The sequence below is a fragment of the Bacillus badius NBRC 15713 genome (assembly GCF_001591605.1).
Lineage (GTDB): Bacteria > Bacillota > Bacilli > Bacillales > Domibacillaceae > Pseudobacillus > Pseudobacillus badius.
Genome location: NZ_BCVF01000017.1, coordinates 1 through 56293, shown reverse-complemented (window position 1 = coordinate 56293; position 56293 = coordinate 1). Strand labels below are relative to the sequence as shown.

The following is a 56293-nucleotide window of genomic DNA, read 5'->3' as shown; positions in this document are numbered from 1 at the left end:
AGGTAAAAATTGTTTCCTGTAAATTGGCATGATGATTATCATCATATTGGCTTAATTTTTCAATAGCCAGATTTTGATAGCCCGACCGTTTTCTAATGACAGCAAGATCTTCAATAAATTGAAACACACCCAGCTTTTCATATCCAAAAATAGAAGCTGCAGCTGACGGAAACTGCTGTTTCACTTTTAATACATACAGCGCTTCTTGGTAGCTGCGGGCAAGCGCCAGCGGATTATCCGTCATGCTTCCCGAAGCTGCGACAATTCCCGAAATGTTTTGGCGCTCCTTGATTTTCCCGATTAAATTATTTATAAAATCAGAAAGTGCCTGGTCTTTCTCCTTCTCAGGCAGCCTTACTAATAAAATCAATTGGCCATTATCAAATGTTCTGGCGATAATCGGCAGCTGCTGCATCGTTTCCACCAAATAGTTGGTTTGGCGTTCCACCGATCGGTTGACCGGCTGCAGGAAATCAACAATAACAACCGTCATCATTCCTTTTAACACTAAGTTGTAGCGCTCATTTACTTGCTCTAAATCACGGAGACGGGTGAAATGTCCTGTGAGCAGTTTCCAAAAAAGCTCTTCATAATTTTTTTCCGTTTCTGTTTTCTGTTTTTGGCGCTGAATCAGCTGATTTTTCACTGCTTTTGCTGCTTCCTGCAAGATGATAATTTTTTGCTCATCGAACGGCTTGCTCGGATGCGCCCAAATAAAGCCGACTACTTCCTTGTTCTTCCGAACGGAAATAGCCACCCTCTCTCTGATTCCCACTTGGTCAATCCGCGGCACAACCACCGGTTCTTCTGTTTCAAACAGCTTCGGTATCGCACCGACTTTCCATAAGCTGTTAATCACGTTTTCCGGCACGCGCCGTCGCATAATCGTCGCAATTCTGACAGGGTCTACTTCATCTTCATGCCGGCTATAAGCAATGATACGGTGATTATCATCCTCTATAGTAATCGGACATTCTAATTCTTCACTAATTAAATCAGCGAGCATCTCGAGTGATTCATATTCATTAGAGAAGAAGTTTCCAGTTACTTTTTCCATATAACCACTTTCTTTCTTTAATTTCATTCTGTACCAACATTATATTATTAGAGCGCATGGCTTGAAAGCTATTTTTCACTTATTGCTATTGAAATACAAGGCAGCCCGTTACCTTGCACAAAAGTTCCCCTCAATAGGAAAACGGAGCTGCCGGGAATAGGCGGGCTCCGTTTAAAAAGACTGAAGTGATAAGAATTAGCAGACAATCTACTAAATTGGCAGGCAAATGGGAAATGAATACTAGAAGGCTAGTGATCGGGAGAAATTAGTATTTTCGGGAATCGCAGTTCGGACAAATATAAACGTCTTCTGCATCAAAGATAGAACCGCACTTGGTTTGCTCAAGAACTACAAAGGCTTTCTTCAAGTCAGCACGGACTCCTTCCCAGCCGCACTCGCACTTAATTTGCTTGAATGATCCGAACTTATAAACACCGTAGTTCATAAATTTCACCCCTTTTTAAAATTTTCAGAAAAACTTCTGTGTAATCATCTTACCCAAATTAAGCCGAAAAATCAATTAAATGATTGTGAATTTTTTGTTAATTTTAGCAAAGTCAAGTCTTGTTTTTTATTTTATAGGTCATTTTACCTTTAATTTTCCCCTAATCAAAAAAGAGCTCCAGTAGCGGAGCTCTTTCTTGAAAAACAGCCATTTTATTTTTCTTCAACGAGTGTTTTCACATCTTGAACAATTTCTTCAAATGGCACGTCTTCCGCTCCGCTGTAATTTTTCACAGCTTTGCCCTCTTTGTTAATTAAATAAAAGCTTGTGCCATGTGTAACCTGATTGGAATTTGGGTCAGGAATCGCCAAAGTTTGCAGATTTTTTTCAGCAAATTCACGGATATAATCCTGTTCATAGCCGGTCAACAAATCCCATTTCTTTTCATCCACTTCAAAATTAGAAATATATTCCTTCAGCTTTTCTGGTGTATCCACTTCCGGATCCACACTAAACGAAACGATGCGGTAGTCTTCTACTCCTTCTTTTTTGAGCATCTTCTGCAAATCAGCCATATTTTTTGTCATTGGCTGACATACCGTCGTACAGCTTGTGAAAATTAAATCGGCCAGCCACACTTTTCCTTTTAAATCATCTAGACTGACTTTTTCGTTATTCTGATTTACATGTTCAAAGTCTTGTATTTTAACGTCCATATTACTTTCAAAATCACTTTTGCCGCAGCCCGCTATGAGCAACACAGTAGACAGCGCAGCGGCTGCTAAAAAAGAACGCAAGTATCTCAATTCATTTTCCCTCCTGCAATATTCTATCTAAAATAATGTTATTGCATAAAAACAACAAATACAACGGCAGGCAGGTAGTTATCTTGAATAATTTATGAACAAACCGGTCCATTAACGTACACTATAAAGCGGCAATGGCTAATTGGAACTGGGTGTAGCTGCCGCTTTGGGTGGACATTACTTCAAGACGCGCATCAATTCTTTCTTTCAGCTCCGGCACATGCGAAATGACGCCGACAAGCCGGCCGGAATCTTGTATTTCCATGAGCGCCTCAATTGCCTGATCCAGCGATTCGGGATCGAGCGTGCCAAATCCTTCATCAATAAACATTGTTTCCAAAGAGACGCCGCCGGCATACTGTTGGACCACCTCCGCCAAACCAAGAGCCAGCGCCAAGGCAGCTTTAAAGCTTTCGCCGCCTGATAACGTCTTCACATGGCGTTCCTGCCCCGTATATTGATCGAAAATCAGCAATTCCAATCCGCTTTGAGCGTTCCCTTTTGCCCGGTCTGTTTTCCGGTGCAAGGTATAGCGCCCGCTTGTCATCTTAACAAGCCGCTCATTAGCCACTACAAGAATATCATCGAGAAAAGCGGCAAGGACATATCTTTCGAACGTTAGCTTATGCACATTTTTCCCGTGGGTAATGTCATAAAGATGGCCAACTACACTATAGTCTTTTTCAAGGCCGCGCAGATGCTCCTCAATAGCCTCTGCCCTTTCCTCAATTCGCCGGTAGCTGCTGATCAAATGATTCAACGCCAGGCGCTCTTTATCCCGTTCCGCTATCCGGTTATCAATCTCTGCTTTTTTGGCTGTCAATGCGGCGAGGTCCGGTTGTTCAATTCCCTTGAGGCTGACTGTAAATTCCTCAAGCAAATCAGATACCGAGCGAAGCCGTTCATTAAAAGAGTGAATTTCCTGCTGCTGCCTTTTAATCTCTGCGTCTGTCCGCTTGCTGGCTGCGTAATGCTTAAAATCCCCAAAGCCGTTTTCCTCCATTAACTGCTTAAACCGGGTGCGCTCAGCCGCCAGCCGCTCCTTATGCTGGTCAATTGTACTTTGAATTTCCCGCCAGCCGGCTTCTGCCGCTGCAAGGGCCGTTTCGGCTGCCTGCCTTTGCTGCAAAGCGGCTGCTAAGCGTTCCTCCAGAATTCGGCTGCTTCTTTCAGCATGCTGTACGGCCTGGTCATAAGCTGCTTTTTGCTGAAGCGGCTCAGGAATCAGCTTGAACAGCTCTTCCACCCGGGATTGTTTTCTCGCATATAATTCACGGGCCTCCAGCTCGTTCTGCTGGCATTTGGTTACTTCGGCACGGAGCTCTTTCCAGTGCTCGTTCAGCCGGCTGCGCTCTTCTGTCCATGCTCTTTTCTGCTGCAGCTTTTCATTCGCTTGCTGAATGGCTTGTCCGGCAGCGGCTTGTGCTGAAGCCAGCTGCACTTCTTGGGCGGCCAAGTCCGAATCCTCTAGCTTTAACTCCAGCTCAGCTGTTTCCTGCTTCCATTCCAGCAGCAATTCTTCTTCTTTCTGAACATGTACCTGAATGCGGGCAAGCTCGCGGGCGGCTTCCTGCTGTTCTTTTTCTGCTTGAGCCGCTTTTTGTTTGGCCGCTTCCATTTCTTCTTTCTCGGGAGCATCCGCATGGGCGCTTGCCGGGGAAGGATGGCTGGCAGAACCGCAAACAGCGCATGGCTGTCCCGCAACAAGGGACTGGGCCAGCAGGCCGGCCTGCTGCTTGTGCCAAGCCTCCTCAAGTTGCTGAACTTGCGCTTTTGCCGCTTGCAGCTGCTGTTCTTTCTCTGCAGACCGCCTCTTCTGTTCTTGCTCCTCCTTCTTCAGCCGGCTGACTCGTTCGGTTCCCTTGATCATTTTCTCAAGAAGCTTCATTTGGGCTTCCACTGTTTGCTTTTTCTTTTCCTCGTCATAAAGTACACGCTGCCAATAATCCAGGGAGCCCAGTGCCGCTTCGAGCTTCTCTATTTGAGCTTCCGTTTGTTCTGATTGAGCCGCAAGTGCTTCCCGCTTTTTTTCATACGCTTGCACTTGAGCGTGCAGGCGGTTTAAAGTCGCTTTTTCCTGATCGAGCGAGGAGACGGCCTCGTTAAGACTAAGCAGCTTGTTTAAAGCTTCTGCTGCTTGCTTTCTCTCCTCTTCCCTGCTGTTTTCTTCCTGCCATTGCCGTTCTGCTTCCTCAATAGCTTGCTGCTGCTTCAAAAGTGCTGTACGTGACTCTTCAGCCCGTTTTTCCTCTTTATCAAGATGCTCTTTTAGCTGCATGCACAGTTCTTCCTGGCGGCCCAAGTTTTTTGCTTTTTCAGCCCATTCAATTTCAGCTGTCTTTCTTGCCATTTCCGGCTTTTTATCTTCTAATTCCTTCTTCTCTGTTTCTAACTCTTTTTGGCGGGCCATTTGTTGAATAATATGCTGCGCCTGGTGGATGCTTCGTGTTAATTCATCCCGTTCATTTTGCTGCTGTTCAATTTCCTTTGTCATGCCGGCTAATTTTTCAGCTAACAAACGAGTATCTACTTTCAGCTGTGAAAGGATGGCTGCCTCATTCCGCGGCTTTTGTTCCAGAAGTTCCGTCATTTCGGCGGTTGCCGGTTCAATGCCGCCAAGAAGCTGAGCTCGTTCCCTTTGCCCGCTTTCCACTTTTTTTGCTAATTCAGCTGCTTGGTTCTTTAACTTCTCTTCTATTAATTTATAAAACTCCGTATGGAACAAGCGCTGCAAGACTTTTTCCTTCTCTTTGCTGTCGGAAACGAGCAGTTTTCTGAACTCCCCTTGTGGAATCATTAAAATTTGCCGGAACTGATTAGCATCAAGCTGAATGATCTCTTTTACTTTCTCGTCCACTTCCCTGACATTGGCCGCAATCAGCTTCTGCTCTCCCGTATCGCTTATTTCATACAATTCAGCTTTGGCATTGATCGTGCGGAAACCCTCGCCGCGTTCTTTTTTCTTTTCTTGCTGCGGAGAGCGGTAAATATAGTAACTCCGGTCCTTTAGGGAAAACTCAAGCGATACCTCAGTTAACAGTTCATCCTTGGCAAACTGGCTGCGGAGGTCGCTTCCCGTCCTTTCTTCCCCGCTTGCCCGGCCATAAATGGCAAAGCTAATCCCGTCAAAAATGGTCGTTTTGCCGGATCCAGTCTTACCGGAAATGACGAACATCGTCCGATTCTCAAGCTTTCTAAAATCAATCTCTTCCCTTCCCGCATAAGGACCGAATGCTTGCATGATTAATTTGACTGGCTTCATTTTTGATTCGCCTCCAGCTGTGCTTCTTGAATGACGCGCTCCATGAGCTTTCTCTTCTCCGGCGTAAAATCATCGGTCGTCATCTCGCTATAAAAATCAGCAAATAAGTCGATATCATCTTTTTTTTCTTCACGCTTCATTCCGTAGCTTTCCTTTTGGCGCTGATCGATCATGTCAATCTTCCTTTCGAGATGAAGAACATTCGGATAAGCCTGCCTCAGTTTACCCATCGGATCAATGATGGCTCCCCGGTCAAGAAGCGTGATCTTTAAATAATCTTCTGTCGCTTCTGCTTGAATGCGGGCCGGGTCCAGCAGCTCTTCCAGCGTCCCCTCTAATACCCGCATGTCCCGCTTTGGACGAAGCGTTCTTTCTTCGATAGAAACAGCTCCCTTTTCATCAACTGTTACAATCGACACGCTTTTCCGCTGATTTGCCTCGGAAAAAGAGTATTTTAACAGCGAACCGGAATAACGGACTTTCTCATGCTTAATAGCATCCGGACTATGCAAATGGCCAAGCGCTGCATAATTAAAGGGCGCAAACAGCCCGGCATCTACACAGCCGGACCCTCCGACGGATAAAGTCCTTTCAGAATCTGTCGTCTTTCCGCCCAGAACAAAGGCATGCCCGACAAATATATTCGGCTCTCTGCAGTCCATCTCTTCTTCTAATTTTCCTATCAGGCGCTTCATTGCACCCTGGTGAGTATGGATCGAGTTGTCCCCAAAGAGCTGCCGAATGGTGCCTGGTTCTGCATAAGGAATGCAATAAAAGTTCACTCCATTAATCCGGACAGGCGAAAATTGATCATCAACTTTTCCTTTTAAATAAAACTGGCTATGCCTGAACCAGGAAGAGCCAAAGGACAGCCGCTCAGCACTGTCATGATTGCCGGAAATCGCTACGATCGGCGTTTTCAGCTCTACATTAATAGCAAACAGCATCTCATTCAGCAGCTCGACAGCGCCGGTGGGCGGCACAGAACGATCATATAAATCACCGGCGATCACTACTGCATCCGGCGTCTCTTCTTCTACTAGTCTGACAAATTGCTGTAAAACCTCCCGCTGCTCCTCTGTCATATAAACTCCATGCACCAGCTTGCCTAAATGCCAGTCGGCCGTATGTATAAATTTCAATTCTGTCACCTCTAATAAAGTCTCTCTTTTCATAGTAGCGGAAATTATAGAGAAAGCAAATCGCTTTTCTGCTTGTCGGCAAGCGGATAGTTAAATTCTCTTTCTTCCATCCTCCTTTTGAGCAGAACACTCTGCATTAACGGTTGTATCCCTTTTCGCGTTTGTCTATAATTAGTAGCGACAGAAGAGAAATGTGGAGGTTAGCACCATGCTGGAAGGTTGGTTTTCCTACTTTATAATTATATGGGTTGTAATCCTGGTCGGCAGCTTTGCGATCGGGGGATTTTTTATGTTTCGCAAGTTTTTAAAAAGACTGCCAAAAGAAGACGGAAAGTCAGATATGGACTGGGAAGAATACTATGTGGATCAAACGAGAAGCATGTGGGAGCAGCCAGAAAAGGAGTTACTGGAAGAGCTAGTCAGTCCGGTGCCTGAACTTTTTCGGGATGTGGCGCGCCAAAAAATCGCCGGAAAAATCGGCGAACTGGCGTTAGAGGAAAAGTCGGACATAATCACACAAGATTTAGTGATACGCGGATACATCATAGCCACTCCGAAAAGGGACCATAAATTTCTGCGCAAAAAACTAAATGATATGCAGATTGATATGACTCCCTATGAACACTTGTTTTAAAAGTGTCATTGAATGCAAAACTTCTTGGGGCAGTCACCGGCGATTCATCTATTTGTAACATTACCATTTAAAAAGGGCTTGCAGCGATGTGCAGGCCCTTTTTTAAGAAATTCAGTTTTTCAATCAAGCCGTTCTTGGTTTAATGTGGCACGCAAGCTGCGGTACTGCCGGTACATGGCAATCCGCCATGGAACAATCATAGCAAAAGCAAGAATAAAAAACATTCCGCTCAACTGCCCCACATCAATGGTCGAGCTTAACATCACTTTGCCGATGATCCGGACAATCAGCAGGCTGATTAAAATAATCGGAAATGCTTTCGACCGCTTTAAATAAATATCCTCATCACGAACCTCGAAATTTGATGTTTTAATTAATAGAATTGAAAATAGCATGCCTACGGCCACAGCCTCTAATAATTCCATAGAAGTAACCCGAAACTCCGGTATGACAAACATCAGCGCCCCTGTACTCATAAACAGGGGAGGCAGCATAATTTTATTAGCCGAAGTCGGCTTCTTCGCGGCCTTCATGCGGATGAATATTACCGTAATTCCCATTACTACTGCTAATACGGATGAAGCAACAAGCATCATCTTCATCATTCCTTATCTTTTACATTTGCTAAGTTATTATAATCAATTTTCTTTCGAAAAACAAAAGCTGTTTTCACAGAAAACAGCTTAAGCAAGCAAACGGCGTAATGCTTCATTCACACGAACCTCATCAAATGGCTTGGTAACAAAGTCTTTTGCCCCCGCCTCAATTGCCTCCATCACCATTCTCTGCTGTCCCATCGCTGAACAAATGATAATTTTTGCTTCAGGAAACTCTGACAGGATGGTTTCGGATGCTTTGATTCCGTTCATAATCGGCATCGTAATATCCATGATGACGATATCTGGCTTCAGTGCTCGGTATTTTTGTATGGCTTCTTCTCCATTTTCAGCTTCTCCCAGCACTTGATGATTCAGATTCGTCAGCATATCTACTAACGCCATCCTCATAAACTTCGTATCATCTACAACTAATACCCCTGCCACCGGCCACGTGCCTCCCTTTTCTCTGGGAAATAATGTAACGTTTCTCTTTATCCTAAATATACCTGTTTCGGCCAAGGAAGGCAATCCGCAAATGGATAAAGCTAGAAGCCTTGGAAGCCGCCAAATAACGGACTGAGGAAAATAATAATTTTTGTCATCCAATCAAAGAAGAGGACAACTCCCATGACAATCATAATGTAACCGCCCACCTTCATAATCACTCCGCTATGAGTTCGAATCCACTTCATGCGGCCGATAAAGAAGGAAAGGATGAAGAACGGAATGGAAAAACCAAGCGTATAAGCAATCATATACAAAAGACCTGATCCTGGATTGCTTGCAGCAAGCGCAAAAACCGATAATAAAATCGGACCCGTACAAGGCGTCCAGCCGGCAGCAAATGCTAAACCGATTAACAAGGAGCCTACATATCCGCTCGGGCGGTTTTTAAATTCAAGCCGCCGTTCAGTCATCATAAATTTCGGCTGCAGAATGCCTGTCACAACCAAACCGAAAAACACGATAAAAATAGCGCCGATTTGCCTAATTAAATCTTGATATTGAGACAAAACGTTGCCGATGAAGCTTGAAGCAAAGCCTAACGAAACAAATATTAAAGAAAAACCCAACAAGAAAAACAATGTGTGCAACAAGCTTCTCCGCTGCAGCATTTTATTCTCATTTTTTAAGTCACTGACGCTCATGCCGGTAATATAGGAAAGAAATGCGGGATACAGCGGCAAACAGCACGGTGAAATAAAGCTGAGAAACCCTGCGCCAAAAGCTAAAAAAAAGTTAAGATCGTTCAATCATACCTCCTGCCTTTCATGGATATTGTAGCAGAGTTTGGAGCAGGAATCGAAAAAAAGAGATATGAATAATTTGTGTCTGCCTCTACTTGGGAAAAAAGAAATTTTTTGATTAAAAATAACTTTGTTTTTGAAAAAAAGTAAAAGATTGGGTATACTAGAGAAACTAATACACTTCTAGCCATTATCACATAGAAAGGACTTTCTGCCGTGCATAAAGACGACTTGCTGGATGCTATCGAGAAAAAGCGGTTAGAGCTATTTCAAATTGTCACTATTAAAGGATTAAACTCTCCACTCGCCGTCAAATGCAGCCAAGAGCTTGATCTTTTGCTAAATGACTACGATCGCAAATACGTTCACTCTGCAACTCCCCTCTATAGAAAACAATTGCCCAACTAAAAATGAGCAGGTTTGCCAAAAACAACTGCTCATTTTTATATTCGCCTTTTAAACGCTTCAAATGCAAGCAGCTCCTTCTATCATATCTTAGGAACGTCATGGATAGACCGCTGCCTCCTGGCTGCCCTCCCCCATAAATCTCCAAAGACACGGTGTACCGTTCATAATTCGAAGAAGAAAAAACTCTCTTCTTCGCTTCATTAAAATCTTTCATTGCGGCTATTCATTATTTCGTGCCATGCAGTTGTTCGGCCGTTCATCATGCCCAACGGAGGCCTTCGTTGGGCTGCTTCAACAAAAAAACCACCTTTCCTATTAAATGGAATCATTCAACAGAAAAAATGGTTTTGCTGGCTATAAGAAAAATAAAGCATATATCGGATATATCTGCAAAGAAAGATCAACCTTCTCGACCTTTTCTTGAAAGAAGCTTGTCCGAAAAAAATATATGGAATCAAACGATAAATCCTTATATGACAAGGATTTATTTATTATCGAACTGCTTGTTCATTTGTGACATCATTTGATTTATTTTTTTCTGCGACGGCTTCATTCCCATTTGCATCATCATCATTCGCAGCATTTGTTCATTAATTGGCGGATTCTTTTTTAAATAGTCCATCATGTATTTGCGGGCTATAAAAAATCCGAGCGCAACTCCGGCAGCTAAAGCCAGAATCCCGACGAGTACATACCACATACACTACTTCCTCCTTCATGTCGTCTACTAAAAGTTTACTAAACCAAAAGACATTATACAACATGAAAGAGAAATTTTCTTTACTTAAATAAATTTTCTTTCTTAATCGGTTCAAGCCAACCGTAATTTTTACTTTCAAAATCAACAGCAAACAAGCAAGCATTCAATTTCTTTAAGGAAGAGAAAAACACCGTTTCCGCTTCGTAGCTTCCCTTAGCCCTTAAATGAAGGCACTTTTCTTCAGCGGACAAAACAGCCTTGCCTTTCTTTTCCGGAAGCTCAATGGTAAAGCAATTGTTTTTGTCAACGGCAAAGCTTTCTTTGTCCATTAATGCTTCTTTCAAAATAGAGGCAAGAGAGCGCAGCGAAAATTCTTTTGTAATATATTGAATTTGTTTCTCCACAACATTCTTTTCACTTTTTTGGCTAGTGGAGCTTTCAAAAAACAATTGGAAAAAATTTTGTTCACGTCCGTAAAAATAATGAGCAAATTCTTCGCCAATCCAGTAAATTTGATAGCTTCTCATCCATTTTACCTCCTGCTTGTCCTTTTCTCTATTATAAAAAGGAACAGGCGTCAAGGTTGTTGAATTTTGGAAAAAACGTTCACTAGTTTTGTCGATTGCATTGTAACTTTGGCCTTATAAGAAGAGGAGCAGGTCATTTCGCTGAAAACAAGCCTTCGCCGGGCGGCTGAATAGACAAAAAAAGCTGGTTTCTTTCAAACGAAACCAGCTTTTTTGTATTTATTATTGATGGAGTAAGGCTTTTGCCCGTGCAACGACATTTTCTACTGTAAATCCGTATTCTGCCATTACTTTATTGCCCGGAGCAGACGCACCGAATTGATCGATTGCAATGATATCGCCTTCGTCGCCTGTATAGCGCTCCCAGCCAAGAGACGCACCCATTTCAATCGCAAGGCGCTTCTTCACTTCTTTCGGAAGAACGGAACGCTTATATTCCGCGCTTTGCTTCTCAAAGCGGTCCCATGATGGCATGCTGACAACCGCAGCATCAATGCCTTCTTGCTTAAGCGCTTGTTGCGCTTCCACAGCCAGGCTCACTTCGGAGCCGGTTGCTAACAGCAGCAAGTCAGCTGTCTCTTTGTCGGCCGCTGACACAATGTATGCCCCTTTTGCGACTCCTTCTGCAGCTGTCTCAGATGTGCCTTGGATGGTTGGTAAATTCTGGCGAGTCAACACAAGTACAGTCGGTGTTGATTCGGAAGAAACAGCTAATTTCCAAGCAACTGCTGTTTCATTAGCATCCGCCGGACGGATCACAGACAGATTTGGCATCGAGCGCAGCGCAGACAAATGCTCGATCGGTTCATGTGTCGGTCCATCCTCGCCTACTGCGATACTGTCATGTGTGAAAACATAGGTAACCGGCAGCCCCATTAGAGCCGAGAGACGCATTGCCGGGCGTACATAATCAGAGAACACGAAGAATGTCCCGCCGAATACTTGAAGGCCGCCATGGAGCGCCATCCCGTTCATTGCTGCTCCCATTGCGAATTCACGGACGCCAAACCAGATATTGCGACCTTCATAAGCAATTGCAGAAAAATCCTTCTCATTTTTGATGCTTGTTTTGTTAGAGCCTGCTAAATCCGCTGAACCACCAATAAAAGTTGGAAGGTTTTTCGCGATCGCATTCAGCACTTCTCCTGATGTGGCACGGCTCGCCAACGATTTGCCCGGCTCATAGCTCGGAATATCCTTATCCCAGCCGCTAGCCAATTCACCATTTATAGCCGTTTGAAGCTGCTGGCCAAGCTCTGGGAATTTCTCTTTATACTCTTCGAAGAGTTTTCCCCACTCTTGTTCAGCCGCTTTTCCTTTTTGTACAATTAATTCCTCGAAGCGGGCATACACTTCTTCAGGCACATGAAAATCCTCTTCGAATGTCCATTTATAATAATCCTTTGTCAGCTTCAGTTCATCCTCGCCAAGCGGAGCACCGTGCACATCTGCCTTGCCTGATTTGTTAGGAGAACCGTAACCGATCACTGTTTTCACTTCAATGAGTGTCGGACGCTCTTCATCTTTCTGGGCTTCTTCAATCGCTTTGGCAATCTCCTCCATATCATTGCCGTTTTCCACGCGGAGATATTGCCAGCCATATGCTTTAAATCGGTCTGCTACACTCTCAGAGAAAGACTTATCAAGATCTCCATCAAGAGAAATGTCATTGGAATCGTAAAGGGCAATTAGACGGCCCAGCTTTAGATGACCGGCAAGAGAAGCTGCCTCAGAAGCTACCCCTTCCATCAAGTCTCCATCACCGCAAAGTGTGTATGTATAATGGTTGACTACTTTGTATTGATCTTTATTATAGACGGCAGCCAAATGTCTTTCTGCCATCGCCATTCCTACAGACATAGCAATTCCTTGTCCAAGCGGGCCTGTTGTTGCCTCAACGCCGTCTGTATGTCCGTACTCCGGATGTCCTGGCGTCTTGCTGCCCCATTGGCGGAAATTTTTAATTTCATCCATGGATAAATCGTAACCTGACAAATGCAGCAGGCTGTACAAAAGCATAGAGCCGTGTCCCGCGGATAAAACAAAACGGTCGCGGTTAAACCATTTAGAATTTTTCGGATTGTGGTTCATAAACCGGCTCCATAACGTGTAAGCCATCGGGGCAGCTCCCATCGGCAAGCCCGGATGTCCGGAATTGGCTTTTTCAATCGCATCTATAGAAAGTGTGCGGATCGTATTCACTGCTAATTGATCAACTTTATCAAACATGGCAAACTTCCTTTCCTCACAAATATTGTACCTACTTAAATATATAGGTCTTTATCAAATTATACAAGACGTCTGCGAATATCTGATAGCAGAGTTTCGCTTGTTCATTCGTCTTTCCGTTTATGCATTAAAAAAGCCGGCAGCTGCCGGCTTTTTTAATGCATTTTTTTCCGCTTTTGAATATCTTGAAGCTTTTTGGGGGTGACTTCATTTCCTTCAGTATCGAAAATACGCACTCCCTCTACTGTATCCTTCATAGATGAACGAAAAGCTGCTAAATATTCTTGACGCAGGCTGGCCTGTTCTGCTTGTTCTTCAGCGGACAGTCCTGTCGTTTTTGATTTTTTGGAAAGTTCATTAATGCGGGCAAGTTTATCTTCAGAAAGCATACATGGGTTGCTGCTAATCCATTGTCAATTAGCAGGCTCTCCTTTCTTTTCAGCATTTAATTCTTGCCCTTATTGTATTAAAAAGTGCACGAACAAACAAGTGGGTTGCTTAGTCAACCTCTTTGCCCGCCTGTTCGGTATACTCTTGAAACCTTCTATGGACAGTGGCTTTTGATACTTGATAGCCAAACCCCTTTAATGTAGCAGCAATTTCTTCAAATGTTAAATTGTTGCGGCGCAGCCGGACAATCTCTTCTACAGGTACTTCTTTTCTCTCCCTGCCAGCAGGATTTCCCCGGTTTTTCAAGTTTTCTTCCGGCCGGAAACCATTTTCCACCGCCCGCTTCATGCCTCGTTTGATTTTTAAGTTATGAATCTTTCGCTGGTACTCCTCTACCATGCTGACAATTTGAATCACCATGGAGTCAGATTCAGACAGCTGCAATTCTCCATCATCGGCGATGCTGAACACCTTGACCCCTTCTTTAAACAAGCAGTGCAGCAAAGCAATTTTAGCATTCCCTCTTCCAATTCTCGTTTCATCCTGAATGAGAACAGCATCAATCGGCTCCCTTTTCGCTAAATCAAGTAAATCAAGCATGCCTGGCCTGTCCAGATCATACCCGCTCGCCTGCTCCTTAATAACCTCTGCCACCTCGTACCCTTTTCTGGCAGCAAGGCTGAGCAGCTCCTCCTCCTGCCGCTGAAGCGAGGTTTCCTGAGCTTCCTTTTTCGTACTTACGCGGCAATATATAATGGCTTTCACTTAAACTCATTCTCCTTTGAATGCGACTTGCCCGCCCGTGTGAGAGGGATGCGAGGCAACGGGGATAATCAACGTATCACCAGGCAAAATTTTCACAGAATGCAGCTGATTTTCTTTTTGAACCCACATAATGAAATCCTCTTCCTTCATGTCTTTGGCATTGTTGTATTGTTTAGCAATGCTCCAAAGCGAGTCTCCTTCCTGCACGGTAATTTCTTGATACGGAAGTCCTTCCTCGCTCACGCTGAAAATCAGCATTGCTCCCGCTATTATTGTAACAGCCATAAATAAGAGAACAAAAGAATTGTTTTTTACAAATGTTTTCATCACTTAACAGCCCTTTCAAGCGAATATTCGTTCGTATATTTATTTTTATTGTAATAGGAACATTTGTTTGAGTCAAGATTTTATTCGAACTTATGTTTGTATCACGAAAAATAGCATGTTATAATACAGAAAAGAGACAAATCTAAGAGGTGCAGACAAATGACAAAATTATCGAAGAGGCAGCAGGATATTTTGGACTTTATCAAGCTGGAAGTCAAAGCAAAAGGCTATCCTCCGTCCGTTCGGGAAATCGGCGAAGCCGTCGGGCTTGCATCCAGTTCTACTGTCCACGGCCATCTTTCCCGGCTGGAAAGCAAAGGATTAATCCGCCGCGATCCAACGAAGCCGCGCGCTATTGAAATACTGGAAATGGAGGACGCGGTGCCGCGCCAAAAGGTAGTTAATGTGCCGTTAATCGGAAAGGTGACAGCAGGCTTGCCGATTACCGCGATCGAAAACATTGAAGAGTATTTCCCTTTGCCTGAACGCTTGGCTCCGGCTGATGAACATGTGTTTATGCTTGAAATTATGGGTGACAGCATGATTGAAGCAGGAATTTTAGATGGTGATTATGTGGTTGTCCGGCAGCAGCAAACAGCCAAAAACGGCGAAATTGTTGTAGCCATGACCGAAGAAGATGAAGCGACTGTCAAGCGCTTCTTTAAGGAAAAAGATTTTATCCGGCTTCAGCCTGAAAATTCATCCATGGAGCCAATCATTTTGCCGAATGCTACTATTCTAGGCAAAGTAATCGGTGTCTATCGCGATATTCATTAATAACTGTACAGCTCCTTTTTAGCCTGCCGCTGAAAGGAGTTGTCACTTTTTAAAAGAATAGTAGAGAAACAGTTACTCTATCCTATGAAAAAATTCAGTAAATATGATTTATTCGAAAAAACAAAAAAAATTCTCCAGCTGTGTGGCGGCCAGAGAAAAAACTTTCTTGGTAGAACCGGTCATACCGAAGGATTTATAAGAGCCTTTTCTTAGGCAATAACGCCCCGCTCGTTTTTAAACTGCTTGTATTGTTCCTCTTCCATGATTCTTCTTAGAATTTGCACAGCCTCCCATACTTCTTTATACGTATTGTAGAGAGGAACAGGCGCCAGCCGGATGCCGTTGGGGGCTCGAAAATCAGGAATGACCCCATTCGCCTTCAATGCTCTGCAAATGCGCGCTGCTTCTTTATGCTCTAAATAAATATGCCCGCTGCGCCGGTGATCCTCTAAAGGATTGCCAATTTCAACCCTCATATGCTGCCGCTCTTTCATAATCAGCTTCATCATGTAACGCGTCATATCCAAAGACTTTTTCCGCAGATTTTCCATGCCTGCTTCCTCAAACATCTGAAGCGATCCAATTAAAGGTGCTGCGCTTAATATGTGAGGGGTGCCAATTTGATAGGCTCCCGCTGCCTCAGCCGGTGCCAGCACGTGCTCCATATCAAATTGCTTATGTTTAGCGGAGCTGAACCATCCTGCAAGGCCGGGAAATCTGCCGATATGCTTCTTATTTACATATAATGCGCCGACACTTCCGGGGCCGCTATTCAAATACTTGTAATTGCACCAAACAGCAAAGTCTGCTTCCCACGCACTTAACTCATGCAAGATAGCGCCGACGGAGTGGCAAAGATCAAAGCCAATCAAAACTCCGCGCGCATGAGCAGCTTTTGCCAGGCGCCGCATATCAAGAATTTGCCCGCTTCGATAAAGCACACTAGGCAACACCGCTAAAGCAACTTCCCCGGTCATCGCCTCAATAATCCTCTCTTCATCAAGAAAGCGCCCATCCCGGCTTTTCACGCGGATTAAGTGTGTGTCCGGACTGTAGCCTTTCAGCTTTAGCTGGCTTTGCAGCGCATAAATGTCAGAAGGAAAGGTCAGTTCGTCCGCCAGTATTTTCGTTCGATTGCCTTGCGGCTGATAAAAGGTTGCAACCATTTGATGGAGGTTCGTTGTTGTAGACCCGGTTACGATTACCTCTTCAGGACAAGCTCCCACTAGTGGCGCCAGCTTTCTCCCTAGCTGTTCAGAAAGGTGATACCATGGATGGTTTCCTTCTGTCCAGCCGTCAATCCCAAATTGTTTCCACGAATCCAAAAGCTCCAATAATGAGGCTTCCGACCGTTTAGACAGCAACCCCAGCGAATTGCCGTCAAGATAAATCTTTCCTTTTGGAATATAAAATTCCTCCCGAAACCGCGCCAGCCTATCTTGTTGATCAAGCCGGCAAGCAAATTCATAAGAATCATCCAACTCCTTATTATCCATGTCTTTATCTCCCATTTTTCAGTCTATCCCCCTTTGTTTCTGCTGCAGTGATGATTCCCTGCATACCGCACAAGCACTTTACGTTCATTTTTGATAGAGAAATCTTTAAGCTATACTCTTACAGAGAATTAGCGCTTGATCGCGCGAGTCCTTCTCTTTCACCAGCGTGTAAGTTGGCCGATCCCCCAGCAGTCGCTTGCTCATTTTATAAAAGGAGCATTCCATTCCTGTTATACTATATATTTTTTACAGACTAGATAGACTTAAATGCCAGGACTTAAAGGCACCTAGCAGAAAATAATATACTCAAGCGTTGGATCGATTTATTTTCAAACAGGCATTGTTGTAAGGCTCCCTTGACTTTGTACACTCTGTTGATTGGAATGGAAATCAGCCGCCCCATCCACTAGCAAAATAAAAAAGATTGCGGACAAACTTCAATTTTCATTGAATTTGTCTGCAATCCGGATTCCTCTCAAATAGGAGAGCGTTCGTTTTCCAATAGTATAGATTGATCCCTGCAATCATCGTTTATATAACCCGGCCTGGCCTACTCCCAGACACGCTTGGATTTAAATAATTCCTGCAGATACCCCCAGACAGAGACTGGGGACATAATCATTTGATAAAAAAGAATAAAGAGGACAAATCCCAGCTTATTTTTTCGTATTCTTAAATCAAGGTTATTAAATACATAGTTTTTTTGATACATATACAGCAAACCGTAACTAATAACCGTTAGAGGCAAAACCAGCAAAGTCATAGGTCCTGCAATCCAATAAAAGCCAAAGAAAGCCAAAATCAGACCAGGAAGCCAACAGAAGGTATAAACAAAATCCAAATATGGCATGACTAGGTTAATGCCGGTAAGATACTTCGTATACACTTGCGGCTGCTTCCATGGCTTAATTTCATTCAAGCCCTCAATCATTCCTCTTGCCCATCTAGAACGCTGTTTAGCAAAGTGGCCAAGAGTTGTCGGGGCATCCGTGAAAGCGACCGCCAAAGGTTCAAAATATACCTTCCAGCCCTTTTTTAAAAGCCTCCAGGTTAATACAATATCTTCTCCGATTGCATCTGGCCAGCCCTGCACCTCTTGTACACATTCTGTTTTGTATAAACTAAAGGCGCCTTGAGCAACCAGTGTGCCTTGGTATAGCCCTTGTAACCTTTTTATAGAGGCAATTCCTAAAAAGTAATCCCACTCTTGCACTCTAGTCCAAATCGTTTTACGGCTGTTGCGAACAAGCATAGACCCAGCCACGGCACATACATCAGGAGGGCTGCTTTTTATTCTTGAAACTAAATAGCGGACAGCAGATGGATGAAGCACCGTATCGGCATCTAAAGTAATCACGTAAGGGGTAACGACATATTGCAATCCGTTATTCAGAGCATGAAACTTACCGGGCTGAGATTCATGAAAAATAGTGATATTCAAATCTAATTCTCTCTTTGCTCTCATAATTTCTTCTTCTGTATCGTCTGTGGAATGATTATTAATCACAAATACCTGTATCTCTCCCGTGTAATCTTGATCAGCTACATATTTTAGCGTATCAAAGATAGACTGCTCCTCGTTATAAGCAGCGATAAGCAAAGATACAGAATCAGAAGGGTATTCATCTTTAAATACAGGCTGCCTGTCCAATAATAAGCTCGCTACAAGAAAAGCGCTCATATACCCCGGAATATAAGCTATCCCGCCAATAATAAGGATCGCAGCGGGAAGAGAAACAATAGATGCTAAATCTTTTAACCAAGGCAGTGAAAGATAAATAGAAAAGATCATCCAACCAGCCGAAATCGCATGACTTATCCAAAATTTCGCAGTAACAGTTAGATAATAACGGCCTCTTCCAGTCTTAAAATTAGGTCTAACGGGGTTTATATTGGGTTGCATATGTTTTACCTCAAATATCCATTAAATTTGTATAATCTGTATTTTAAACAAATTTAACCAAAAAATCTACCTTTTTAGGTCTAAATATCCATTATACTTGTCACAGCAAACCACTTTTATACATTACATATCTTCTATCACCCTCGCCAAAAATCCCGAAATTACCATCTAGTAAGGATGGGATTTATTTCTTATTTCTCTTCTTTAATAGAACCTATATTCATTTGCATCATTGATTCTCTCCAACTAATCCAAGGATAAAAAAGATTATCGACTATAATCAATTCAGCACGCACAGTTATGGCCATAAGGATTTCTTCCTTTTCTATTCCATACTTACACAGGAGGAATATGCCCCCAAACAAAAACCCCTTACAGCCAAGCGGCTCAAGGGGTTTCACTATTAATACATTTGCATATATTGCTCGCGTTCCCACGGATGAACTTGTGTGCGGAATATGGTCTAGGTTTTTAAACCTTTTCTATATATGAAGAAAATCGTTTTACTTCTCCACTTTGTAAAATCTACTTTTTAGAATATACCCATTCTTTTTAAATATTGGGGGCATAGAGGGGGCGCATTTGGGGGCGCCCTTTATTTCTGCTTTGTACAAGAAAATTACTTATTCTGCTGGTGTTCATACAACAATTATCTTTATAAAAGAGGGCTGTAAAATGATTAAAAAATAATCGATAAAAGTATTATTGTCCCCGCTATTAATAATAAAGCTTTCTCTCCATCGTTCATCCATTTTGTCCTCACAAGATAAGCTCCATACGTACCTTTCACTTTCACCAATTTAATTTCTCTAACCGAAATGCAAAAAGCCCTCTCAAATGAGAAGAGCTTTATTCCTGTCGGTAATAATTAAAGCAACCTCTTTCTTGTTTATAGAATTATTTCCGTATAATTCCACTCCGTCCTTGTAAATGAATAATTTTGTTTTATTAAAAACTTTTCAAACTTTTTTCAAAAAACCACATTTGCAATACGCATAGTGTTATAGTTTTATCAATTAATACTTTTAGTGGATGGGATATACCAAGGGGGAATGATTGATGGCAATTTTAAACTTTTTTCTATTAAATACAAACGAACAACCTGATCTATTTTTTTCTGATGGAGACAAATTGGATCTCGACAAAATTAAGAACGTTATGGTCGAATATCAAGCTCCCGTTTCTGAAGATGGTAATATTAATGGTGAAGGATTTGTCGATGTTGAAACAACAGCTTATGGGGAAAAAGAATATATTAAATCTTTTTGTACAGCTCAAGGAAGTCTAGGGTACTACAACCAAGCCAAACTAGTCGAAGGTGTATTAAAAACAGTAAGAGTTCAACATACATTTTATAGTAAATCTTTAATTCATTTAACAGAAGATAGTGAGCTAATAATCAAATTCGACCAATCTAACGATGAAATAGCAAAAACCAAAGTTAAATCACTTGTTGAATCACTCGGGTTTGAGACACAAATTTTTAGACTTGATAGTGACCTTATGAGAAAAATAAAAGACAATGACCGTTATACGTGGACTGCAGCAAAAATAGAAAAAATCGAGAAAAAAGGCGATAATACTAAGAAAGTATCTTACGAAATTGACCCTTCCAATGATATATATCAATCAGAAGTTGATGAATTATATCGAGAACATGGAAAAATGAGTCATATTCAGGCTGAAATACCTTCTCAACTATCTGGCGGCCCGAACAAAGTTACTGTAAAATTATATAAAGATGGCCACAGGATTGTTATTGATGAAAATCAATTTGCTGATCAAGATAGCTTTAAAAATTTTACTTTATACCTTTTCGAAGAATTAAAAAAACTAAAAGACAGTTAATAACTCCAGATAGGAGGAATATCATGATTTTTAATATTTTAACAGTAGACAACCAAGAAAAGTTAAAAAATCTAAGTAAAATGAAGAAATCATTTTTTTCATTAAAAAAAGAAGACATTAGCTTGCTGCATTACTCGGAAGTCAAAAAAGACATGTTTCATGTTGTCTTTCATTTTAGGGATGAATACTTATTAGGCACTAAAAAGATCGGAAACCAAACAACAGTGCCATTCTCAGAGTACATTAATTTGTTTTTCTTTTCCAACAGTTCATTTTGCTTAATTGAGGAAACAAATGATGTTTATTTTGCTGAAATAAAGAATTACATTAATAGTAAAGCAAATTCAACGATTCAAAATTATAAACTAAATAAAGATAATATTTACTCAATTACAAAGTATATAGATGGATTTATCAAGAAAGTAGAGTATTCAAATGACGGAGAAGACTTTGAAAAGGACTTTACGTCTTTTGAGGAATTTTCTGCATTAAATGAGAGTTGTGACATAGACTATGTTTCGATAAGCAATGGCGAACACTTTATCTCCCTTTATAGGAATGGAAGGATCTCAATAAGCAATAGCGATGAAGATTACTTAATAAACTTTACAAAGGATATTGTTGATGAATTGGAAAAGTCTCGTTCTTAGTATCATAGTAACTGCTGGATTAGGCATCATGCCTACAATTTTAGGTGAGAGCCTAAAAAACCCTATTTATATACTATACTTAGTAGCGATTATAGCTTTGTTAGCTATAATTCAATTCTTAATCTCAGAGTTGCAAAAATATAAGGATAAAATCGAGGTTTTGGAAGAAACATCTGCTGGTTTAGATAAAGAATTATCTAATACCATACTGTTAATGAAGGCAGAAGGTAAAAACTATTTTGATGTTGCAATCCAGCCCATAGCAAGTTTTCCACCGAGACAAGATAGTAAATACTCTGTTCGTATCTTAGTTAATTCTAAGGAAAAGATAGCTAAAGTTCCTGAATTAACATTTATCACAGAAAGTAATATTGAGTTATATAAAAATCAAGTTAAAATACAGAAAATTCATCATAATGATAACAACATTTTCTTATTAAATTCCTCTTATGCAAGATCTTTTTCAGAAATGTTTTTTAGCTTTGAATTTGAAATTATCTTTAAAGAATCTGGTGTAAATAATTTCAAGTTGGTAGTTGAATTAAAAGAACGTAAGAGTGAAATAAAAAGCTTTTTTACTGTACAATGAAGAGCCCCACTCTCCAAGAGTGGGGCTAAATTTACTTATTTAGTTTACTAGCCCGATGCAACATGGACCAAACTTCTTCTCTGGTAACTGGACGCTGCGGGTATGTCCCATCCGAGATACCGCTTTTTTTTACCCAATCTTGGGCTTTTTGAAAACGCGGACTTGCAGCTACACCTCTCCTCTCACAAACCATGAACTGTATTTCTTCTCCTTCGTATTTATTTAGAATAATAAGATTTACATACTTTACTATATTTACCATAAATGTTATTCTTTATTTGGTATCACTTACTATAAATGGAGGGAAAAACCATGAACAGAATAGGTAAAGTACTTTTAGCTTCTACAATAATACTAAGTGGAGCAGGAGCCATGAATGCTTTGAGCTTATCCTCTACAGTTAAAGCAGAGATTAGAGAAAATATTGGTGTAACGGCTTCTTACTCTTCTCCTGCCAAGGATACTCTTCGATCAGTTCTTCAAGTAGGTGGCAACTCACCTAGCACGCTTGACTTTAAAACCAAACATGTTCCTACTTTTGAAATTAGGAATGGTTCCGGCACGTTAACCAAGCGTGGCTCTCTTAACACATGGGTACAACTTAACGATCCAAAGCTTGATGTTTACGAATTTCAAAGTGTAACAAATATAAATTTCTCCGCACTGTCCCCGGGAAATTATCGCATTTACGTATCTATTCCAATGGATGATGGACCTATCAATTCATCTGTAAATGGTAGCTTTACTCGAGGATTTACTATTAATCCCGATCGTACAATTACAAATATCCGTCCCTAATTTTGATAAGGTCCCACAAGTAAGTACTGGGGCCTTCCTTCTTTTTATTGTCTCCTTAAAGCAGAGCCCACACTTCTCCTCTCGTCACTGACCACTCCGAATATGATTCCGTCAGAAATTCAGTTTGCCTGCACCCATTCTCAGGTTTCCTTAAAAAATGGATAATACAGAAGAATCTTTTGAAAATTGTTCAACTACTTTACTCTCCCCCTATCGTTACATAGGTACATTTCTACATAAAATCACAAAAACACTTCCAACGTATAGAAAATAAAAAAGACCCGCCAAAAATAGCGGGACGCATTATTTTAGTTATCAAAAGGGCGATACTTTTGACGCAACCCATCCTGCTCTGCTTTCCGTGCTTCAATATCGCTTCTTAAAAATAAGGTTTCTCTATTAAGTTTTTTCACTGGTGTGATCTTTCCAGTTGAAATTAACGAATTCATTCTTTGTCTGGTAACCCCCAGAATTTCTATTGCTTCTGAAGTGGTCAATACTTGCTCAATAACAAACCGTTCTACTTCTTCACGATTCTTTAAATGATATTCCATCTGCTCACCGTTTCCTTTCTGGTACTAGCAGCTTTACAATAAACAAAATGAGCCATAGTATAGCTGCTGAAAAGCCGACCCATTTAATTAGATTCATTTCATCAAAATTCATATCAGACAGCCATGCGGCAAAGACGATAAAAAACAAAAGATCGGTTGTTGACACTCTGCTCTTTCTTTTCATAATTTAAAGGTGGATGTGATATAATTTTTAGAAGAGGAAGAGCGCTGGCACGCTCTCCTCTCCCATAATCAGTCGTTCTTGCTATCGTTTTTCTTGAACCGGTCGAACAGCTCTAAGGCTGTTTTGACGCTGGCTAAGACTGCCGCGATAGCGAGGACGATGTTTTTAAATTCCTCCACCCTGTTCACCTCCTTTCTATACTCTTATTATACCAAATCTATTTACTTGTGTAAATAGATAAGTAGGAAAAGATGATGTTTTTTCTACTTTTTATTAAATAAATTTCATTTCGGCTAAACAAAAAAAGCCCCCATCCATAAGGACAGGGGCATAAAATTTAACCTTATAAGCAGATCATCCACTATAAAACTCATTTGCAAATTATATCTATTCTAGCCACTTATAACAAGCTCTTAACAATTTAATTTAAGAGCTTTTGAAAGTGTGGATGTGACTGGTATTTTATTAAAATTGAGACCAAGTTGAACAGCTGTTTGAGCTATTTCAGGCCTAATTCCTGAAATAGTGGTTTTCACTCCGATCAAATCTAAAGCTTCAATTAATTGAAAGATTTGATGCGCCACCATCGTATCGACCATGGGCACACCCGATAAATCAATAATGAGTTCGTCAACCCTTTTATCAGCACACTGTACCAAGGTATTCTCAAGAAGAAATTTCGCTCGAGCTGTATCAATATCTCCAACCAGTGGCAACAAAGCTATTTTTTCATTTAATGAGATAACAGGAGAACTTAACTCATTAATCATCTCTTGTTGGGCTTTCAATTTAGATTCTGCATACTTATGATATTCTTCTGTAAACCAGGTTATAATTTGGTTGAACGTTTGTATAGTGATTCGGATCCAAGAACCTCCTTCTTCTTCGGAATACTTTTCTTTATGTAGATAATAAAATTCGTTAATTAGATCCAAATATTGTTCCTGTGTTCTAAAAAATTCTCGTAAGATAAAATAAATAGGAGTTCGTAAATGCTCTTCATCTTTTGCAATATCGACGATCCATCCTTTCAGCTGATCAAAAAACTGAACGTTGTTACTAATAAATAGTTTGCAAAATCTCTTATGAAATTCATGGTTCTGTTCTTTCACCGTTTGAACAACTTGAGGATCTTCAGATGCATATACTCCTGATGAATCACTTTTATCTAACGATCGATACCATTCTTCTGTTAGTCCCCACGTCTTATCAAGTAAAAATTCATACAGTTCTTGGTTTATACACACTGCTTCTCTAACCTCCTGATCCGCTGTTTTCCATCCCTTAAATGATTATTTTTCTCTATTTTTATATAACGATTCTATCACTTTGTTAGTAATAATCACTAATTTTTTTCTGAAAAACTAAACAAAAAAGCCCCTATCGAATGAGAAGGGTTTTTGAATGAACGGGGTTACTTTGCATACTGATGATACTGGAAAATTCAATCGTCTGTAAGTGTATAGTGATAATAAAGTTATTGAATTTTGATTAAAAAAGATAAGAGCCTTACTACATTCTATATGCAGCAAGGCTCTTTAAAGTTGTTTAAAATTATATCCATCTGCTTATGTAATACTTAAAAAATGACTAATAAAGTTATTTACTTCTTATTGAACTAACGAAGCAGATTAGGGATAATATCACCATTTTGTGGTATTGTGGAGAGAGATAACTTAATTAATACAATTTATGGTAAAGAAGGGGACTATGATGAAAATAAATTTAATGATTTTTATATCATCCATAAAAGAACAAAAAGAAAACAATATCGGAGAAATAGTTATAAAAACATTTGAATCTAACATTCGTCCTGTAAAAGGGGACATTTTAGATGATCCAGGATTCCATCCAGGATTTCATAATGGATATGAAGTTGTTAAGGTTACAATGAATTATGCTTTAAATGAATGCTGGGTTTCACTATGCCCCCTTGAGTTAGAAAGGGAAGAAATCGAGATAGAGACCTATATAGAGAGACTTAAAGTAAACGGTTGGTGTGTTGTCTCAAAAGAAGAGATTAGAAAAAAGAAATAAAAATTTAGAAAAGAGTGTGTGAAGATTTGTACTTTAACTAACTTGGGCTTTAGTTGAATATCAACAGTAGAAAATGATCAAACTTTATTATAAAAATTACACAGTATTTCATAAAGAATTACCCCGTTTTGATCAATTCTTTTTTCAAAACGGGTTCTTTTCATTTACCGAAAAATACGGGTTGGTGGGATATTTTTAATCAAACATTATTTCAAACCAACACTTTGCACAGGTACATTTCTACATAAAGTCACAAAATACTTTCAATGTAAAAAAATAAAAAGCCCCCATCCACACGGACAGGGGATTTCCTGTTAATTATTCTTTTCTGACTTTCGGATTGTACCCATACTTACCACTTATATAAGCACAAGCTTCTTCTGCTGCTTCTAATGAGGTGAAAATACCTGTCCATGCTCGCAAGTCTTTCGCAAAGGCGTTAAAGCCAATTTCTTTGGCGGCAGCTTCTGCTTTTTCATGCCTGCTAATTTAATCTCTGTCCAACTTCGGTATTACCAATAAGTTATCTATTTAATCTTTAATATATATAACGCACTTCATCTCTCTCACCATTATTCTATTCTCTAGTTAAACACTCCATAGAATTCAAATTACTAGTGAGAAAACCATAATTTCAAAAAAAGCTTTGCTGAAGGTTTGAATCCCAGCAAAGCTTTTTTATCGGAACCGCCGTATATCGAACGGTATTTACAGCAGCGGGAGAGGTCAGGGGTTAGTCACCTCTCCTATTCTATTTTGACACCAGAGTTATTTAACTGGAATCCATATTTCTGAATAATAATCGGGAGAAGATATGTCGCCGAATGTGTATACTTCGAGATCAGGCGTTCCAGCATGCTCATAGCCGCTTGAAGGGAACCATTCCGAAAAAATTTTCTTCCAGGCGCTTTGCATTGCATCAGGCATGGCTCCATGCACTTCAAAGATTACCCATTTGGAGGCGGGGATTTCTAGCTTTGACAATTCTTCAGAAGCCTCCTCATTAGAAGCTGAGGCTATCCAATAATCCATCTGTTTTTCCTCATTGTTCTTATCCACGCAAACGCCTAAAATACCTTTAACAGGACCATTATTTTTGCTGATGAGTACGCCAGAAGTTCCATCACGGTTTACCTTTTCCCACATCTTAGGAATACCGGCCAAGTTCTCACTGTTTGCATAGGGAAATGTCTGTTTGATTCCAATTACTTCAAAGCTTTCTTTGTTTGCCACTTTGTATTGCATTGGATCTGCTCCTTTCAATCTCACCTGAATTGTCAGGCGGTTATAGGATTTCAGCTTTCCGGTTAGCTTCCGGGCTTCCCTTGGGGAAATGCCATGTTGCCTGCGGAAAGCTTTCGTGAATGCTTCGGGAGTTCTATAGCCATATTTCAGCGCAACATCGATGACTTTCGCATTGGTCCTGCACAGCTCATCGGCTGCAAGCGTAAGTCGTCTCCGTTTGAGGTATTCACCGACTGAAATATCCGTCAAAAGAGAAAACGTACGCTGAAAGTGAAAGCCCGAGGAATTTGCCTTTCTGGCAATATCATCTATTGTGATATCCTCTAGCAAATTCTCCTCCATGTAATCAATCGCTCTCTGTAATGATTCTATCCATGCCATCCTATCCGCTCCCTTGATTCCATCCTAACAAGTATACTATCTGCGATCCGATCATTTTTTGCTCTCTTTTGTCAGTATTATTTTAATTAAGTAAAAAATCCTTGAATTCCTTTTTAAATATATAAAGAAGAGAATAGTAGAAGTTTTACGTGATTTTGATAAAACAGAATAGACGCTAGGCATCAACTTAATATCGCTTGAGGAAGTATTAGTTTTAATTGAATTACTTCATTGCAGATTAGATGATTTATACGATAGGAAAAGTCCTCTTGAATGAGAAGGACCTTGTTCTCTATTTCACCAATTTCACAATCCATCACTGAGTGCCAGTCCTCTATCTTCCTCTTTTCATCCTACTATATCGCATAATGAATGACGATGATTTCAACTAAAATCATGCGATATAGTAGGATGAATAAAAATTGTTATGGAGGTGCTTTTTCGTATGTTAAGCGTCAAACCCAAGCTAAATTCTATTCTTAAAAATCACGGGATTACTCAAATGAAACTTGCTGAAATGCCTGGAGTTCCACAGGGATCAATTAGCCAATTTGATAAAAACAACCGACATGAAACCGCTCATTTATTTACTATTTCCAAAGCACTAAATTTGCCAATAGAGGATTTATTTGAAGTAATGGAAAATGAAGAGTAATTTTCTCTTAAAATAAAAAAAGCCCCTATCCACGCGGACAGAGGCTTTGCTGTTATCTATTCTTTTCTTATTTTAGGATTGTACCCGTATTTTCCGCTGATGAAAGCACAAGCTTCTTCTGCCGCTTCCAATGAAGTGAAAATACCTGTCCATGCCCGCAGGTCTTTCGAAAAGGCGTTAAAGCCAATTTCTCTGGCGGCAGCTTCTGCTTTCTCATGGGTGCCAAATACCCCTGTATAAACACGGAACTTACCAGGAGTACCGACCAATCCTTTTTCTTTGATTAACTGATTGATCTTTGCCATCGTCTTTTCTCCTGCAATTCCATCAACCGAAAGCCCTGTCCGGCGTTGTAAAATCATAACTGCATTAGTCGTTCCTTTGCCGTAAATGCCGTCAACACCGTTTGTATCTAAGCCCAGCTTAGCCAGTTTTTCCTGCAACGTTTTTACTTCATCTTTGCTTAATGTATTAACTGGTACAGCCGCACTAGTAGTTAGATATTTATCTGTGCCATAACCTTTATAATTATATTGCAGATGTGGCGCATCCCACCCCCATCGGTAACCGGACTCAAAACCAAGCCTCTCTGCGTGTTTAATTGCATCGATGAACGGTCTTTTCCCATATTCTGATTTTGCCCATAAGGCTTTCCCATTTTTAATAGGCACAAAATCAAGCGCTTGCCCAACCAGATGATAGGATCTCATTGTTTGGGAGGCTCCGTTTCTTACATTTTCACGTTGTTGCGCTACTGTACGAATGGTTTCATAAATCAACACATCTATTTTATTGTCAATACAGTATTGGTACCACTTCATCGCCGCCGCTTTCGTATTTGGGGCCAAGTCCGCAAGATTACCAAGATTACGTTTATGATATGTCGGAGTCCAACTCATTTCCGCCCCTCCTTTTTCTCTTCCTCTACCTGTTTAATTTCTGTTTTTGTCGTCACCTCTACTACTGAAGCAGATGCCTCTTCGTTATCTTCTTTTAGCTGAGCAAACGCATGACTGATCTGCGCAGGCACTTGCACACCCATATGACCCAGGTTTTCAATAAAAGAAATGCCCTCCATACCAATCAAGAAAAGAATCATCGCGTTACGCATAAAGTGACCACCACTGCCGGACACAATGTCTAACTGGTTAGCCACGATAACAGCTAACAGCATCGCAGCCTTTTTCATAAGCCCTTTAAATGCTTTCTTTGACTCCACATTTTTCCTAAAAAAGAAAGCGGCTGTCAATCCACTAATGTAATCAGCAGACATTAAAATGATCAAAGCAATTACCAACTGATCAACGCCTCCAAATAAATAGGCAGCGCTCATAAAAGCGCCGCCTGTGACTGTATTCCATAATGTATCTGTGTTATGCTGCATTCTTTTTCCTCCCATTCTGGGCAACTCCTTTCATAAGTTCCCCTCACAACTTATATCCCTTTTCTTTTTTATATAAAAAAGACGAGCTTCAGCCCGTCAAAAAGTATAAAAAATAACGCCTACTATTCAGCAACGTCTGCCCTTCCCCCATCCTGCTCACTCTTGTATACTTCATCAGTTAATTGTTTATATTCTTCCGTTGTAAGATCGTTCAGTGCCACAGCTGCTCTTAAGTCTTCTTTATCGGCATACTGATTTTTGTATGCCCACTGCCAGAAGTTCATAGCCTCAGCCTCCTATTTAGTTAAAATACTCAATTTCAAATCGACCAGCTGCTTGCCCATTTCCGATAACTTTTGTTCAGCTTGCAGGCGTGCCAGCCGTTCCTTTACAACGATTTCTCCCAAGCTTTCCATATTAAAAGGGAGAGTTTCCGAGGCATTTCTCTGTTGCTGAACTTGTCGTAGATCGGTCTGTTTTAAAGAGCGCATATGATCCCTCCTTAATCAAAACTGATTCCAAAGCCGTAAAATTCGATCGGGTCTAAGCTGTCGTTTGCTTCGAAAAGCGCCCGAATATTAAAGCCCCAATCATCTGCTGTTTTTTCTGTGTTAGCAAATTTATAATAATCGCCTGATTGAATAGCCTTCGTTACATCCTCCCAAACAGGATTCTCGTCAAAAGCATTATTGCATGCTTCAAAACGTACCTTTGCTGGGTTTTCTCCATCTGTTGCTAGGGTGTATTGTGCTCGAATCAATAACCGCTGAATGGCTGCGGATGTTTTTACCGGATACCTAAGACTAAAATCAATCTTGTCTCCAGCACGGATACGACGAACTTCCGACCAATTGCCACGAGCACCTGTTACTGCATCCATCCCCGCTATACGCCAGTAATAGGTTTTCCCTTCAGTCAGCGGTGTTTGTAGAGAATATTTCACACTTCCAAATTCAAAAGAGGCATCGGCACCTTCTGCTGGAAATGTCACATATCCCCCGTTAGACTCCTTGACTTCCCAGCCCGTGACGTCCGTAGACGTCTTGCGCTCGATCAGCCCTGCTGTAAAGTCGCTGTTTTCTGCAAGCTGGATAATAAAATGCTGCGGGTCGTTTTCTACGTCGTCACCGATGGTCGCTTCGAATACCGGCAACAGGGTTGTCCGTCTGCGGTCTTCCGGGCTGATTGGTGTCAATCCGCCAGGCGGTCGATTCGTGATGATGTACAGCCGTCCTGTAGGATAAGATACGTTTTTGCTATCTGTGACCGTCAACTCCCAGCCATAGACCTCTCCAGCTGTAAGAACGCCTTCCGCCATTTGGTGCTGCTTCGCGGACGATTCTATCAGCCCTGTGTCATGAGCAAGCGTTCCCTGCGCATTAAAAATCTTGATTTGATATTTCGCTTGCGTAAAGGCTCCAGAATAATCCCATGAGAACAGGGGAGCTGCGCTGCTTCCAGCTGGGTTTGTTTGGTCGGTGCTGCCCGGCGCTCTGCTCGTTACGGTTGGCGGGCTAGATGTTTCCAGTACTGTAATGACAGCTAAACCGTTGCCGTTTCGGGCTTTTGATGTCATTGTACCGTTCAACAACCCGCCTACATAAGATGAACCACCACCGCCGCCTGCGCCACCATAGTTGTTACTATCTGCACCACCGCCTCCGCCGTAGTAGCCACCACCACCTCCCGTTCCGTAATAACCGCCAGACGTAGGGGCGCCAGAATCTCCGCCTTGTCCAAGCGTACCTTCTTTTCCGTGGTTCGCGATTGACGGCACATCTGACGATGATCCAGAAACCAAGCCGCCTGCGCCGCCGGCTGTTAATGTGGCACCTTTTCCTCCCGCAAACGAGATAGACCCGTTATTATAACCAGCGCCCTCTACACCGTTAGGCGCGCCACCGTGACCAAACATGTCTGATCTGTTGTAGGGACTAGCACCCGCGCCGCCGCCAGCTACAGCCAACCTGTTTTCTAGCGCCGAACCGCCGCGCCTTATATCAGTAGCGCCGCCACCGCCATAAGGCTTATCGACCGCACCTTTTCCTCCACCATTCCAGCCGCCGATATAATTAGCCGTCGGTTTGCCGCCTACGTACACCCTCAAAACTTCGCCAGGCGTAACTACTAAATCCCCGGAGGCTTTTGCTCCCATATAGGTACCAGCGGGGGCATCGCCGCCCTGCGCTCCCCATAATTCGACTTTAATTTTAGTAGCGTTTCCGGGAACCGTGAACTGCTGCGGCGCGCCTGTGTAGTTGAAAGTGAATGCATCGCCTGGCGCTGCCTGGTCTGTCAATTTAAAGTATTCTGGACTGCTCCAGCTGCTGGGAACTCCTTCTTTGTCATAAACTTGCACTTCCCAAAAATACAGTGTGTTTTTCTGAACGACTCCAGCCGGTACGTCGTAATCCGTTACGGCGCTTGTCACAACGCCTGTGTCATGGACAATCGAATTGTCAGACGCTTTTTTAATGCGCACTTGATACTTAGACTGCGTGTCGCCCACATCGCTGTCAGAAAAACTCCAGTCAAGTTTCGGCGTTGATACAGACAAAATAGCTGGAATACCCGCCGTGCCTTTCGGGTTGTTCGTTGGCGGTGTGTTTGGTGCAGTATTAGCTACCGGTTCTATTGCGATAGCTTGCATAACACCGTAGCAACTATACGAAAAATCTATATACGCCTCTGCTGTAGAGTACGCCGTTTTTTCATGATTGTAAGTAGATATGATGTTTGTTGATTGATTAGTGTTCGACGTTTTTTGCCCGCTGAACCCTGGTGCCCATTGCCTCATATTATAAATGTTTCCTGTAGAAGCAGAAATTGCGACGAGCGAATTTGCAGGGATATTAGATAGAGCCATCTCCCAACGCCCCGAAGCGTTGGCTATCTGCTTTGTACCAATTTTAGTTATTCTTTTGACATTTCTGTAAGCATTAATAATAGCGGACGCATCGAAAGTCCCGGACGGTGTTCGTTTGAATGAAACTGATCGCTCTGTCCCATCAGCTATTTTTGTATATGTTAGCAGCTTTGTGTTCCCTGCCAGTACCTCTTCATGCAGTAACTGCCACCCTTCCGGCGTGATTATAGTTGCACCGGGAACTGCCGAAAAGGACGCGACCAGCGTATCACCTGCCTGTATGCCTGCTGGAATGTTAACAACGTGAGGGTCAACAGCGGCTGTTGCGTATATTGCGGAGACTACTTGCTCGACCTGCTTCTTCCCTGTTTCGGGTATCGAATAAGTAACTTCTAATTTAGGACGTTTATCAGCTGTAGGTGTTTCACTACTGTAAAACCCGATTCTTTTATTTCCCGTTCCCGTTAAACAAAAACCGTGTTTAGCTTCTCCTGCTTTAACCATTCGTTGAACTAATGATGTTACTGGTATGCTTACCTTTGTACCGTCTAATAACGATTTAAGTGAGTGTGTTGATACAAATTCCTTTACAGGTTTTGTATTCCATGTGACAGTAGCCTCTTCCCACGGGCTTAAAACGTCATGTAAATTAACGTCTACATCGCCATAATTATTATATGACGTCAAGTTTAAGGTGGCTGAAGTTATTACAACATCGTTCGGGATTAAACCAAAGTCAAATTTTATATATATTTCGTCTTCCGAAGTAGTAGCTTCTACAACTATTTCATTTCCCTTAGGAGCTGTTGGCTGGCTTGGAAGGACATAAGTATCTTGAATAGCTGTATTATAACTATCTAACGTAATTGCTGGCATTTTCTCACCCCTTCTTTACCGAATAACCAGCATTGTGTTCTGCGTATCATGAACTCCAGCTGTGAGCTGTAAGTCATCGATCCCCGAAAAGTTTTCTATGAATAAGTTTGACGTCATGCCGTTAAGCGTAGCGCCTTTGAGCAGTTCGACTTCCAGCGCCAGATCAATGATGTTCCTGCGTGTGTCTTTAATCGCCTGTAATGTATCTCCTTCAAGCGTGGCATCATTATCAATGAGTTGCTGGAGCGTATGATTAAAGTAATCCGCATGGTTCGGGGTGGATGTGGTGAATCCATCAATTGTCTTTCTAATTGCCTCCTGTCTGCTACCGGTTAGAGGCTGTAACTTTGTCAGATCAATATACATCACTTATCCCCTCCTTAAAACTCTGCATCATAATCAAACTCAATGGTCATGCGTGTTTCCATCCCTTTATTCGTAAAAGTTTTCATCGCAATCAAATCACCTTCCGCATCCACCAAGCCGGCTTCATTGATATTCTTGCCGATTAACTGGTCAATGTCAGCGTCCAGCGTGCAAGTATAGCGAGCGGTGTACGGTGTAGGAAATGTTTTTGTCACCTGTGCGCCGGTCTTTTCAATTGCTTTTGAGAAAAGAGCTGTTTCTGACCCTTTTAGGTCGCGTGGCTTCCCGTTGCTGTCTACTCCCCCTGTACCAAATACCATACCTACTACAGCGGGAAGTGAGGCCGTCCCATTATGTGCTTTAGCCAGCTTCTCGCGGCCTTTATTCGTTTTTATGCTTGCCATAAGAAAAGCCTCCTTTATACTGTGACTGTTTCAATTAAATTACCGTCTTTATATGTCTTGATTGTTAAGCTCTCAGACTGATTAAGATAGTAATGTTTTCCGCCAGGTGCTAACCCATCGAGAACGTTTTGGCCGTTCAAATGAAAAGAGCCATCCAAAAATAACCCGTCAACGGGGTCAACTGAATATTTGCTAGGCACAAGATAGGAAGCACACACCTTCATTCTTATACTGTTGGTTTGCTCTTGGTCGTAAGTGACAGAATCCCCTAGTTTTAACTTTTGTCCTGTAGTCATCACTGGACCCATAGGAAGGTGAATTAACAAGCCTAGCACATACGCTAGGTGTGCAGGCAATATTTCTCGAATAGACCTCTGTACGTCTGTCAAATTGGGCGGAAAACCTTGAGCATCATTAAATTTAATAAGTATTCTCGATTTTCCTTTTATAGCCTTTACTTCAGCTGATCCATTTTGAAAAGACTCAGCTACACTTTTTATCAAACCAGCACTCACTCTGCCTATACCGCGCTTTTTTGCTTTTAATGCAGAGCGACGCTGATCAAGCGGCTTATTGATTTCTGTGGGAATCTTAAACTCCTTCTCCATAATCGTAAGGCCCCATGTAGCATCATCAATAAATGTGTTATCGAGCACTTCATCGATGTGACCTTCCAAGCGATCAAAGATTTTCCCCTGCACTCTGGCCATTTCCTGATATTCTGGAGATTCACGAAGAATAGCCGGTAAATCTGTAAGCATTTCCTCTTGGCTAGACACTTAGTGTCACCTGCCCCACAACCGGCACTTCACTTGCAGACAGAATAATATTAGCCTCTTGGCCGTTAATTAATAGATTGGAATAATCAATAACCCCAGGGATTCCAAACAACAGTGAACCAACTACCCGCTCACGCACAATTGGATCAACATCCTCTTTGAAAGAAATAGTTTTCAAGTGCTCTGCTAGCAAGCGTTCAAATTTCACTTTCACCTCTTCTATTGTTGTAGAAGAGTTAATTTCTACTGTTGCTGAAACGTTTACGGTGTATGCCGGAGCACTTTCCACAGTTACAAAAGCGCCAATAGGAGCCAATCCCTCTCCCTGGCCAGGATCAGGATCTAATGCCATTTGAATACTTTGAACCAATTCTGGAGCAGCTGGCATAAAGTTGGAATCAACAATAACTACTTTAACTGTGTCTGGACCATCCCAATTCGGAAAGACTCTGACAGCGCCTACTCCCTCAAACTCTCGGACCCATTCTTTGTAATGGCCGATATTTCCGCTTGTCGCCGGCTCAGCCACCTTATCTTGATACCGGACAAACAAGGATGCCTCTTCCTCTTTCTCTCTCCCTGGAATAATGATTTCTCCAAGCAAAGCAGTTTCTAGCCCCTCAATTGTTTCAACAGGAAGTAATTCTGTTCCAACAGGAAACGTATTTCCTATTTCTCCTTCTTGCTCGCATAACAATTGGATGCCGTTTTCATTCTCCGACACTATAAAATAAACATCTTCCACAAAAAAGCGGCTCCCCACGGGAACCGAAATATTGAACTCTCCTCTGCGAATAGCTGCCACTGCATCTCTATAGAAAACATCCATTTCAGAAGTTCTTTTTTCTAGATAGTCACCTTCGCTCGTTGAGGCAAAAACCAACTCTAGCACTCTTTCCAAATACCGATAAGCCTTCGCTACTTGATTGGCACTAGCAGCATAAGACGCATAAAGGGGAGATGTCTCACTTACATCAAATTCCGGCTTTGTGTCATTGATCATTTCTTGCAAAAGGTACTCAGAAGTGTATTGTTCAAACATCAGGCGGATAACACCTCCTTTATCTCTATTTCTCCAAGGGCTGTATCTACTTTAAAATTCACGTGAAAAGCGTCGTCAATATGTTCAATAACAAAATCATAGACTTGTTCAATTCGAGGGTCATAAATAAGCGCCTCTGTAACAAGGCGCTCAATCTCCATAATTTTGAAAGCAACTGTTGTCTCATTATCGGCTAACATATCTCCCAGCTCATTCCCTGTATCTGCTGAATAAATGGGATGAGCATAGCGCGGAATATACAGCGCAAACAGAATAAATTGCTTAATTGCTTCGAGCCCGCTTATTAGTTCACTCGTCAACCGTTTGGTTTCAAAATCAAAACGATAAGTCTTTAATTCCAGAAGCTCATTAATACTAATTTCTTCTGTCTGTTCAATATTTATTTCAGGAGATAATGCCATACGTCACCACACCTTTATTTTCCTTTACGGCCCAAAATATAATAAGACCCACCCCCTTGAATTGAAGCAACAGTGAGCTCGTCACCCGCTTTTAAAGCATTTAATATTGTATGGGTTTCTGTTCCTCGGGGCGTTTGTACTTGTACAGTGTGGTCAGTAAGAGATTCTGGAATGATAAAAAACTCTTCGGAAAAAACCAGCTTATTATTTTTCATTAGCCGGATACTTAAAGGAGAATCGGAAATAACATCCGCATCTAAAATCCTGACAGGGCTCTCTGCTTTATTAGCATCATTAGCTATCTTCTTAATAGTGTTCCCTAACGCCATTTTCTTGCTTGCTCCCTCCTTTAAAGCACCCGATTAATTTGCATAAACTTAGGTCCCCAATAGGAATGATTGCTTCGTAAATATCCATGCTCTTTACATCCGCTGTTTCCTAGACTCACACAATATCCCGGCTTCGTTACAATACCAACATGACTAACAGCGTTGGCTCCACGTTCCTTGATGGTTCCTTTAAAGAATACTAGATCACCAGGCTGTGCTGCAGATGGCTCTATTTTTCTGCCTTTTTTAATTTGTGTAGCCGTACCGTCACCAATGTCTATTCCAACCTTTTTATAAATAAACTTCGTAAACCCAGAACAGTCACCGCTTCCTCGGGCAATATTCTTTCCTCCATAAACATATTTGAGGCGACCGATATAGCTTTTAGCAAGGGTAACAACCTCTTGAGCTTTTGGAGATCCTCCTACTGTGCCTGTGCCTGTAATTGAACCTGAAGGAGCTGAAGAAGTTAATTCTTCCATTTCAGGAAAATCATTGGTTTCAATCAAATGAAGATTCATCGTATGCTTACTCCCAACAAACGTATGAATGTCTGTGTCAATATACATCGTTCTCTTTAAACGAATATCATCAATAATGGCGTAGATGGCGTTCCCGCTTGTCGCAGACTCAATTCCTAACGCCTCCACATCCAGCTTCTTTTTGACTCCCTTTTTCTTATTAAGAATCTCTTTTCCTTTTTTGGTTAAAGCAGCCTTGTTTAAGCTTTCGGAAACTTTTTCAAAGTGTTGGATGACCCCGAACTGCTTTTTGCCTTCACTGTCAGTAACGATGGCCGTGACTGTTTTATCTCCTTCACCAGACGCCAGTTTGACACGAGTGGCTGTTTCCTCGATAGAAGTATCATAGGTGTAGTCAATAACATTATTGCCAACTTCAAGTACCCACTGGATGTCCTGCTTTTTCAACTCTGTTAGATGAACTTTCCCCAGACGAGAGTAAATATGAAATTTACGTTTTGAAATTTTGTGAGTATCAATCATGGCTCTAAGTGCAATGTCATAGAGCGGCGTCTCTTGATCAATCACTTTCCCCACCTTCTCCTTTGTGTTGACAAAAGAACTATGTGGGACTTCGAAGTCTTTGCATATCTTTACAAGGATTTCATCCAGGCGCTTTCCTGAAAAGTTATAGATGTCCTTATTAATTAAGAAATACTGAAGCATGTCATACGCTGTTAAGGTAAGCTGACCGTTCTTATTACGGGATCGGTTAAACACAGTACCACGAAACAATTCATTCCCTTTCCACTTAAAAAGAAGCGTATCTCCCTCAATCACCTGCTGGTAAAAATGCAAGCCTGTATCGCTGTACAAGATATTTGCTTCGATTTTGCGTGCTGCTTGGTATCTCTGGCCGGACCATGTGACTGTTGAAACAGGGATGGCCATCATATAGTCAGGCTTCACTAAAAATAATTCAATCATGTGTCTCCCTCACTTACGAGGAGCGACAGATACAGTGCCCGTTTGGACTTTCCTGAGGTTTACGGCTGTCACTCCTGTACCTGTTGTTTTTTGAGGTTTTTGAGGAATAGTCAACACTTGTCCCGGGTAAATATAACGCCCTGGATGCTTGACATTTCGTTTATCCCGCTTAATCAGCATTTGTTTATTCGCTTCCCAAATGGTTTTCCACTCTGCACTATTTTTATAAATTGTTTTAGCAATCCCAGTGAGAGTATCTCCCTTCCTCACCTTATAACTTTTGGGAATCGGTTTCGTATCCGGCCTCTTCTTGTTGCCACCGTTCGCATTCGTTTTATTTTTGGTATTGATCTTTCGAGAAGTGACAAAGGTATACTCTTTCAGCGCAATGGTGTAATCAAGATCACCGATATCCTTCTCTCCTTCTTTATAAGAAAGGTCATCAATAGACACCGCAAAATTAATAGGAGTGCCTGTTACAATAAAACGAATAGGGAGTTTGCTTTCTCTCCAAGCCTCCAAGCGTTTGATATAATTCCAAGGCATCGATAACTTCGTTGGCCGCACTTCGCAAAGCGGGCTCCATTTCGCCGGAAAAAAAGACGAAAACTGAAATGTTTTCGCCGCTGGATCTTGTAATATTGTTATCTCGCCGAAACCGGCAAGGTCTATGCTTTCATTTTTTGAAGGGCTGTTGATCTCAATTGAAGAAGGGAGGACAGGCAGCTGGAACTTTTCTTTTCCGTTCTGCCAAGACAGCCAAATTTCATATACACTTTTAGTCATATACCGCCATCTCCCCTCCAGCAAAGTATTCTTCTTCTAAGTGTTCTTCTACCGCCTTAACAGCGATCCTTCCAACCTTTTCAGCGTCCATTTCATTATGATAATGGCTCTCTCCTATAATTTGAACAATCACATCCCTAACCCCTTGTTTCATCATTTGCGCGGGACGACTCATAACATTTCTAACCGCTTGTGTTTGTTCTTCTGGCAGAACAACCGGGGCTGGCTGAGAAGATACACCCAGTGCCTTTTGTGCATACTCTAACAACCCAAGCGCTCGATTGCGATGCTGTTCAAGAGGAATGATCACTTCTCTTTTACCACCTTCACCAACACGAGCAATATGATCATGGGTAATGATGCCACCTTTTGCATAAGGTTTATATCCACCGCCGCGGGCTCGGGATTTTACACCCGGATGATTTTGGATGCCTCCATATCGGCCATTAATATAACGAATAGCAGCAATAGCTGAATGAAGCGGATTCCGTCGGTCATTAAAACCAGGCAAGGCCCATCTTTTGAAGGTCTCTCCAATGATTTGAAAAAGACCAACAGACGGATCTCCCCGTTTAGCATTAATGTCCCAGTTGTTAATTGCATTCGGGTTAAAACCAGATTCTTTCTGCGCTACCCACATTAAAGGGTTTAACCAGGACATAGGCATGCCTGTGATCTGTAAGGCTTGCATGATGGCCGATTGGGCCATTGCTGCACCACCACCGCTAAAGTTTCCGAATGAACCCATGAGTTCATTGGCTTTATTTTTTGCAATGTTTGATACATCAACACTACTAAACCCTTTTACAACCCCCATTGCTGACCAATAACCGAGATCAGCCATTACACGAGAAGGAGAGTGGATTCCTAACTCTTTTCTGAACGCTGATTCCACTGCCTTGGCAAGCGCTTTTGCCTCAGCAGATACATCTGCTTTTTTGCTTTTCATCCCAGCAATAAAGTAGCCGGCTAACCCTTGACCAAACCCTTTACCGCTTGGAATATACTTTAGGAATGGTTGTCCCACATGATTATTCAGCCATGTAGACATACCCACTGGAACAGCCTTAATACCATTTTTAAAGTTATATACCAACGCTGATCCATACAGTTTGGCTCCTAAAGCAGCTTGATTAAGAGGCTGATAAATATTCGTTGTTACCCACGAACTTACGGTTAACGGGCTGTTCTTCATTCCAGACACAAATCCATAGCTAAATGCATAGCCGAAATGCTGGGCACTCTTGACCGCACTGCCTACAGGTATATAGATGTTTTGATTGATCCAAGAATAAACATCTACCGGAGCACTGCCAAGACCTGTGACAAAACCATAACTAAATGCGTAACCCAAGTGTTTTGAATTTGTAGCTGCGCTGCCGAATGGCTTATAAATCTTTTCATTAATCCAAGTATAAACACTTACTGGAGCACTATTTAGCCCTTGTACGAATCCAGCAGAAAAAGCGTAACCTAAATTCTTTGAATTGGTGGCTGCACTTCCTACTGGTTTATAAACTTTTTCATTCAACCAGCTCGTAACATTTATTGGTGCTGAATTTAGACCAGCCATAAAGTTTTTACCAAAAGCTTGTCCTTGGGCAAACCCTTCATTACTTTTTTCTGTTGATGCAGCAGATTTAGTTGGCTTATCCAAGGTTGCTGCACTTGCTTTTGTACCCGTGAAAAACTTGGATATAGCACCTTGACGGTCTTCTTTGTATACATCTTTCTTTCCAAAAGGATTACTAAGCAAGCCATTAAATTTTTCTTGGCCGGCCTTATGGCCAAATAACCAGTCACCTAATCCTGTTCCAATATCATCCACTGTTTTAAAGGTCATGAGGGTACCAAGAGCACCTAGAGCGTTACCAGCTCCACCAAAAAGTTTAGAGGATTTTCCAGTTGCGCTTGCTCCTTTGCGCTGCTTCATTGCTTCACTATAAGAGCTTGGTGTTGATGGTTTTTGTTTTTTCTTATCAACAAATTCCTTAGCTTTTCCAGCAGCTCCTTTGACCTTTCCGGTTGTTTGCTTACCGACCTTTATAACCCCACCAATTTGCTTTCCAATACCAGCTAAACCTTTAGTGATAGGATATAAAAGAGCTCCCCCAACCGCTGCTGTCAGCGCCGTACCAATTGTTGCTCCGCCGAGCGACTGAACACTTGGATCTGCTATAGCTTCTTTCCAGGCATCTTTCAAGAAAGCCGATCGAGCTTTCATACCAGCTACAATTCCATTAAAAAGGGCTTCTCCCAAGAAAATCCCCGCCTTCTCGGCCCAAGGCTTCCCTTGAGATTCCCACCAACTATCCAACGCAGGTTTACCTTTGCTGGACCACCAAATTCCAATATCCTCAGTAATAAATTTGATTTTTCCTTCAAAGTCCAGCTTCTTAAATTCCTTGTTTTCCAGATAATTAGTTTTAATATGGAGAAACCCTTTTTCCAAGTTTCCGAAAAGCCATTCAGCACTCTGGCCACTTATGCTCTTGAGAGTTTTTTTCCACTCTTGCCACTTGTCCTGGTTATTATCAATCCATAAGTTAATTGCGTCTAGGCGAGGTTTCAAAGCCTCTAAAGCCCCTTGACCCATCGAGCGGAAGGAGGCTCCTATATAACCTTGTAATGTAGACAATTTACCGCGTGCGGTTTGGGATATCTTTTGAGCACCGTCATCAAATTTTTTGTCTACCTCTTTAATAAATTCTGGCCATCCTCCCATTGCCTCGTAAGCCTTCTTGCTCATCTTCACATTAAATTCTGTCATACGAGCAAATTCACCCATTTGAGCGTCACTTAATGCTTCCATTGCATCCCCAACAGTTTTGCCGGGTGTAAGGGCCGCCATATCAGTTGCTATTTTCAGCAATTTTTTCGCTTCTTTAACATTGCCTTCTGTGACTCCTATACCTCGAGTTAATGCAGGGAATAGATCAGGGGAACTAAAAGGTGTCTTATCAGCAAAACGGCCCATCCAATCAATTAGAGCTTTTGATTTTTTCTTATTTCCTTTTAACCAGTGATCCATAGCAACTTCATATTCTTCAAAGTTCATAGCAGCGCCAAGAGTCACATCCTTTAGCTGTCCAGCTCCTACAACAGCTAGTGTCACCGTAACAAGCGACGGCAAAGAAAATAAAGCTCTCTTAACAGTACCGATGGTTCGGGTTGAAAAGTCTATGGTCCGAACAGTCATGTTGTAACTTTTTTCGGTTAAACTGCTCACAGATCTACTAATAGATGAGAGAGTACCCCGTGTCTTGTCCACAGCCCAAACGGTAACTCTGTAGCCCTTTGATAACACCGATTTCCCGAAACCAGCAATTTCTTTCATCATGCTCAATGCTTCATCCTTTGCCCGAACAACCACACTGTGCGTTCTAGGCATCTTTCTCTCTACATAATTAGACAGTGCCCGCAAAGGACGCATAGCCTGGTCTTTCACTCCAACAACAAAAGTATGAGTTCTAACTAGCCTTCTGAGCATGAAGGATTGCACTCTCTTTAGCACAACAGTCGCTTGGTCTTTAACTTGTAAAAGCAACGGGCGTTCCATACGGGACCGTGCTCTTTCAAGTTCGTTGATCTCTCCCCGAATCATCCGTAGCTTTCTTGATATACGATCCTGCAGATCAAATCTCGCTGTTAATTTAGCCACCTTTTACTTCCCTCCTTTCAACCGTTCTTGTTCTGCTTTTTTTGCTTCTTCCGCAAGCATCTCCAATCTATAACCAATACTGGCATATAAAAGCGCCTTGAATGGTCGCGGCGCATTATAAAGCTCTAATAATTGGGACGGGGAGTAATTCAGCTCAATCATTGCATAATAAAAATAAAAAGCATCTTTATCCCCGTCTCTTATTAGTTTTTTGCTGCTTCTTCCAAGTCTTCAGGTGTATCATCAAAACCATTGATCTCTACCGCTTTTGCTACCCAGTTAGCATATTCTCCACCGATATGAAGAACTTGCTTGGCTACTTCCACAGGATCTTCCGTTTTGTAAGCTTTTCGTAATTCTGCTGCTTTGAAGTTTGGATAGATGGTTGATTCGATTGCAACCTTAGCATAAAAACGAGCGGTATCCACAGTTTCACCAACCTTTTTCTTGCCTTGATACACTGGCTTCATACTTTCTTTTTCTAATTCATCAATCCGTTCCGTAGTAATTGCTTTGAATTTGAATGGGATCACTTTTCCTTTTTTATCAACGAACCGCTTAGAAATTGGCCACTCTTCTACCTCTACAGCTTTCGCCACTCCTGGCATAAAGAAAGATAAATCCATTGCAACTTCTTCTACATTTTCGTTTTGATTTGTCATAATTTAAATCTCCTTTGAGTTTTCTTTTTTTATTTGCAAATGAAAAAGAGGACCATTAAAAGTCCTCTCGTAATTCCTCTGTCATATCAATGTCTTCAAATGTGAATGGTAGCTCTTCCTCTAAAACTTCTCCTTCAGCATTTAATCCCGCTACTTTTGCGCTGTCAAAATTTACATCATACAAAGTAACACGTTCCGTTCCCCTGCCCGATGACTTATCATTCAATACCTCTTGGAATGTAAAGTATGGGTCCTCACCGTTTTTTACGTAATTCATCATGATACGCACAAATCTTGAAGTCGCCTTATAAACTGTTAGCGTACCTGTACCACTTGCACCCGTGGTTTTATGACCTGTCACCCGACGCCCAAGTATTGGCACCTCTGTTTTATTCTTTTCAAGTGTAGCTTCAAATGACTTAACATAAGCCATTTCTTCACCATCTAAGAACAAACGGCCTTCTTTACCTGAAATCGTATTACCTGAACGATATGCCATAAATTAACGCACCTCCATTCCAAAATAAAACTTTTCTGCACTATCAACAGGTTGCGCGCCAGTATTGATATAGAAACCATCGCCATCAGCATTAATCGCAATCTGAATATCATTTTGCGAATTAAAGTTTGTGATGGCTCCTCCTTCTTGCAGAGCATTCATGTAAATAGTTACTAACGTGCTGATGATCTGTACACCATCACCATTGACAGGGATGTCCTGCCCCTTCTCTTTACGAATCTTAATCTCCCGTTTGATTTCGCGAGTAAGATCGTTATTGATTGCGTCAAGAATACGAACGATCTTATTCTTTTGGAACTTCTTGTCTTTTTCTTTGGTAAAGGAAACAAAAGAGTTAATGTCTTTTTCGACTGTTACTGTCTTATCCCGAGCATCAAACGTTAGCATGAATTCACCTTTAGCCAACCGTTCAATAATCTCATCATTATCAAGCCGTGGGGTAACATCGATTGCTCCTTCATATTCAACGAATGTTAATGATTGATAAATTGTGGCTCCTGCAGCAGCACCTGCCACCCAAGCAACTGTTTCAGCTGGTGTTAATGTCTTCTCTGGAAGTACTGCTCCCACAGTTACATTGTCAATCCCTTCATAATCACCCGCATAATTAGCCAGAACCCCGCGAATTTTCACACCTTTTTGCTCACGCATTCGCTTAACAAATGAGACGAATGCTGTTTTCAGCTGCTCATCATCCACCGGAAGGGCAATGACGTCAAAATACTCTGTTTCAGCAGCAGAAAAGAAGTCTGTGTAATCGAGGTTGGTTGGTGTACCATCCGCACCACCAACTAACTTAATTCCCGCGGAGTCAATCAATTCACCTGCGCCTTGGAATGTGACCCAAGCATTAGCTTTCAATTCACTTCCATTAGCTACAGTTTGCTTATCAACCGCTTTTGTTCCCATGAAAGTAGTAACGTCTTTTTTGGTCTCGTCTACAACGTTAGGGGCAACCTTGATTGTTATGTCGTTCCCTTTTGTGCCACCGTAAACAGCGGTTGCTGTGACTCCTGTTGCTACTTCCTTGGTTGCTTTCGTACCTTCATTCACTCGATAAGCTAACACTGTTTTAGCTTTCTTCTTCGCTTCACGTAACAGCAAAAGAGATGGATCGTTAATATCTAACCCTAGCTTCTTCTCCACATCTTCCGTTTTGGTAACCTCAATAAATTGCTTTGGCGCTCCCCAATTAAGCACTAAAGGAAGTGCTACTATTCCACGTTCACCAACGGCTAACCGATCGTTAGCAGCGGATGTGAAACGGAAATAAATACCGGCTCGTTGCTTTTCTTCCCCGGGAGTAAATGTTCCACCATTCATTGTTTAACCTCCTTCTTTAAGAAAGCGTCAATGCGCTTCTTTACTTCTGTTTTCGTTGCTTGAATGTCTTTCATACCAAAAACAGCACCGTCAAATACTTCTGGCTTTACACCAAAAAGTGTCTGAGAGTGCTCACGCAATTCATGTAAATAGAATTTATATTCCTCAGCATTTGCTTTAGCTGCAGCTTGTTCGTTTTTGTTTGTCATTCTTTCACCCCGCTATCCATTTCGATATTCTCAAGTGGATTATGGTCCTCTTTCTCATAAAAATAACGACTATCCCATGTCACTTGGATAATCGCTACTCCGCTATCTGCTATTCTGTTTTCGATGCGGCTTATTCGCACGTATTCGCCTGTTACAGCGCCCGTCTTATCAACCAATGGTATAAGTCCTTTTTTGCTATTAACGATGTCAGCGATACGCTCTGCTTCAAAATTCGCCTGTTGTGAATCCTTATGAAAGAGTTTCACTGATAAATTATAAGTTTTAGCAAACGTAGCGAGCGTATCATTGTTGTTAAAAGTGAAAGGAGGAGGGAAATACATACTTGGAACTACAAAGCTTTCCGGTACTTCCTTTGTGTAAATCTTACAGGGAAACAGCTTGTAAAAATAACTCATGATTGATGCAACTTCCGGATTCAACCAATCACCGCCTAAAAGTTAGTATCTAGCCATGCTTGAAGGCGCCTTTCTAGACTCTTATCAAACATCTTCTCAAAAATAGAGAAAGCATTATCCCAATAATGAGATCCTTCAATCCATTTTTCTTTCAACATCATTCCTGTTGATGCTCCCGGATCATATTCAAAGCGGCTACCTATCCAACGCCCGGGCACCCAGCGTTTGTTTTGTCGATGACCATCATTAGCGTAAGCAGCGTAATTTAAATTAGTACCAACCTCAAGAGATAGACCGCCGTTTTGAATAGACCAAATATTTTCACTGTCACCTCGACCAAACGAGTTCAAAAGACGGCGAGTATCAACGGTTTTTGTTCGGATAATTTCGTCTTGAATTAAGTCTAAGAATTCCATCCCGGTTGCTTCCAGCCATAAACTCATTTCTTCTTTTAATTGACCGTTAGCTGCCTCATCAAGAGCATTAAGGAAAGCATCTAATCCTTCTATTTCAAATTTCATAAGTGCTCACTCCTAATTGCTATCACTTCAATATGATGATTCTTAATCTTTTTTGGAATCTGCAATGTAAATTCGATTCCGTTCCAGATCACTTTGTCATTCATCCTGACATCAGCAGTCGGCAAGAAATGAACAAGGAAGGATTGAATTACCGTTGGATTCGGTTCGCCTTGCACAATCGTCTGATTCTTTTCTGTAAAGTAGCAAGGAACTTCAAGAAGGTTCGGGACATTCCCATAAGAAAACTCTTCTTCCAAATCACCGCCTGGTATACCCCATTCTCCGCCACTCTTAGTCTGGGTTAGATGGTAGATGTCACACCGATGAGTTAAAAGGCTGCGATAACTCATAATGACCTCAACCTCATTCGGGCAGTGCCTAGGTCTGCTGGTTCATCCTTTTGGATGAAGGCTGAAAGTAAAGCTGATACATCCGGCTTAGCAGTGCTGCTTCCTTCTGAGACAGTATAAGAATAGTCTCCGATCTTTTCGCTTTTAATTCCTTTAGACAAAGACTCATCAGAATTAACGAGCGCATAATACTGGGCAAGTTTCTGCAGAGCGAGCTTCACTTCTGCCGGCAGCGGTGTGTATTCTGGAGCAGAAAAGTCGTGACCAGCAATTTTTCTGACCTCTATTTCTGCTTCTAAAATATCTTTTTCTAGAAGGCTTTTCTCTCTCGATTTGACTTGATCAAAGACCGAGTAACTTATAACGTCATCAGGAGTAATGAGCATGTGCTATCACTCCGTTTCTTTTGTTTCTTCTTCATTAACGACTTCGAAATAACCGGTTTTAACTGCCTCTTCTGCTTCTTTTTTTGTTTTGACCTCAACAATAGGATTGCGAGCATCGGCACTCACAACCCCACTGTAAGATAAAGCATTCTTCAGTTTTAGTTTAACCACAAAAGCCCCCTCCTTATGCCAAGCCTGTAACAAGAACAGCGGCGTCTTTTTCTTCAATAATTGGATCAAAGTCCAAATGAACAACATAAAAGCGCTTGTCTTGCATGATCGCATCTTTCCCCTCAACTGTTTTACGGATCTTCACATCGTAAGAGTTAACGACGATCAAGTTTTTAGGATTGATAAGCACAATTTTATCTTTCGGCATTCTTGGAACAGCTACTGCTGGAATGCTGGCAGGTGCATTTAAGATAGATTCAGAAAGCCCACCGCCGTTTTTAATGTTTTCGTTCAATAAATAATGCTCCCACTTTTGTTTTATGGATGGAGCCATCAACCAACGTAATGTGCCATTGTTATACTTGTCCGGCATTTGAGCTAATGCATCATAAAATACATTAAGAGAAAGGGCGCCAGCTTCTTTTGCAGAACGATCCTCAATATGCGACCCTGTTGTTAATTGCTTAAGCCAACCATCATTAATTTTCAAAAAGTCATAATCCGGATCTGTGTCGAGAGTCGCTTCGTCCCCGTTAATATATAAATCTTCGAGATCGATACCAAGCTGCGTAGTCATAAGCTTTGTGACTGTATCTTCAAACCCTTGCCCTTCGATGTTTTCACGCAAGGACTCTTCTGTAATTTCCCAAGGGAGACGAACAGCAGTCGTAGCGTATTCTACTTTGTCAAAATTTGCTTTCTGACGGTAGCCGTCATCTGTATTTTCTGTTTTCTTTCGAAGAATACGAGAATCAATGCCGATCTTATCAATCTCACCCGTCTTAGCACGTCGCATTTCCTTGCGAATAAGCCCTCCAAGGACAGTAGATTCAAAGGTTTGTTGGATAAACTTTTGAGATTGTTCCGGGTTTAGCAGGCCGGATGTGATGCTTCCTGTAGTGATCGTATTCTTCATAATTTGTTGATTAGTTGTCATTGAACAATCCTCCCCTTATAGAATCCCTTGTAAATAATGTGAGCCTTTTTGAATAGGCTCTTGCCCAGCATCAGAATCAGCCTGCTTAGAAATACCGCGCGCCTTCTCCACTGCTTCTAAACGGTCAGTAATCGGCGTCAACTTTTCATCTAATGCATCTGAAAGCTGTTTTAACAATTCATCTTCAACAGACGATTCGGCGTCAGCACCTTCCTCTTTTTCGATTGCATCCAATCGTTTTGTGATAGGAGATAGCTTTTCGTCTAGCATTTTTGCGATATCCTCTTTTTTCACTTCGTCTTCCTCCTCTTCTTCCACTTCTGCTTTCAACTCGTTAAGAGCATCAAAAGCAGCATTAATTTTATCCATGCGAGCGGCTGAAATTTTCTTGCCGGCTTTTTGTATAGCTTCTGGCCTTGATTCCATAGCTTTTGCAATATCACCTGTAGTTTGAATCTCCTGGATGATTTCAAGAAACTCCTGTGTAGCTTCAGTCAATCGCTGAAAATCAGTGGCTTCAGGTGTACGGTTATCCCATAGGGCACCATAATAGGCGCTCTCCAAGCCATCCCATGCAGCCCAAAGATTCCTCCGCTGTTGATTTTGTTCATAGTTATCACGGACCTCACCTTTTTGGATCGGCTCACCTGTGAAAAAGCTTTTAAGCATATTAAAAAGCCCGGTTTCTCCTTTATCCGAGATAACAGCGGGCTTTTCGTTCTGTTTTTCAATTGTCTCAGCGGTACCCGCCATTGAATAGCCAGTAATAGCTCCTTTTTTGATCTCTTCCCAAATTTCATCAGATGCTTTTGTAACCAGTACCCAGGAACCCTTTGTAATTGTTTGCTCTCCAATCGTGAAGTCCGCCGGTGCAATATAGGATTCAACTACCTCACCGACTCCTGCATTAAAATCATGCTGCTTATCGATGTTTCGAGCATCTTTCATAAATCCATGAGCGGCTTTTTCAATCTCAGCAGCGGTCATGAAGTCCCCATGTGAATCTTCCACATCCGGCTCATACACAAGGCCATAAACAAGTTTCTGCTCCTCTTCTTCTTTATTAATGAAAAGCTTCACTTCTTTTTGAAAGTCCGGCTGCTTATCAGATTTAGTAAAGAAAAATTGCTTTTGATTAGCGCCTTTGTCCACATAGCTTACGTGTGTGATGTTAGCATTGATTAATTCTCTTGGCATTTATCGTTCACCTCCCTTCAATCGATAGTCGCTAAATGACGTCTAATATTTTTTGTATTTAACATTGATTTGTCCTTCACATAAGGATAAAACTCTGTATGGAACACTGGAAATTCCTTCGGTGAAAGATCGAATCGTAAGCGGTAAATACTTGAGAAAGGAATATTAAACCTCTCACATAATTTTTCAACCAAATTATCTGATTCAGGAAAAACTAACTCCTTTTCTTCTGTGACTATTTCATCGTTCTTAGGAAAAGATATCTTGATATGAGCTTTATGTGTTTCAACCCAAAAATAAAAATCAACATGCACGATATTTTTAAAGCCAGTACCTAAGTTTTTCTCAAGTTCTTCCCAAACATCTCTAGATTCAGCAACAAGACATGCTTTGAATTCTGTCATTTCATATTGCTCCTCTCTTTTCCGATCATTAACTGTTCATTTCTTCCAATACCTGCCGCCGTATCTCTTCTTTTTCTTCCTTGCTCAATCCCAGTATTTCCTCGTCAACAACAGGTCCCATAACACAATGACAATTCACCCGCTCGCCAGCCGGCAAAGATGGATCTCTTGGATAATCTGCCTCATAGCCGTTTACATCAAACCTCTCATTCACACCAACAACAGTTCCGTCAAGATCGATATGAGCTTCCCGCGGCTTAATCTTGTGGGCTCCACTGTGCTTCCACTGTTTTCCGGTAACGGCAGGAGATTGATTATAGGACTCCCACTGTGCACGACTCGAAGCTGTGAGTACCTCTGTTATTGCTGTGGTTCTTGCTCTTGATCTATCAAACTGCGGCAGCTCCTTCAGCTTCAGTTCAATCTGTTGAATAGATTCTCCATTCTCAATACCGTCCTTCAAAAGCTGTTCAACAGCTGCGTGTGTATTTAGCTGCATAAGATCAGATAGCTCTTTTGACCATTGTTCGATCCAAGCAATTGTTCTTTGAGACAACGTTTCAAAAGCTACATCTTTATCAATGGACTTCATCATAACCTTTGATAATTCTTCAATGGTCATTTGAAGGAACTCAACAGTTTCTTCACCCATCTTTTCGATAAATTCATCATTAGCGAATAGGTTATTAGTGAAATAGCTCAATATGACCTCTAATGTGGTAGTATCGTCTTTGGATACAAATCCCGCCAATTCATCGATGAACATCTTCCTCTGATCTCTAAGCAGTTTAGCAATCTCTTTTTCATATTCTTCTACAAAGTCTGGAATGCTCTCCAAACCAGGGAAGTCAGGAACAACATCAGTGAGCTTTTCATCATCTTTTTCTTCAGCCTTTTGAATAAAAGCATTTATGCTTCTAAGAAGCTGTTCAACTTTACTCATGACTTCAACTCTTCCAATGCATCACGCATATCTTTTAACAGCATGATGAGATCGTTCTGCTGTTCCTTGGACTTCTGAATCATAATCGGAAAAGCGTCCTGTTTTTCCTTGAGCAGCATCTGCATCGGCCTGTTATATTCTTCTGGCCATTCCTCTAACGTTTTTCCTAACACACGACCAAGCAAGTCCCTCAAGTCATTGGGTGCAGCCGCTCCCGCTGTAATAAACGGTGTAAGCACTTTGGCTATTTCAATCGGATCTCGGAAGTCAGGTCCCTTTAGCGTTAACTTCACCTTGCTTAATTGGATTTCAGAAAGAAACAACGTATTTAATTTTCGTGAAAGAATCTTACGTTCAGGTTGAAATACTTGTTCCTCGGTTATCTTCCTCGCTGTATCCGCTGTAGCTCGATTGTACTCATGTGCTTCCCCAGTATAGAGTGGAGGCAAGCGAAAAGAAGAGCGGATCTTATTTCGGCTTTTCTCGTCATATTCAAGAAACAAAGCATCTTGCTGCAGAACTTCCGCCAGCGACTTAATCTGCACCTTTACCGGTGTAAGCTTCTCTTCACCGTCAGTTAAATTCTCTTGTGGCAGCCCCTCCGCTTCTAAAAGGAGAAACTTATGAGCATTCTCCACACCTTGAATATCATTCATATATTGCTGTAACTCTTGATAAGACTTTTCAGACAGCATTCCGTTTTCTACAGTGATAGCAGCCGGCACATGCCGCCCTTGTTTAAAATACATATAGTTCAATTCTTCAGCCTTGCGGGCCCCATACATATTAACAAGGTTACCAATCCAGCGAGGAACGCCATAAGTACCACTTCCGATCTTAAAGTGGATCACCTCAGTAGCCATTAAATTTTCTGGCGTATTATCATCAAATTTTCCTGTGGCCGAATTCATTACACGAGGATCTCCGTATTCTTTGAAATAAACTTTCTTTCCGTTCACCATTTGAACGTATTTCCGAAACTTCTTCCACCGCGTTAATGTTTTGGGCACTCCATTTTCAGTAATGGTGTACTTGATTTTTTCAGGTACCGTTCGGCTACATACGCGCATTTGCTGACAATCCATATACTCGATACCAACAGGAGTGCCAGTGCCGTCTCTTAGCACTTCCAAAAAACCATTGCCGGTCTTTTCTCGATCTTCAAGAGCATATCCAATGATAATTTCCGCCGACTCATCCAGGTTAAGATATTGAACAAATTCCTCAAGTCGAATCCATTCTTTCTCAGCAGCCCGTTTTTCCTCCTCCGAAAGAGTCTCAGCGTTCATATCGAAGATGTATTCCGGTTGAAAACCAAAACCCACAATATTTGTTTTATAAGCATCTATACATTGTTGGATAATCGTCGAATACTCTCCAATGGTTTTTAGTTCCTTTAAGTTATAAGGCGGCTGAATAACATCGCCATCATATGCCGATTGGAACGGATCATCGTAAATTTGCTGGCTGTCTGCAGACAATCCTTCCGTTTTAAACACTCGAACATTTACTTTTTGCTGGCTCATAGTTTACCTCCTTTCACGATTTGGCCGCTTGCGTTCTTTTGATTCGTTATCATGGCTATACTTTTTCTCATACCATTCAAAATAACGAGCGGCTACTTGGCGAACCTGAAGAGCAATAGCATAAGCCATAATTCTGTCATCATGGCAGCCAGTGTCCGCTTCTGCTTTCCCGTTGTTATCAATGAATGTTAGACACTCTTTATAAAGATCACGATCATAGATCGGATAAATGTCGTCACGAATGGCTTCATTAAAGTCACTGATCATCACTGGTCGAGTAGCATTGTTAGTGTTCCATCCATATTCACCTTTCTTCCACAAATAAAGAAGCGGATATTTACATGTATTCACTAACGTATTCAGCACCGAATGACCGGTGTTATTTTCCTCTACAGCAAGTAAAGCGGTGTTGTAATAGCGTCCCAGAACATCCAAACGCTTTCCGTATTGATCAGTGTCCCAATGTCCATGTAAAGCAGCACACATTTCACCGGTCCGCCATTCAATCACATAAGCAGCTTGATAGTCGCCTGTAGACGTTCCTTTTGAGGTATCCGCTCCAATGACATACCGCTTGCCCTCTTCCGGAAAACGAAAAATAAGCAGCTTCCCATTTGTCTTTTCGGCAACCTGCTTCTTTGGTATATCAATGTCATAATGAACCGGTACTTCGGTGATCTGGTTCATCTTGCGCTGAATTTCCTCATTATCAAAAATACCTTCACCGGACAAGAGGAAAGCTTCTTCCGGTACAGAAGGATATTCCTGACGAAACTGTCGGACATCACCGTTACAGTCATTTCGAATGGTAAAGCGGCGCCATTGCAGTTGTTCATCATCAAGATCGAACCGCTCTTTTAACTCTGCTTCTTCTGGCGTCAATTCAAATTCATCTGGTACAGGCATACGGTAGGTAGGCATGGCAAACCAAGGGAAGAATAGTGGCGTATAATCATTCTCACCTTTTTCCGCTGCATCCCACATTTGCTTGAAATCTTCCATACCATTTGCTGTACTCTCAATCACACCAATTGTTCCTGGCTCTTTGGAAAGAGCAGCAAACAAAGCAGTTAAATGTTTTTTCTTCTTACTCCCCGGCCAGAAAGCAAGCTCTGAAGCATGGAGGTAATGAATGGTTTCAGAACGGGCCAGAACTTTATTTTCAGCGGATGCCACGGTAATTTTCGATTTTAATCCTGGGTTCTTTTGTCGTTCCGCCTCTTTCACACTAGGATTCTCAAAGGTTAAGCGGCGCGCATTATTCCGCTTTCTCATCGGTTTAATGCTCTCTGGAATGTTCTCATAATAAAGACGAAACATATCATATAAGTTTTCAGAAGCGGCTGAATCCTGGGCCACAATGAATGCATTCTTCGCTTCTTGCAGTGAAGATAGATAATAAATGATGGCTTCTGTGACTGTGGAGAATCCCATCTGACGCGCTTTAAGAATGATGACACGTACAGGCTTACCTGATTGAATACCGCTCAATACGATCTCAGCAAACTTTCTTTGAGCTTCATTTAACGTGAAGGGTAATAGTTCACCGCTCTTTGTTTTGATCTTTAGGCATTTGTTACAGAAGCTTTCAAAGTCATTTAACACTTTTAGTAACTCTTGCGTTTCATCAGCTGATAAAGTAGCCAGCCGCACCTTATGCTCTTCGGCAAGACGGACATAGGATAAGCCTTCCCATAGACTCTCATCTGTTGGAGCGGCCGCTTCTGCCTCTGCTTGTATTAGAGTATGAATTTGTGATAACACATCATCCGTCACCTCTCAATTGCATCTGTTGCTCCACGATCTTCTGCATTCGAGGATTTGCCGCTATCTTCTGAATAGCTATTCGATATCCATCTGGTGAAGCTTCTTTAAAGATGTCCATAAATAAAGAGAGGTACTCTTGAACTAAACTAAATTCAAAAGCCCTCTCTCGAAGATCCGCAAGGAATTTACTATTTTCCCGCAGCTCTTTATTTAATGTGGTCACTTCATATACTTTGCGCTTTAACTCTCTTTCAAAGTCATCGCGCCAGACCTCAAGATATTCTGGATCTCCCCCGCCCTCCATCATCTTATCAATCAATTCATCTAATCGGTCTTGAACGTGATCGGGCAGGTCATCTACCAACTCAAAGCGTTTCAGCAGCCGCTCAGTCATTTTATATTGAAGCTGTATGATATCCAGTTCTTGATTGACTGTTTTCAGCACCCGCCGCTTATCCTGGGTAATGACTTCTTTTTTCTTTTGTTGCTCTTCATTATTGAGCTGATCTATGAACCTAGCAACAGCGGTATGAGATATTGTATCGCCCGCCCACTCGGAACACTCTTTTGCAATCTCCCTGGTAGACTTAGGAGGATCAGAACGAATACCGGCCAGAACGATCTCTTGGCAACCGAATTTCTCTATTTTCGATTGTCTCGCCATTGTAACGTTACACCTCCTGTTTTATTGCGTGTGTAATGCTTCGTTTTAACGTTACAAGCGAAACAGCGAAAGGGTATTAGATGAAGCAATTGATTTAACAGCTGTTTCACTGCTTGGCTTGTAACGTTACAGGTTGTTTTAGAACAAAGAAAAAAGCATCCCGAAGGATGCCGCTCATTAATAAGCGTGAATTTTATTTATTTCAAAATCGTCTATCTTAATCTCAATATTATCTAAATCGAACTCCACAAACTTTTCCTTAAAAATATCAGTATTAATTCTTACAGTAAATTCGATCAATAAATCTATTTCATCTGAACCGGAATAAAAATACTCATCGTCACCTGGCTCATAAAGTGGATTATACTCATGAACTTCAAACTGTTGGTTTACTAGTAAACTTCCGTTTATAATTATGTCATTATTAATTACGTCTACATAATAATTCTTTATTTCCACAATATCTAATCCAGCGGGTTCTAAATATCCTCGACCGCTAAGGGAATAGTCTGTGGATATGTAGTCAGAGTTGTTATCAATATAATCAGCAGATTCAATCTCTAGGGTAGAAAAATGATCACTATAAATTAGTTCAAATATATCTGACTGCCTGTACTTTATTTCATCACAAAAATAAGTTAATACTTCTGATTTTACATACTCTAAATCTTTATTGTTACTGCTGAAAAACTCTCTGAATGACCTGTAAAAAATAAAATTATTATTATCCGCCTTAAGATCTGGATGTATTTTTCCATCTTCTAAAAAATCATTGATATTGTTGTTAATAAAATGACAATCCACCAATGAATTTTCCTTTACATAATTTACATATGTAAGCCAAATAATTGCATCTCTAAACTCTTGTTTTCTTTCTGTAAAAGGCTTTATTCTCTTAATTGACCTATTTATAAGTTCAGGCAAAATATCATTGGGGTATTGCAAAACTTTAATTACCCCACGTTTGAATAGATCGTCATAAAAATTATTAAATTCTTCGATTAAATAATTTTCATCTTTTTTGATGACAATATACTTCTCAATATTTTGATAAGTATGCTTGCTTAGATTACTAATATTCTTATTTAATGTTAGGTACTCCTTATTTATTTGCTTACGGTAATTGTTTTTAATTTCTTCAACAACTACTGATGCCATGTAAATATCGACAAAGTCTAATTCCGCAAGTTTAAGCAGTTGTTGTGCATATATAGATTCCATAAATGGATCACTATAAATGATATTTGAATCTAAAAAAATCTCCATTCGAACACTCCTTTTTACTTACTATTCGACAAAAGGAGATATTTTCCTCTATCCCTTTTTGCTGATTCCTTGTGATAAAATAATCACTGGACTTCAAGCGAGAGGTGATCAGCATGGAAGAGAAAAAAGAATATGATTTAACTATCGTTTATGACTATAACGAGTACCCTGATATCGTTGCTGGCCGCTGTGACAATTGCGGCAATGCCCAGTTTAAGAGCTCTGTAAAAAGCGGAAAGTTTCTCCGCGAATGCCGTAAATGTGGCATGAAGAAAATTATTTAATCCCGTCAATCAATGGGATTTTTGTTTTCACAAAAAACGCCACCGCAAGGATGGCGCATGCACTATATAATGTTTACCAACCAAGGAACGTTTTACCGCTCCGTTCCTGCCTCCCATTTTACACGGCGGATTTTATTGATTTCAACTTTTGCAGAAACTGGTCTTTTTCGACTTTTTTGACGATCTTGCCGATTATGCCTTCTTTGACTTTTCTGATGGTATCTCGTGATTTGCCTAGATGAACAGCAATCCTAGAATAGCTCAGCCCCTCAATCATGCAATCATAAACAACCTTCTCTTTTTCGTCTTTGATCTCTCCCATGACTTCATCAAGATATTGAACAATCGCTTCATATTTCAGCAAGCGTCTTTCTCTTATATCCAACTGCCGTAATTCTGCTTGGCTAATTCCAGAACTTCCTTTAGGCATTCCTGCATCATCGCCATAGGCTGCCACCAAGCTGGATCTTCCTCCATGTACAGCATTCAGCAATCTATTTAAACGAGCAATTTCACGTAACATAAAATTATAATCACGAATCCATTCTTCCACTTGCCATTCCATCATTTGTTTAGTCATCGTTTATAAGCCCCTCCTCGTCCTCTTTTCAACGTTTGCATATTAACTACCGTAAGTCGCTATCAGATAAAGAATCCAGCTTTCTAGCAGGCTGTTCCTTTCGCTTTGCTAGCTTCTTTTTCGACCGCTTAGTTTTTATCCCCTCAGAC

At 41.4% G+C, this 56293-nt stretch carries 63 protein-coding genes and 1 pseudogene (1 of these 64 cut by a window edge); 10 read left to right on the top strand and 54 right to left on the bottom strand.

The window, feature by feature from the left end:
• From BBA02S_RS10425 to BBA02S_RS10405, 5 genes are all read right to left on the bottom strand, one after another.
• Positions 1–1057: the 5' portion of a PucR family transcriptional regulator gene (locus BBA02S_RS10425; RefSeq protein WP_041100896.1), read on the bottom strand. The gene continues 182 nt to the left of window position 1, outside the view; 1057 of the gene's 1239 nt are visible here — the first part of the coding sequence; its start codon is at positions 1055–1057; the stop codon falls past the left edge of the window.
• 265 nt (positions 1058–1322) lie between these two features.
• A complete protein-coding gene (locus BBA02S_RS10420) occupies positions 1323–1502 on the bottom strand; it encodes a hypothetical protein (RefSeq protein ID WP_041100894.1) in 180 nt (59 codons plus the stop codon).
• 212 nt (positions 1503–1714) lie between these two features.
• A complete protein-coding gene (locus BBA02S_RS10415; RefSeq protein WP_370670953.1) occupies positions 1715–2308 on the bottom strand; it encodes an SCO family protein in 594 nt (197 codons plus the stop codon).
• 121 nt (positions 2309–2429) lie between these two features.
• Positions 2430–5570 carry an AAA family ATPase gene (locus BBA02S_RS10410; RefSeq protein ID WP_041100892.1) on the bottom strand — a complete coding sequence of 1047 codons (3141 nt, stop codon included), beginning with the start codon at positions 5568–5570 and terminating at the stop codon, positions 2430–2432.
• A complete protein-coding gene (locus BBA02S_RS10405) occupies positions 5567–6712 on the bottom strand; it encodes an exonuclease SbcCD subunit D (protein ID WP_041101049.1) in 1146 nt (381 codons plus the stop codon). Before BBA02S_RS10405 ends, BBA02S_RS10410 begins: the two co-directional genes overlap by 4 nt.
• A 208-nt stretch (positions 6713–6920) precedes the next feature.
• On the opposite strand from BBA02S_RS10405, the gene BBA02S_RS10400 reads away from it, so the two are divergent.
• Positions 6921–7346, top strand: coding sequence for a DUF2621 domain-containing protein (locus BBA02S_RS10400; protein ID WP_041113168.1), 426 nt, complete (start codon positions 6921–6923; stop codon positions 7344–7346).
• 119 nt (positions 7347–7465) lie between these two features.
• Here the strand turns inward: BBA02S_RS10400 and BBA02S_RS10395 are convergent, their stop codons facing one another.
• The 3 genes from BBA02S_RS10395 to BBA02S_RS10385 form a co-directional block, all read right to left on the bottom strand.
• The gene (locus BBA02S_RS10395; RefSeq protein ID WP_170808511.1) at positions 7466–7939 is read right to left on the bottom strand and encodes a CcdC family protein; all 474 of its coding nucleotides are present in this window, start codon (positions 7937–7939) and stop codon (positions 7466–7468) included.
• A 90-nt stretch (positions 7940–8029) separates the two neighbouring features.
• Positions 8030–8389, bottom strand: a complete 360-nt coding sequence (locus BBA02S_RS10390) for a response regulator (RefSeq protein ID WP_041100888.1) — start codon at positions 8387–8389, stop codon at positions 8030–8032.
• 101 nt (positions 8390–8490) lie between these two features.
• Positions 8491–9198 (bottom strand): cytochrome c biogenesis CcdA family protein, encoded by a 708-nt coding sequence (locus BBA02S_RS10385; protein WP_041100886.1) that lies wholly within the window; start codon positions 9196–9198, stop codon positions 8491–8493.
• 210 nt (positions 9199–9408) lie between these two features.
• Between BBA02S_RS10385 and BBA02S_RS21595 the strand changes: the two are divergent.
• A pseudogene (locus BBA02S_RS21595) lies at positions 9409–9489 on the top strand (hypothetical protein); the annotation flags it as partial.
• Positions 9490–9502: 13 nt separating this feature from the next.
• Here the strand turns inward: BBA02S_RS21595 and BBA02S_RS21460 are convergent.
• The 7 genes from BBA02S_RS21460 to yneA all read right to left on the bottom strand — a co-directional run bounded on the left by BBA02S_RS21460 (position 9503) and on the right by yneA (position 14538).
• On the bottom strand, positions 9503–9661 hold the full coding sequence (locus BBA02S_RS21460; RefSeq protein WP_306305183.1) for a hypothetical protein: 159 nt from the start codon (positions 9659–9661) through the stop codon (positions 9503–9505).
• A gap of 423 nt (positions 9662–10084) precedes the next feature.
• Positions 10085–10300 (bottom strand): YneF family protein, encoded by a 216-nt coding sequence (locus BBA02S_RS10375; protein WP_041100882.1) that lies wholly within the window; start codon positions 10298–10300, stop codon positions 10085–10087.
• 80 nt (positions 10301–10380) lie between these two features.
• Complete coding sequence (gene sirA / locus BBA02S_RS10370; protein ID WP_041100880.1) at positions 10381–10827, bottom strand: sporulation inhibitor of replication protein SirA; 447 nt, start codon at positions 10825–10827, stop codon at positions 10381–10383.
• Positions 10828–11049: 222 nt separating this feature from the next.
• Complete coding sequence (gene tkt, locus BBA02S_RS10365) at positions 11050–13056, bottom strand: transketolase (protein WP_041100878.1); 2007 nt, start codon at positions 13054–13056, stop codon at positions 11050–11052.
• 155 nt (positions 13057–13211) lie between these two features.
• A complete protein-coding gene (locus BBA02S_RS10360; protein WP_041100876.1) occupies positions 13212–13445 on the bottom strand; it encodes a DUF896 domain-containing protein in 234 nt (77 codons plus the stop codon).
• Positions 13446–13554: 109 nt separating this feature from the next.
• Positions 13555–14211: a YneB family resolvase-like protein gene (locus tag BBA02S_RS10355; RefSeq protein ID WP_041100874.1), complete on the bottom strand. Its 657-nt coding sequence runs from the start codon at positions 14209–14211 to the stop codon at positions 13555–13557.
• 6 nt (positions 14212–14217) lie between these two features.
• Positions 14218–14538, bottom strand: coding sequence for a cell division suppressor protein YneA (gene yneA, locus BBA02S_RS10350; protein ID WP_052475311.1), 321 nt, complete (start codon positions 14536–14538; stop codon positions 14218–14220).
• 159 nt (positions 14539–14697) lie between these two features.
• On the opposite strand from yneA, the gene lexA reads away from it, so the two are divergent.
• A complete protein-coding gene (gene lexA / locus BBA02S_RS10345; RefSeq protein WP_041100872.1) occupies positions 14698–15315 on the top strand; it encodes a transcriptional repressor LexA in 618 nt (205 codons plus the stop codon).
• Between the two features lie 209 nt (positions 15316–15524).
• Here the strand turns inward: lexA and kynU are convergent, their stop codons facing one another.
• Complete coding sequence (gene kynU / locus BBA02S_RS10340; protein ID WP_041113210.1) at positions 15525–16811, bottom strand: kynureninase; 1287 nt, start codon at positions 16809–16811, stop codon at positions 15525–15527.
• A gap of 550 nt (positions 16812–17361) precedes the next feature.
• Complete coding sequence (locus BBA02S_RS10335) at positions 17362–18714, bottom strand: glycosyltransferase family 2 protein (protein ID WP_041113167.1); 1353 nt, start codon at positions 18712–18714, stop codon at positions 17362–17364.
• A gap of 1059 nt (positions 18715–19773) precedes the next feature.
• Here BBA02S_RS10335 and BBA02S_RS10330 point away from each other — a divergent pair.
• The 4 genes from BBA02S_RS10330 (at position 19774) to BBA02S_RS10310 (ending at position 22599) form a co-directional block, all read left to right on the top strand.
• Positions 19774–20562 carry a hypothetical protein gene (locus BBA02S_RS10330; protein WP_041113166.1) on the top strand — a complete coding sequence of 263 codons (789 nt, stop codon included), beginning with the start codon at positions 19774–19776 and terminating at the stop codon, positions 20560–20562.
• Between the two features lie 23 nt (positions 20563–20585).
• Positions 20586–21212, top strand: coding sequence for a hypothetical protein (locus BBA02S_RS10325; protein ID WP_041113165.1), 627 nt, complete (start codon positions 20586–20588; stop codon positions 21210–21212).
• Complete coding sequence (locus BBA02S_RS10320; protein ID WP_041113164.1) at positions 21187–21801, top strand: hypothetical protein; 615 nt, start codon at positions 21187–21189, stop codon at positions 21799–21801. Before BBA02S_RS10325 ends, BBA02S_RS10320 begins: the two co-directional genes overlap by 26 nt.
• A 312-nt stretch (positions 21802–22113) precedes the next feature.
• Positions 22114–22599 (top strand): hypothetical protein, encoded by a 486-nt coding sequence (locus BBA02S_RS10310; protein ID WP_041113162.1) that lies wholly within the window; start codon positions 22114–22116, stop codon positions 22597–22599.
• Positions 22600–22907: 308 nt separating this feature from the next.
• Here the strand turns inward: BBA02S_RS10310 and BBA02S_RS10305 are convergent, their stop codons facing one another.
• The 3 genes from BBA02S_RS10305 to BBA02S_RS10300 all read right to left on the bottom strand — a co-directional run bounded on the left by BBA02S_RS10305 (position 22908) and on the right by BBA02S_RS10300 (position 24584).
• Positions 22908–23153: a helix-turn-helix domain-containing protein gene (locus BBA02S_RS10305; protein WP_041113161.1), complete on the bottom strand. Its 246-nt coding sequence runs from the start codon at positions 23151–23153 to the stop codon at positions 22908–22910.
• Positions 23154–23157: 4 nt separating this feature from the next.
• Positions 23158–23319 carry a hypothetical protein gene (locus BBA02S_RS20635; RefSeq protein WP_156141413.1) on the bottom strand — a complete coding sequence of 54 codons (162 nt, stop codon included), beginning with the start codon at positions 23317–23319 and terminating at the stop codon, positions 23158–23160.
• A 431-nt stretch (positions 23320–23750) separates the two neighbouring features.
• On the bottom strand, positions 23751–24584 hold the full coding sequence (locus BBA02S_RS10300) for an STAS domain-containing protein (protein WP_041113160.1): 834 nt from the start codon (positions 24582–24584) through the stop codon (positions 23751–23753).
• A 463-nt stretch (positions 24585–25047) separates the two neighbouring features.
• Here BBA02S_RS10300 and BBA02S_RS10295 point away from each other — a divergent pair, with 463 nt between their 5' ends.
• Positions 25048–25374 (top strand): hypothetical protein, encoded by a 327-nt coding sequence (locus BBA02S_RS10295; protein ID WP_231557136.1) that lies wholly within the window; start codon positions 25048–25050, stop codon positions 25372–25374.
• 768 nt (positions 25375–26142) lie between these two features.
• On the opposite strand, the gene BBA02S_RS10290 is transcribed toward BBA02S_RS10295, so the two are convergent.
• Positions 26143–27000 carry an AraC family transcriptional regulator gene (locus tag BBA02S_RS10290; protein ID WP_041113158.1) on the bottom strand — a complete coding sequence of 286 codons (858 nt, stop codon included), beginning with the start codon at positions 26998–27000 and terminating at the stop codon, positions 26143–26145.
• Positions 27001–27445: 445 nt separating this feature from the next.
• Here BBA02S_RS10290 and BBA02S_RS10285 point away from each other — a divergent pair, with 445 nt between their 5' ends.
• Positions 27446–27655 (top strand): helix-turn-helix domain-containing protein, encoded by a 210-nt coding sequence (locus BBA02S_RS10285; protein ID WP_082040167.1) that lies wholly within the window; start codon positions 27446–27448, stop codon positions 27653–27655.
• Between the two features lie 56 nt (positions 27656–27711).
• Here the strand turns inward: BBA02S_RS10285 and BBA02S_RS10280 are convergent, their stop codons facing one another.
• The 32 genes from BBA02S_RS10280 to BBA02S_RS10140 form a co-directional block, all read right to left on the bottom strand.
• Positions 27712–28554 (bottom strand): peptidoglycan-binding protein, encoded by an 843-nt coding sequence (locus BBA02S_RS10280; protein ID WP_052477234.1) that lies wholly within the window; start codon positions 28552–28554, stop codon positions 27712–27714.
• Positions 28551–29039 (bottom strand): phage holin family protein, encoded by a 489-nt coding sequence (locus tag BBA02S_RS10275; protein ID WP_041113208.1) that lies wholly within the window; start codon positions 29037–29039, stop codon positions 28551–28553. The genes BBA02S_RS10280 and BBA02S_RS10275 overlap by 4 nt, the downstream gene beginning before the upstream one ends.
• Before the next feature lie 122 nt (positions 29040–29161).
• On the bottom strand, positions 29162–29323 hold the full coding sequence (locus BBA02S_RS20285; protein WP_082040166.1) for an XkdX family protein: 162 nt from the start codon (positions 29321–29323) through the stop codon (positions 29162–29164).
• A gap of 12 nt (positions 29324–29335) precedes the next feature.
• The gene (locus BBA02S_RS10270) at positions 29336–29530 is read right to left on the bottom strand and encodes an XkdW family protein (protein ID WP_041100856.1); all 195 of its coding nucleotides are present in this window, start codon (positions 29528–29530) and stop codon (positions 29336–29338) included.
• 11 nt (positions 29531–29541) lie between these two features.
• On the bottom strand, positions 29542–32781 hold the full coding sequence (locus BBA02S_RS10265; protein WP_052477233.1) for a DNRLRE domain-containing protein: 3240 nt from the start codon (positions 32779–32781) through the stop codon (positions 29542–29544).
• 15 nt (positions 32782–32796) lie between these two features.
• A complete protein-coding gene (locus BBA02S_RS10260) occupies positions 32797–33147 on the bottom strand; it encodes a hypothetical protein (RefSeq protein ID WP_052477232.1) in 351 nt (116 codons plus the stop codon).
• A 14-nt stretch (positions 33148–33161) separates the two neighbouring features.
• Positions 33162–33551: a phage tail protein gene (locus tag BBA02S_RS10255; RefSeq protein WP_041113156.1), complete on the bottom strand. Its 390-nt coding sequence runs from the start codon at positions 33549–33551 to the stop codon at positions 33162–33164.
• Positions 33552–33565: 14 nt separating this feature from the next.
• Positions 33566–34330 (bottom strand): putative phage tail protein, encoded by a 765-nt coding sequence (locus BBA02S_RS10250; RefSeq protein ID WP_052477231.1) that lies wholly within the window; start codon positions 34328–34330, stop codon positions 33566–33568.
• Positions 34323–35372, bottom strand: coding sequence for a baseplate J/gp47 family protein (locus BBA02S_RS10245; RefSeq protein WP_041113155.1), 1050 nt, complete (start codon positions 35370–35372; stop codon positions 34323–34325). Before BBA02S_RS10245 ends, BBA02S_RS10250 begins: the two co-directional genes overlap by 8 nt.
• Positions 35372–35794, bottom strand: a complete 423-nt coding sequence (locus BBA02S_RS10240) for a DUF2634 domain-containing protein (RefSeq protein ID WP_041113154.1) — start codon at positions 35792–35794, stop codon at positions 35372–35374. The genes BBA02S_RS10245 and BBA02S_RS10240 overlap by 1 nt, the downstream gene beginning before the upstream one ends.
• A gap of 14 nt (positions 35795–35808) precedes the next feature.
• On the bottom strand, positions 35809–36123 hold the full coding sequence (locus BBA02S_RS10235) for a DUF2577 domain-containing protein (protein WP_041100846.1): 315 nt from the start codon (positions 36121–36123) through the stop codon (positions 35809–35811).
• 20 nt (positions 36124–36143) lie between these two features.
• A complete protein-coding gene (locus BBA02S_RS10230) occupies positions 36144–37571 on the bottom strand; it encodes a C40 family peptidase (protein ID WP_169799358.1) in 1428 nt (475 codons plus the stop codon).
• 9 nt (positions 37572–37580) lie between these two features.
• Positions 37581–38357 carry a LysM peptidoglycan-binding domain-containing protein gene (locus tag BBA02S_RS10225; protein ID WP_082040165.1) on the bottom strand — a complete coding sequence of 259 codons (777 nt, stop codon included), beginning with the start codon at positions 38355–38357 and terminating at the stop codon, positions 37581–37583.
• Positions 38350–42018 (bottom strand): transglycosylase SLT domain-containing protein, encoded by a 3669-nt coding sequence (locus BBA02S_RS10220; RefSeq protein ID WP_052477230.1) that lies wholly within the window; start codon positions 42016–42018, stop codon positions 38350–38352. The genes BBA02S_RS10225 and BBA02S_RS10220 overlap by 8 nt, the downstream gene beginning before the upstream one ends.
• 3 nt (positions 42019–42021) lie before the next feature.
• Positions 42022–42180, bottom strand: a complete 159-nt coding sequence (locus BBA02S_RS21305) for a hypothetical protein (RefSeq protein ID WP_231557135.1) — start codon at positions 42178–42180, stop codon at positions 42022–42024.
• A 41-nt stretch (positions 42181–42221) separates the two neighbouring features.
• Entirely contained in the window at positions 42222–42680 is a 459-nt protein-coding gene (locus BBA02S_RS10215; protein ID WP_041113153.1) for a phage tail assembly chaperone, read from the bottom strand.
• Between the two features lie 55 nt (positions 42681–42735).
• The gene (locus BBA02S_RS10210) at positions 42736–43179 is read right to left on the bottom strand and encodes a phage tail tube protein (RefSeq protein WP_041100840.1); all 444 of its coding nucleotides are present in this window, start codon (positions 43177–43179) and stop codon (positions 42736–42738) included.
• Between the two features lie 3 nt (positions 43180–43182).
• On the bottom strand, positions 43183–44523 hold the full coding sequence (locus BBA02S_RS10205) for a phage tail sheath family protein (RefSeq protein WP_041113152.1): 1341 nt from the start codon (positions 44521–44523) through the stop codon (positions 43183–43185).
• Positions 44520–44732: a YqzN/YkzM domain-containing protein gene (locus BBA02S_RS10200; protein ID WP_041113151.1), complete on the bottom strand. Its 213-nt coding sequence runs from the start codon at positions 44730–44732 to the stop codon at positions 44520–44522. The genes BBA02S_RS10205 and BBA02S_RS10200 overlap by 4 nt, the downstream gene beginning before the upstream one ends.
• Positions 44729–45172, bottom strand: a complete 444-nt coding sequence (locus BBA02S_RS10195; protein ID WP_041113150.1) for a phage tail terminator family protein — start codon at positions 45170–45172, stop codon at positions 44729–44731. Before BBA02S_RS10195 ends, BBA02S_RS10200 begins: the two co-directional genes overlap by 4 nt.
• Positions 45173–45183: 11 nt before the next feature.
• Positions 45184–45669 carry an HK97 gp10 family phage protein gene (locus tag BBA02S_RS10190; RefSeq protein WP_041113149.1) on the bottom strand — a complete coding sequence of 162 codons (486 nt, stop codon included), beginning with the start codon at positions 45667–45669 and terminating at the stop codon, positions 45184–45186.
• A complete protein-coding gene (locus BBA02S_RS10185; RefSeq protein WP_041113148.1) occupies positions 45666–46019 on the bottom strand; it encodes a DUF3599 family protein in 354 nt (117 codons plus the stop codon). Before BBA02S_RS10185 ends, BBA02S_RS10190 begins: the two co-directional genes overlap by 4 nt.
• Positions 46016–46405, bottom strand: a complete 390-nt coding sequence (yqbG, locus tag BBA02S_RS10180) for a protein YqbG (RefSeq protein WP_041113147.1) — start codon at positions 46403–46405, stop codon at positions 46016–46018. Before yqbG ends, BBA02S_RS10185 begins: the two co-directional genes overlap by 4 nt.
• Positions 46406–46411: 6 nt before the next feature.
• On the bottom strand, positions 46412–46576 hold the full coding sequence (locus tag BBA02S_RS20630) for a hypothetical protein (protein ID WP_156136658.1): 165 nt from the start codon (positions 46574–46576) through the stop codon (positions 46412–46414).
• Between the two features lie 13 nt (positions 46577–46589).
• Positions 46590–47513, bottom strand: coding sequence for a P2 family phage major capsid protein (locus tag BBA02S_RS10175; RefSeq protein ID WP_041113146.1), 924 nt, complete (start codon positions 47511–47513; stop codon positions 46590–46592).
• A gap of 15 nt (positions 47514–47528) precedes the next feature.
• A complete protein-coding gene (locus tag BBA02S_RS10170; protein WP_041113145.1) occupies positions 47529–48710 on the bottom strand; it encodes an XkdF-like putative serine protease domain-containing protein in 1182 nt (393 codons plus the stop codon).
• A 17-nt stretch (positions 48711–48727) separates the two neighbouring features.
• Positions 48728–49114, bottom strand: a complete 387-nt coding sequence (locus tag BBA02S_RS10165) for a hypothetical protein (RefSeq protein WP_041113144.1) — start codon at positions 49112–49114, stop codon at positions 48728–48730.
• A 28-nt stretch (positions 49115–49142) separates the two neighbouring features.
• Complete coding sequence (locus BBA02S_RS10160) at positions 49143–50057, bottom strand: phage minor head protein (protein ID WP_041113143.1); 915 nt, start codon at positions 50055–50057, stop codon at positions 49143–49145.
• A complete protein-coding gene (locus BBA02S_RS10155) occupies positions 50054–51583 on the bottom strand; it encodes a phage portal protein (RefSeq protein ID WP_041113142.1) in 1530 nt (509 codons plus the stop codon). The genes BBA02S_RS10160 and BBA02S_RS10155 overlap by 4 nt, the downstream gene beginning before the upstream one ends.
• 3 nt (positions 51584–51586) lie before the next feature.
• Positions 51587–53347: a terminase large subunit gene (locus BBA02S_RS10150; protein ID WP_169799357.1), complete on the bottom strand. Its 1761-nt coding sequence runs from the start codon at positions 53345–53347 to the stop codon at positions 51587–51589.
• Between the two features lies 1 nt (position 53348).
• Positions 53349–54014 carry a hypothetical protein gene (locus tag BBA02S_RS10145; RefSeq protein ID WP_041113141.1) on the bottom strand — a complete coding sequence of 222 codons (666 nt, stop codon included), beginning with the start codon at positions 54012–54014 and terminating at the stop codon, positions 53349–53351.
• Positions 54015–54191: 177 nt separating this feature from the next.
• Positions 54192–55280 (bottom strand): PIN domain-containing protein, encoded by a 1089-nt coding sequence (locus BBA02S_RS10140; RefSeq protein WP_041113140.1) that lies wholly within the window; start codon positions 55278–55280, stop codon positions 54192–54194.
• A gap of 113 nt (positions 55281–55393) precedes the next feature.
• On the opposite strand from BBA02S_RS10140, the gene BBA02S_RS20985 reads away from it, so the two are divergent.
• Positions 55394–55564, top strand: coding sequence for a DUF8096 family protein (locus tag BBA02S_RS20985; RefSeq protein ID WP_169799356.1), 171 nt, complete (start codon positions 55394–55396; stop codon positions 55562–55564).
• Positions 55565–55682: 118 nt separating this feature from the next.
• Here the strand turns inward: BBA02S_RS20985 and BBA02S_RS10135 are convergent, their stop codons facing one another.
• Positions 55683–56144: a hypothetical protein gene (locus BBA02S_RS10135; RefSeq protein WP_052477229.1), complete on the bottom strand. Its 462-nt coding sequence runs from the start codon at positions 56142–56144 to the stop codon at positions 55683–55685.
• Between the last annotated feature and the right edge of the window lie 149 nt (positions 56145–56293).

What these genes read in the sequence shown, in the direction of transcription:
- BBA02S_RS10410 (WP_041100892.1), bottom strand. Translation starts at nt 5,570, where the DNA reads ATGAAGCCAGTCAAATTAATCATGCAAGCATTCGGTCCTTATGCGGGA.
- BBA02S_RS10375 (WP_041100882.1), bottom strand. Translation starts at nt 10,300, where the DNA reads ATGTGGTATGTACTCGTCGGGATTCTGGCTTTAGCTGCCGGAGTTGCG.
- BBA02S_RS10320 (WP_041113164.1), top strand. Translation starts at nt 21,187, where the DNA reads ATGAATTGGAAAAGTCTCGTTCTTAGTATCATAGTAACTGCTGGATTA.
- yqbG (WP_041113147.1), bottom strand. Translation starts at nt 46,405, where the DNA reads ATGCTCATTACTCCTGATGACGTTATAAGTTACTCGGTCTTTGATCAA.
- BBA02S_RS10255 (WP_041113156.1), bottom strand. Translation starts at nt 33,551, where the DNA reads ATGGCAAGCATAAAAACGAATAAAGGCCGCGAGAAGCTGGCTAAAGCA.
- BBA02S_RS10210 (WP_041100840.1), bottom strand. Translation starts at nt 43,179, where the DNA reads ATGGCATATCGTTCAGGTAATACGATTTCAGGTAAAGAAGGCCGTTTG.
- BBA02S_RS10140 (WP_041113140.1), bottom strand. Translation starts at nt 55,280, where the DNA reads ATGGAGATTTTTTTAGATTCAAATATCATTTATAGTGATCCATTTATG.
- BBA02S_RS10160 (WP_041113143.1), bottom strand. Translation starts at nt 50,057, where the DNA reads ATGAGTAAAGTTGAACAGCTTCTTAGAAGCATAAATGCTTTTATTCAA.
- BBA02S_RS10270 (WP_041100856.1), bottom strand. Translation starts at nt 29,530, where the DNA reads ATGCGCTCTTTAAAACAGACCGATCTACGACAAGTTCAGCAACAGAGA.
- tkt (WP_041100878.1), bottom strand. Translation starts at nt 13,056, where the DNA reads ATGTTTGATAAAGTTGATCAATTAGCAGTGAATACGATCCGCACACTT.
- BBA02S_RS10185 (WP_041113148.1), bottom strand. Translation starts at nt 46,019, where the DNA reads ATGAGTTATCGCAGCCTTTTAACTCATCGGTGTGACATCTACCATCTA.
- BBA02S_RS10190 (WP_041113149.1), bottom strand. Translation starts at nt 45,669, where the DNA reads ATGAAATTTGAAATAGAAGGATTAGATGCTTTCCTTAATGCTCTTGAT.
- BBA02S_RS10260 (WP_052477232.1), bottom strand. Translation starts at nt 33,147, where the DNA reads ATGTATATTGATCTGACAAAGTTACAGCCTCTAACCGGTAGCAGACAG.
- yneA (WP_052475311.1), bottom strand. Translation starts at nt 14,538, where the DNA reads ATGAAAACATTTGTAAAAAACAATTCTTTTGTTCTCTTATTTATGGCT.
- BBA02S_RS20985 (WP_169799356.1), top strand. Translation starts at nt 55,394, where the DNA reads ATGGAAGAGAAAAAAGAATATGATTTAACTATCGTTTATGACTATAAC.
- BBA02S_RS10305 (WP_041113161.1), bottom strand. Translation starts at nt 23,153, where the DNA reads ATGGAATATCATTTAAAGAATCGTGAAGAAGTAGAACGGTTTGTTATT.
- BBA02S_RS10310 (WP_041113162.1), top strand. Translation starts at nt 22,114, where the DNA reads ATGAACAGAATAGGTAAAGTACTTTTAGCTTCTACAATAATACTAAGT.
- BBA02S_RS10240 (WP_041113154.1), bottom strand. Translation starts at nt 35,794, where the DNA reads ATGGCATTATCTCCTGAAATAAATATTGAACAGACAGAAGAAATTAGT.
- BBA02S_RS10275 (WP_041113208.1), bottom strand. Translation starts at nt 29,039, where the DNA reads ATGCAGCATAACACAGATACATTATGGAATACAGTCACAGGCGGCGCT.
- BBA02S_RS10420 (WP_041100894.1), bottom strand. Translation starts at nt 1,502, where the DNA reads ATGAACTACGGTGTTTATAAGTTCGGATCATTCAAGCAAATTAAGTGC.
- BBA02S_RS21305 (WP_231557135.1), bottom strand. Translation starts at nt 42,180, where the DNA reads ATGATTGAGCTGAATTACTCCCCGTCCCAATTATTAGAGCTTTATAAT.
- BBA02S_RS10215 (WP_041113153.1), bottom strand. Translation starts at nt 42,680, where the DNA reads ATGACAAATCAAAACGAAAATGTAGAAGAAGTTGCAATGGATTTATCT.
- BBA02S_RS10265 (WP_052477233.1), bottom strand. Translation starts at nt 32,781, where the DNA reads ATGCCAGCAATTACGTTAGATAGTTATAATACAGCTATTCAAGATACT.
- BBA02S_RS20285 (WP_082040166.1), bottom strand. Translation starts at nt 29,323, where the DNA reads ATGAACTTCTGGCAGTGGGCATACAAAAATCAGTATGCCGATAAAGAA.
- BBA02S_RS10225 (WP_082040165.1), bottom strand. Translation starts at nt 38,357, where the DNA reads ATGACTAAAAGTGTATATGAAATTTGGCTGTCTTGGCAGAACGGAAAA.
- BBA02S_RS10280 (WP_052477234.1), bottom strand. Translation starts at nt 28,554, where the DNA reads ATGAGTTGGACTCCGACATATCATAAACGTAATCTTGGTAATCTTGCG.
- BBA02S_RS10290 (WP_041113158.1), bottom strand. Translation starts at nt 27,000, where the DNA reads ATGGCATGGATAGAATCATTACAGAGAGCGATTGATTACATGGAGGAG.
- BBA02S_RS10285 (WP_082040167.1), top strand. Translation starts at nt 27,446, where the DNA reads ATGTTAAGCGTCAAACCCAAGCTAAATTCTATTCTTAAAAATCACGGG.
- BBA02S_RS10200 (WP_041113151.1), bottom strand. Translation starts at nt 44,732, where the DNA reads ATGACAAACAAAAACGAACAAGCTGCAGCTAAAGCAAATGCTGAGGAA.
- BBA02S_RS10145 (WP_041113141.1), bottom strand. Translation starts at nt 54,014, where the DNA reads ATGGCGAGACAATCGAAAATAGAGAAATTCGGTTGCCAAGAGATCGTT.
- BBA02S_RS10175 (WP_041113146.1), bottom strand. Translation starts at nt 47,513, where the DNA reads ATGACAACTAATCAACAAATTATGAAGAATACGATCACTACAGGAAGC.
- BBA02S_RS10170 (WP_041113145.1), bottom strand. Translation starts at nt 48,710, where the DNA reads ATGCCAAGAGAATTAATCAATGCTAACATCACACACGTAAGCTATGTG.
- BBA02S_RS10360 (WP_041100876.1), bottom strand. Translation starts at nt 13,445, where the DNA reads ATGCTTTCTGAAGATAAACTTGCCCGCATTAATGAACTTTCCAAAAAA.
- kynU (WP_041113210.1), bottom strand. Translation starts at nt 16,811, where the DNA reads ATGGATAATAAGGAGTTGGATGATTCTTATGAATTTGCTTGCCGGCTT.
- BBA02S_RS10205 (WP_041113152.1), bottom strand. Translation starts at nt 44,523, where the DNA reads ATGAATGGTGGAACATTTACTCCCGGGGAAGAAAAGCAACGAGCCGGT.
- lexA (WP_041100872.1), top strand. Translation starts at nt 14,698, where the DNA reads ATGACAAAATTATCGAAGAGGCAGCAGGATATTTTGGACTTTATCAAG.
- BBA02S_RS10165 (WP_041113144.1), bottom strand. Translation starts at nt 49,114, where the DNA reads ATGACAGAATTCAAAGCATGTCTTGTTGCTGAATCTAGAGATGTTTGG.
- BBA02S_RS10330 (WP_041113166.1), top strand. Translation starts at nt 19,774, where the DNA reads ATGGCAATTTTAAACTTTTTTCTATTAAATACAAACGAACAACCTGAT.
- BBA02S_RS10295 (WP_231557136.1), top strand. Translation starts at nt 25,048, where the DNA reads ATGATGAAAATAAATTTAATGATTTTTATATCATCCATAAAAGAACAA.
- BBA02S_RS10245 (WP_041113155.1), bottom strand. Translation starts at nt 35,372, where the DNA reads ATGTTTGAACAATACACTTCTGAGTACCTTTTGCAAGAAATGATCAAT.
- sirA (WP_041100880.1), bottom strand. Translation starts at nt 10,827, where the DNA reads ATGAGAAGCTATCAAATTTACTGGATTGGCGAAGAATTTGCTCATTAT.
- BBA02S_RS10325 (WP_041113165.1), top strand. Translation starts at nt 20,586, where the DNA reads ATGATTTTTAATATTTTAACAGTAGACAACCAAGAAAAGTTAAAAAAT.
- BBA02S_RS10335 (WP_041113167.1), bottom strand. Translation starts at nt 18,714, where the DNA reads ATGCAACCCAATATAAACCCCGTTAGACCTAATTTTAAGACTGGAAGA.
- BBA02S_RS10230 (WP_169799358.1), bottom strand. Translation starts at nt 37,571, where the DNA reads ATGATTGAATTATTTTTAGTGAAGCCTGACTATATGATGGCCATCCCT.
- BBA02S_RS10155 (WP_041113142.1), bottom strand. Translation starts at nt 51,583, where the DNA reads ATGAGCCAGCAAAAAGTAAATGTTCGAGTGTTTAAAACGGAAGGATTG.
- BBA02S_RS10395 (WP_170808511.1), bottom strand. Translation starts at nt 7,939, where the DNA reads ATGCTTGTTGCTTCATCCGTATTAGCAGTAGTAATGGGAATTACGGTA.
- BBA02S_RS10235 (WP_041100846.1), bottom strand. Translation starts at nt 36,123, where the DNA reads ATGGCGTTAGGGAACACTATTAAGAAGATAGCTAATGATGCTAATAAA.
- BBA02S_RS10400 (WP_041113168.1), top strand. Translation starts at nt 6,921, where the DNA reads ATGCTGGAAGGTTGGTTTTCCTACTTTATAATTATATGGGTTGTAATC.
- BBA02S_RS10135 (WP_052477229.1), bottom strand. Translation starts at nt 56,144, where the DNA reads ATGACTAAACAAATGATGGAATGGCAAGTGGAAGAATGGATTCGTGAT.